At 63.7% G+C, this 56,559-nt stretch carries 54 protein-coding genes and 1 tRNA gene (2 of these 55 running past the window's edge); 32 read left to right on the top strand and 23 right to left on the bottom strand.

Annotated features, from left to right (window positions below; translation table 11 throughout):
• Positions 1–166: the 5' portion of a LysM peptidoglycan-binding domain-containing protein gene (locus AB4Z38_RS08670; RefSeq protein WP_441429329.1), read on the bottom strand. The gene continues 779 nt to the left of window position 1, outside the view; 166 of the gene's 945 nt are visible here — the first part of the coding sequence; it begins with the start codon at positions 164–166; its stop codon lies off the left edge, out of view.
• Positions 167–617: 451 nt separating this feature from the next.
• Between AB4Z38_RS08670 and AB4Z38_RS08665 the strand changes: the two genes are divergently transcribed.
• Entirely contained in the window at positions 618–1,274 is a 657-nt protein-coding gene (locus tag AB4Z38_RS08665) for an NAD(P)H-binding protein (protein WP_441429328.1), read from the top strand.
• 130 nt (positions 1,275–1,404) lie between these two features.
• A complete protein-coding gene (locus AB4Z38_RS08660) occupies positions 1,405–2,976 on the top strand; it encodes a Na+/H+ antiporter (RefSeq protein WP_441429327.1) in 1,572 nt (523 codons plus the stop codon).
• A 37-nt stretch (positions 2,977–3,013) separates the two neighbouring features.
• On the opposite strand, the gene AB4Z38_RS08655 is transcribed toward AB4Z38_RS08660, so the two are convergent.
• On the bottom strand, positions 3,014–4,213 hold the full coding sequence (locus tag AB4Z38_RS08655) for an ROK family transcriptional regulator (RefSeq protein WP_441429326.1): 1,200 nt from the start codon (positions 4,211–4,213) through the stop codon (positions 3,014–3,016).
• 108 nt (positions 4,214–4,321) lie between these two features.
• On the opposite strand from AB4Z38_RS08655, the gene AB4Z38_RS08650 reads away from it, so the two are divergent.
• On the top strand, positions 4,322–6,016 hold the full coding sequence (locus AB4Z38_RS08650; protein WP_441429325.1) for a glycoside hydrolase family 13 protein: 1,695 nt from the start codon (positions 4,322–4,324) through the stop codon (positions 6,014–6,016).
• A 218-nt stretch (positions 6,017–6,234) separates the two neighbouring features.
• Entirely contained in the window at positions 6,235–7,200 is a 966-nt protein-coding gene (locus tag AB4Z38_RS08645) for an aldo/keto reductase (protein WP_441429324.1), read from the top strand.
• A gap of 108 nt (positions 7,201–7,308) precedes the next feature.
• Here the strand turns inward: AB4Z38_RS08645 and AB4Z38_RS08640 are convergent, their stop codons facing one another.
• The 4 genes from AB4Z38_RS08640 to AB4Z38_RS08625 are packed head-to-tail and all read right to left on the bottom strand — an operon-like array spanning position 7,309 to position 11,221.
• The gene (locus AB4Z38_RS08640) at positions 7,309–8,286 is read right to left on the bottom strand and encodes a TauD/TfdA dioxygenase family protein (protein ID WP_441429323.1); all 978 of its coding nucleotides are present in this window, start codon (positions 8,284–8,286) and stop codon (positions 7,309–7,311) included.
• Between the two features lie 45 nt (positions 8,287–8,331).
• Entirely contained in the window at positions 8,332–9,240 is a 909-nt protein-coding gene (locus tag AB4Z38_RS08635; RefSeq protein WP_441429322.1) for an ABC transporter permease, read from the bottom strand.
• Positions 9,240–10,172, bottom strand: a complete 933-nt coding sequence (locus AB4Z38_RS08630; protein WP_441429321.1) for an ABC transporter ATP-binding protein — start codon at positions 10,170–10,172, stop codon at positions 9,240–9,242. Before AB4Z38_RS08630 ends, AB4Z38_RS08635 begins: the two co-directional genes overlap by 1 nt.
• 2 nt (positions 10,173–10,174) lie before the next feature.
• On the bottom strand, positions 10,175–11,221 hold the full coding sequence (locus tag AB4Z38_RS08625) for an ABC transporter substrate-binding protein (protein ID WP_441429320.1): 1,047 nt from the start codon (positions 11,219–11,221) through the stop codon (positions 10,175–10,177).
• Between the two features lie 403 nt (positions 11,222–11,624).
• Between AB4Z38_RS08625 and AB4Z38_RS08620 the strand changes: the two genes are divergently transcribed.
• From AB4Z38_RS08620 to AB4Z38_RS08590, 7 genes are all read left to right on the top strand, one after another.
• Positions 11,625–12,488, top strand: a complete 864-nt coding sequence (locus AB4Z38_RS08620; protein ID WP_441429319.1) for an HpcH/HpaI aldolase/citrate lyase family protein — start codon at positions 11,625–11,627, stop codon at positions 12,486–12,488.
• A gap of 406 nt (positions 12,489–12,894) precedes the next feature.
• Entirely contained in the window at positions 12,895–13,119 is a 225-nt protein-coding gene (locus AB4Z38_RS08615; RefSeq protein ID WP_284983266.1) for a DUF3188 domain-containing protein, read from the top strand.
• An 11-nt stretch (positions 13,120–13,130) separates the two neighbouring features.
• Positions 13,131–14,636, top strand: a complete 1,506-nt coding sequence (locus tag AB4Z38_RS08610; RefSeq protein ID WP_441429318.1) for an FAD-dependent monooxygenase — start codon at positions 13,131–13,133, stop codon at positions 14,634–14,636.
• A gap of 55 nt (positions 14,637–14,691) precedes the next feature.
• A complete protein-coding gene (locus AB4Z38_RS08605) occupies positions 14,692–15,153 on the top strand; it encodes an FAS1-like dehydratase domain-containing protein (protein ID WP_441429317.1) in 462 nt (153 codons plus the stop codon).
• A 2-nt stretch (positions 15,154–15,155) separates the two neighbouring features.
• The gene (locus tag AB4Z38_RS08600; protein WP_441429316.1) at positions 15,156–15,593 is read left to right on the top strand and encodes a MaoC family dehydratase; all 438 of its coding nucleotides are present in this window, start codon (positions 15,156–15,158) and stop codon (positions 15,591–15,593) included.
• Positions 15,590–16,912 (top strand): MFS transporter, encoded by a 1,323-nt coding sequence (locus tag AB4Z38_RS08595; protein WP_441429315.1) that lies wholly within the window; start codon positions 15,590–15,592, stop codon positions 16,910–16,912. Before AB4Z38_RS08600 ends, AB4Z38_RS08595 begins: the two co-directional genes overlap by 4 nt.
• Positions 16,913–16,981: 69 nt before the next feature.
• Positions 16,982–18,049 carry a UDP-N-acetylmuramate dehydrogenase gene (locus AB4Z38_RS08590; protein WP_441429314.1) on the top strand — a complete coding sequence of 356 codons (1,068 nt, stop codon included), beginning with the start codon at positions 16,982–16,984 and terminating at the stop codon, positions 18,047–18,049.
• A gap of 20 nt (positions 18,050–18,069) precedes the next feature.
• On the opposite strand, the gene AB4Z38_RS08585 is transcribed toward AB4Z38_RS08590, so the two are convergent.
• Positions 18,070–18,540 carry a hypothetical protein gene (locus tag AB4Z38_RS08585; RefSeq protein ID WP_441429313.1) on the bottom strand — a complete coding sequence of 157 codons (471 nt, stop codon included), beginning with the start codon at positions 18,538–18,540 and terminating at the stop codon, positions 18,070–18,072.
• A gap of 109 nt (positions 18,541–18,649) precedes the next feature.
• Between AB4Z38_RS08585 and AB4Z38_RS08580 the strand changes: the two genes are divergently transcribed.
• The gene (locus AB4Z38_RS08580) at positions 18,650–19,768 is read left to right on the top strand and encodes a winged helix DNA-binding domain-containing protein (RefSeq protein WP_441429312.1); all 1,119 of its coding nucleotides are present in this window, start codon (positions 18,650–18,652) and stop codon (positions 19,766–19,768) included.
• Positions 19,769–19,792: 24 nt separating this feature from the next.
• On the opposite strand, the gene asd is transcribed toward AB4Z38_RS08580, so the two are convergent.
• The 8 genes from asd to AB4Z38_RS08540 form a co-directional block, all read right to left on the bottom strand.
• A complete protein-coding gene (gene asd / locus AB4Z38_RS08575; RefSeq protein WP_441429311.1) occupies positions 19,793–20,935 on the bottom strand; it encodes an aspartate-semialdehyde dehydrogenase in 1,143 nt (380 codons plus the stop codon).
• A 144-nt stretch (positions 20,936–21,079) separates the two neighbouring features.
• The gene (locus tag AB4Z38_RS08570) at positions 21,080–21,301 is read right to left on the bottom strand and encodes an NF038396 family protein (protein ID WP_441429310.1); all 222 of its coding nucleotides are present in this window, start codon (positions 21,299–21,301) and stop codon (positions 21,080–21,082) included.
• A gap of 2 nt (positions 21,302–21,303) precedes the next feature.
• A complete protein-coding gene (locus tag AB4Z38_RS08565; RefSeq protein ID WP_441429309.1) occupies positions 21,304–21,891 on the bottom strand; it encodes a dihydrofolate reductase in 588 nt (195 codons plus the stop codon).
• Positions 21,888–22,691, bottom strand: a complete 804-nt coding sequence (locus AB4Z38_RS08560; protein WP_441429308.1) for a thymidylate synthase — start codon at positions 22,689–22,691, stop codon at positions 21,888–21,890. The genes AB4Z38_RS08565 and AB4Z38_RS08560 overlap by 4 nt, the downstream gene beginning before the upstream one ends.
• A gap of 18 nt (positions 22,692–22,709) precedes the next feature.
• Positions 22,710–23,678: an NUDIX hydrolase gene (locus tag AB4Z38_RS08555; protein WP_441429307.1), complete on the bottom strand. Its 969-nt coding sequence runs from the start codon at positions 23,676–23,678 to the stop codon at positions 22,710–22,712.
• Between the two features lie 11 nt (positions 23,679–23,689).
• The gene (locus AB4Z38_RS08550; RefSeq protein WP_441429306.1) at positions 23,690–25,939 is read right to left on the bottom strand and encodes an RNA degradosome polyphosphate kinase; all 2,250 of its coding nucleotides are present in this window, start codon (positions 25,937–25,939) and stop codon (positions 23,690–23,692) included.
• A gap of 104 nt (positions 25,940–26,043) precedes the next feature.
• On the bottom strand, positions 26,044–27,015 hold the full coding sequence (mshD, locus tag AB4Z38_RS08545) for a mycothiol synthase (protein ID WP_441429305.1): 972 nt from the start codon (positions 27,013–27,015) through the stop codon (positions 26,044–26,046).
• 247 nt (positions 27,016–27,262) lie between these two features.
• Positions 27,263–27,961, bottom strand: a complete 699-nt coding sequence (locus AB4Z38_RS08540) for a winged helix-turn-helix transcriptional regulator (protein ID WP_234749023.1) — start codon at positions 27,959–27,961, stop codon at positions 27,263–27,265.
• Between the two features lie 333 nt (positions 27,962–28,294).
• Here AB4Z38_RS08540 and AB4Z38_RS08535 point away from each other — a divergent pair, with 333 nt between their 5' ends.
• The 7 genes from AB4Z38_RS08535 to AB4Z38_RS08505 all read left to right on the top strand — a co-directional run bounded on the left by AB4Z38_RS08535 (position 28,295) and on the right by AB4Z38_RS08505 (position 34,370).
• Complete coding sequence (locus AB4Z38_RS08535) at positions 28,295–29,029, top strand: permease (RefSeq protein WP_441429304.1); 735 nt, start codon at positions 28,295–28,297, stop codon at positions 29,027–29,029.
• A 184-nt stretch (positions 29,030–29,213) separates the two neighbouring features.
• Positions 29,214–29,813, top strand: coding sequence for an FABP family protein (locus AB4Z38_RS08530; protein ID WP_441429303.1), 600 nt, complete (start codon positions 29,214–29,216; stop codon positions 29,811–29,813).
• Between the two features lie 87 nt (positions 29,814–29,900).
• Positions 29,901–30,623, top strand: coding sequence for a flavodoxin family protein (locus tag AB4Z38_RS08525; RefSeq protein WP_441429302.1), 723 nt, complete (start codon positions 29,901–29,903; stop codon positions 30,621–30,623).
• A 22-nt stretch (positions 30,624–30,645) separates the two neighbouring features.
• The gene (gene ygfZ / locus AB4Z38_RS08520; protein ID WP_441429301.1) at positions 30,646–31,731 is read left to right on the top strand and encodes a CAF17-like 4Fe-4S cluster assembly/insertion protein YgfZ; all 1,086 of its coding nucleotides are present in this window, start codon (positions 30,646–30,648) and stop codon (positions 31,729–31,731) included.
• A complete protein-coding gene (locus AB4Z38_RS08515; RefSeq protein WP_441429300.1) occupies positions 31,728–32,141 on the top strand; it encodes an ankyrin repeat domain-containing protein in 414 nt (137 codons plus the stop codon). The genes ygfZ and AB4Z38_RS08515 overlap by 4 nt, the downstream gene beginning before the upstream one ends.
• A 90-nt stretch (positions 32,142–32,231) precedes the next feature.
• The gene (locus AB4Z38_RS08510; RefSeq protein ID WP_441429299.1) at positions 32,232–32,792 is read left to right on the top strand and encodes a PadR family transcriptional regulator; all 561 of its coding nucleotides are present in this window, start codon (positions 32,232–32,234) and stop codon (positions 32,790–32,792) included.
• A gap of 54 nt (positions 32,793–32,846) precedes the next feature.
• The gene (locus AB4Z38_RS08505; RefSeq protein WP_441429298.1) at positions 32,847–34,370 is read left to right on the top strand and encodes a DHA2 family efflux MFS transporter permease subunit; all 1,524 of its coding nucleotides are present in this window, start codon (positions 32,847–32,849) and stop codon (positions 34,368–34,370) included.
• Positions 34,371–34,453: 83 nt separating this feature from the next.
• Here the strand turns inward: AB4Z38_RS08505 and AB4Z38_RS08500 are convergent, their stop codons facing one another.
• The 5 genes from AB4Z38_RS08500 to AB4Z38_RS08480 form a co-directional block, all read right to left on the bottom strand.
• Entirely contained in the window at positions 34,454–35,185 is a 732-nt protein-coding gene (locus AB4Z38_RS08500; protein ID WP_441429297.1) for a GNAT family N-acetyltransferase, read from the bottom strand.
• Between the two features lie 96 nt (positions 35,186–35,281).
• Positions 35,282–36,307 carry an ATP-dependent 6-phosphofructokinase gene (locus AB4Z38_RS08495; RefSeq protein WP_234749032.1) on the bottom strand — a complete coding sequence of 342 codons (1,026 nt, stop codon included), beginning with the start codon at positions 36,305–36,307 and terminating at the stop codon, positions 35,282–35,284.
• A 264-nt stretch (positions 36,308–36,571) separates the two neighbouring features.
• Positions 36,572–36,829 carry a PspC domain-containing protein gene (locus AB4Z38_RS08490; RefSeq protein ID WP_059387344.1) on the bottom strand — a complete coding sequence of 86 codons (258 nt, stop codon included), beginning with the start codon at positions 36,827–36,829 and terminating at the stop codon, positions 36,572–36,574.
• A 45-nt stretch (positions 36,830–36,874) separates the two neighbouring features.
• Positions 36,875–37,177: a hypothetical protein gene (locus tag AB4Z38_RS08485; RefSeq protein ID WP_441429296.1), complete on the bottom strand. Its 303-nt coding sequence runs from the start codon at positions 37,175–37,177 to the stop codon at positions 36,875–36,877.
• Position 37,178: 1 nt separating this feature from the next.
• Positions 37,179–38,630, bottom strand: coding sequence for a PspC domain-containing protein (locus AB4Z38_RS08480; RefSeq protein ID WP_441429295.1), 1,452 nt, complete (start codon positions 38,628–38,630; stop codon positions 37,179–37,181).
• 125 nt (positions 38,631–38,755) lie between these two features.
• On the opposite strand from AB4Z38_RS08480, the gene AB4Z38_RS08475 reads away from it, so the two are divergent.
• Together AB4Z38_RS08475 and AB4Z38_RS08470 are read left to right on the top strand one after the other, a co-directional pair.
• A complete protein-coding gene (locus AB4Z38_RS08475; RefSeq protein ID WP_441429294.1) occupies positions 38,756–40,111 on the top strand; it encodes an ATP-binding protein in 1,356 nt (451 codons plus the stop codon).
• The gene (locus tag AB4Z38_RS08470) at positions 40,108–40,809 is read left to right on the top strand and encodes a LuxR C-terminal-related transcriptional regulator (protein WP_441429293.1); all 702 of its coding nucleotides are present in this window, start codon (positions 40,108–40,110) and stop codon (positions 40,807–40,809) included. The genes AB4Z38_RS08475 and AB4Z38_RS08470 overlap by 4 nt, the downstream gene beginning before the upstream one ends.
• Positions 40,810–40,924: 115 nt before the next feature.
• On the opposite strand, the gene AB4Z38_RS08465 is transcribed toward AB4Z38_RS08470, so the two are convergent.
• Positions 40,925–42,154 (bottom strand): pyridoxal phosphate-dependent aminotransferase, encoded by a 1,230-nt coding sequence (locus AB4Z38_RS08465; RefSeq protein ID WP_441429292.1) that lies wholly within the window; start codon positions 42,152–42,154, stop codon positions 40,925–40,927.
• A gap of 324 nt (positions 42,155–42,478) precedes the next feature.
• Between AB4Z38_RS08465 and AB4Z38_RS08460 the strand changes: the two genes are divergently transcribed.
• From AB4Z38_RS08460 to rplL, 9 genes are all read left to right on the top strand, one after another.
• Positions 42,479–42,551, top strand: a tRNA-Trp gene (locus tag AB4Z38_RS08460).
• An 81-nt stretch (positions 42,552–42,632) separates the two neighbouring features.
• Positions 42,633–42,914: a preprotein translocase subunit SecE gene (secE, locus tag AB4Z38_RS08455; protein ID WP_059387348.1), complete on the top strand. Its 282-nt coding sequence runs from the start codon at positions 42,633–42,635 to the stop codon at positions 42,912–42,914.
• Between the two features lie 114 nt (positions 42,915–43,028).
• Positions 43,029–43,826 (top strand): transcription termination/antitermination protein NusG, encoded by a 798-nt coding sequence (nusG, locus tag AB4Z38_RS08450; protein WP_441429291.1) that lies wholly within the window; start codon positions 43,029–43,031, stop codon positions 43,824–43,826.
• 129 nt (positions 43,827–43,955) lie between these two features.
• Complete coding sequence (rplK, locus tag AB4Z38_RS08445) at positions 43,956–44,384, top strand: 50S ribosomal protein L11 (protein ID WP_028265119.1); 429 nt, start codon at positions 43,956–43,958, stop codon at positions 44,382–44,384.
• A 221-nt stretch (positions 44,385–44,605) separates the two neighbouring features.
• Complete coding sequence (gene rplA, locus AB4Z38_RS08440) at positions 44,606–45,313, top strand: 50S ribosomal protein L1 (RefSeq protein ID WP_441429290.1); 708 nt, start codon at positions 44,606–44,608, stop codon at positions 45,311–45,313.
• A 111-nt stretch (positions 45,314–45,424) separates the two neighbouring features.
• The gene (locus tag AB4Z38_RS08435; protein ID WP_441429289.1) at positions 45,425–46,540 is read left to right on the top strand and encodes a GNAT family N-acetyltransferase; all 1,116 of its coding nucleotides are present in this window, start codon (positions 45,425–45,427) and stop codon (positions 46,538–46,540) included.
• Positions 46,519–47,670: a GNAT family N-acetyltransferase gene (locus AB4Z38_RS08430; protein WP_441429288.1), complete on the top strand. Its 1,152-nt coding sequence runs from the start codon at positions 46,519–46,521 to the stop codon at positions 47,668–47,670. The genes AB4Z38_RS08435 and AB4Z38_RS08430 overlap by 22 nt, the downstream gene beginning before the upstream one ends.
• Before the next feature lie 302 nt (positions 47,671–47,972).
• Entirely contained in the window at positions 47,973–48,578 is a 606-nt protein-coding gene (gene rplJ / locus AB4Z38_RS08425; RefSeq protein WP_234749043.1) for a 50S ribosomal protein L10, read from the top strand.
• A gap of 75 nt (positions 48,579–48,653) precedes the next feature.
• Complete coding sequence (rplL, locus tag AB4Z38_RS08420) at positions 48,654–49,031, top strand: 50S ribosomal protein L7/L12 (protein WP_441429287.1); 378 nt, start codon at positions 48,654–48,656, stop codon at positions 49,029–49,031.
• A 135-nt stretch (positions 49,032–49,166) separates the two neighbouring features.
• Here the strand turns inward: rplL and AB4Z38_RS08415 are convergent, their stop codons facing one another.
• Both AB4Z38_RS08415 and AB4Z38_RS08410 read right to left on the bottom strand, forming a co-directional pair.
• Entirely contained in the window at positions 49,167–49,634 is a 468-nt protein-coding gene (locus AB4Z38_RS08415) for an aminoacyl-tRNA deacylase (RefSeq protein WP_441429286.1), read from the bottom strand.
• Positions 49,635–49,686: 52 nt separating this feature from the next.
• Positions 49,687–50,898, bottom strand: coding sequence for an acetyl-CoA C-acetyltransferase (locus tag AB4Z38_RS08410; RefSeq protein ID WP_441429285.1), 1,212 nt, complete (start codon positions 50,896–50,898; stop codon positions 49,687–49,689).
• 408 nt (positions 50,899–51,306) lie between these two features.
• On the opposite strand from AB4Z38_RS08410, the gene rpoB reads away from it, so the two are divergent.
• Positions 51,307–54,813: a DNA-directed RNA polymerase subunit beta gene (gene rpoB / locus AB4Z38_RS08405; RefSeq protein ID WP_078108119.1), complete on the top strand. Its 3,507-nt coding sequence runs from the start codon at positions 51,307–51,309 to the stop codon at positions 54,811–54,813.
• Positions 54,814–54,916: 103 nt separating this feature from the next.
• Positions 54,917–56,559, top strand: the beginning of a protein-coding gene (locus tag AB4Z38_RS08400; protein WP_441429284.1) for a DNA-directed RNA polymerase subunit beta'. Its footprint extends 2,257 nt past the window's final position; only the first 1,643 of its 3,900 coding nucleotides appear in the window; the start codon lies at positions 54,917–54,919; its stop codon lies beyond the right edge, outside the window.

The raw sequence follows: 56,559 nt of genomic DNA, 5'->3' as shown, positions 1-56,559 counted from the left end.
CCTGTGCGTAGTTCTGCATCGTCACGGCCGCAATGGCGATTACTGCCACAATCGCCCACGTGGCTATTGATGCCTTGTACCTGGTGAGTGTTCTTACCCCCGCGGATATCAGGGCGAGGACGTTGCCCCCGCTGATCCCGCTGTGCCTGTACTCCTGCTGATACATGTCGGATCCCCGTAATTCATCGTTTCTGGGGCCGGCCGGCTGGCTGGCCCTGGAAGTGATACGCAGGCGCAGGGGATGGCGCTTGGTGAGACCCTTTTGCTTAAATGCGCAGCACTGAGGAGCCCTCAATTCCGCCCATTTTGAATAGATCCATCAACGGGATGTAACCCGGCTATTTGGATAAATCCATCAATGAGATTTACGAATGAGGTATTCCTTTCCCTGCTGCAGGTGATTTGAGTGTAGGAATGCGAAATTCCCTCCACACGAGTGGGTGCCACTTGCTTTTAATTCCGGCAGCCCGCCGAACACTCGCAAGTCTTCTTCGGCGGGAGGGATGCACGTAGGGGCCCGGGCGCCCAGCCCTCTCTCGGAATTTACCCACCGCCTAGGGGAGGGCTTGACCACTGCGCTTGACCACTGCGCTTGACCGCTGCGACAGAATGGGTCCATGAGTCGAATCGCAATCATCGGCGGCCACGGCAAAGTGGCCTTGCAACTCTCCCGCATCCTGAGCAACGAAGGTCACGCGGTCACGTCCTTCATTCGCAATCCGGAACACGCGCCCGACGTCACAGTCACGGGTGCGGCCCCGGTAATACTTGACGTCGAGAATTCGACGACGGCGGAGATCGCCTCTGCGCTTGACGGCCACGACGCTGTGGTGTGGTCCGCCGGGGCAGGCGGAGGCAATCCGCAACGTACATATGCCGTGGACAGGGACGCCGCCATCCGCTCGATGGACGCCGCGGCGCAAACGGGCGTGGCCCGTTATGTGATGGTGTCCTACTTCGGCGCAGGACCCGGCCATGGCGTTCCCGGCGGCAACAGCTTCTACGCCTACGCGGAAGCCAAAGCCGCGGCGGACGAGTACCTGCGCGCGACTGATCTCGACTGGACGATCCTGGGCCCGGGCGCACTGACCAGCAATCCCGGGTCTGCGCTCATTGAGGTAAGCCCCGCGGACCCGAGCACCGGGACCGAAACTTCGCGGGCCAATGTTGCCTTGGTGGCTGCCGCCGTCTTGGAACTGCCCGAGACCGTCGGCCGCACCATCGAGTTCCGGGACGGCTCGGTGCCCGTGGTGGAGGCCCTCACCGCGTCCTAGCTTCACCAAAGCCGCCCGTGACGGCTCCAAACCGGGCCGGGACTGCGCCCTGCCGGGATATGTTGGTAGGGCTAGTCCCTCGGCAGGTGCCCGGGACGCTGCCGCTACGACGTCTGGGGAAATCGGGAACATGGACCAGTTGGCACTCATTGTTGGATTGCTGCTTGCAACGGTCGTGGCCGTGGGCCTGGGGGACCGCTTGCGGCTCCCGTACCCGGTGCTCATGCTGTTGCTGGCTGCGGCGATGACTTTCATTCCGGGGTTCCCGGACTTTGAGCTTGCGCCTGAACTGATCCTGCCGATCTTCCTCCCTCCGTTGCTCTTCGCGACCGCCCAGAAGAGTTCCTGGGCGGTCTTCCGGGTCCGTTGGCGGACGCTTCTCCTTATGGCGGTGGCGCTGGTTGTGGTCTCGACGGCGGCGGTTGCCGGAGCCGCGTGGCTCATGATTCCAGGGGTCGGTATTCCGGCGGCGATCGCACTGGGTGCCATGGTGGCTCCACCGGACCCCGTGGCGGTTGAATCCGTTGCCGGCCGCGTCCACATGCCGCGCAGGCTCATCACCGTGCTGCAGAGTGAGGGCCTTTTCAACGACGCCGCCGCGATCGTGATCTTCCAGGCCGCGGTGGCGGCCACTGTCTCCGGCACCAAGCTGGGCGCCGGCGTCGTGCTCCAATTCGTCATCGGTGCTGCCCTGGCCGTCATTGTCGGCATCGCGATGGGCTGGTTGACGCGGCTGATCACCAAGCTCGTCACCTCCATGGTGGCCCGAAGCGCCGTGACCCTGGTGATTCCCTTCGCTGCATACATCCTGGCTGAAGAACTGCACGCCTCGGGGGTGATCGCCGTCGTCGTCACCGCCCTCGAGACACAGCGGCATGCGCGGTCGCAGGACGCGGCCGAGCGCGTCACTCGCACCGCCTTCTGGGATGTGGTGGAACTCCTCGCTACAGGCCTGGCGTTCGGCCTTGTGGGGCTGGAGATCCGGCATGTGATCCGGGACGAGGGCGCCGCCGTTTACGGCATGATTGGCCCGGCCCTGGCGGTGTGCGTGCTGGTGTTCGTTGTCCGTTTCGCTTGGCTCGGGCTTTTGGCAGTCTCGGCCCGCAAGCGGAAGAACCTGCTGCAACCCACCTCCCCCAAGGAGGTCCTGATCCTGACCTGGTGCGGTATGCGGGGCCTCGCGACGCTCGCACTTGCCTTGGCCCTTCCGCTGACTGTTGCCGACGGCAGCGATTTCCCTGCCCGGCACGAGATCCTGGTCACCGCATGCGCCGTCCTGTTGGCCACGCTGGTGCTGCCAGGGCTGACCCTTCCGTGGCTCATGCGCGTGCTCAAGGCATCCGAAGACGGTTCGCACGAAAAGGATGCCGCGAGGCTCTTGGCCAAGCGCGCCCAGACTGCCGCGATCTCAGCGCTCAAGGAGCACGATCTGATGAAGGAGTTGCCCGCGGACAAGGTGGCCCTCGTCAAGGAAAAGATGACCCGTCTGCATGCAGAGCTGCTGGACGGGACATTGAAGAACGAGTCCGACGCCGAAAAGCGCCAACGCGGCAGGGAACTGGCGATCGCGGTCCAGACCATCGCCCTCGACGCTGCACGCCAGGAAGTGGTCGCGGCGCGGAGCGAGCCCGGGATGGACCCCGAGGTGGCGGACCGGGTACTGCGCCAGCTGGACCTCCGCACCATGGCGATGCCGGACTAGCGGCCCGCGCCGACGGCAACGTCCGGCACCGAAAGGCCTAGGCGCGCCGCAACACCAGATCCAAGGAGTTCTTTTCTACGTGGTCCAGTGCGTGGCGCACCGCGCCGATGCCCACAATCGCATCGCCCAAGGGCGATGCAGCCAACCGCGGGGGAGTGGCGGTGTAGGCAGCTAGTTTTCGGGCGGCCGGCTCAAGAAGGACCGACGCCGAATCTGCCACGGCGCCGCCGATCACGACGAGCTCCGGGTTGAGCAAGATGGCCACCGTGGAGACCACCCGGGCAAGCCGGTCCGAAAGCCGGTCCAGGATGCCCAGCGCCACCTTGTCACCCTGGGCAGCGGCGGCGAAGACGTGCTGTGCCGTGACCTCGTGGCCCGCGGGGACGGCCGTCCGCAGCGTGGTTTTCGACTTTCCCGCCAGGGCTTCCGCTGCCCATAGCCTGGCGAGTGCAGCGAGGCCGTCCGCCGATCCGACCCCGTCCACCATGTCCAGGTAGGCCATCTCGCCAGCGCCGCCGCGGCTGCCATGAAGCAAACGGCCGGATTCCACCAGGCCCGCGCCGAAACGCTCACCGGCCAGGAGCACTGCCAGGTCCTGGACGCCGCTGCCGGCGCCGCGCCAACATTCGCCCAATGCGGCCAGGTTGGCATCGTTCTCCAGCATTACCGCCCATCCGTGCAGATCGTGCAAGGCCTTCTTCAGCCCGACGTCGAACAGGCTCCAAAACGGCTGGCTGACGAGGATGTTTCCGTCTCGGCCCACCGGGGCAGCAAGCCCGACGGTCACAGCAAGGACCGTGTCCGGTGCCACTCCGGCAGCCTCGAGGGCGATTAGCGCGGTTTGGCTGATGACACGGATCCGTTCCTCGGCTTCGATCTCCCTGGCGCGAAATGGCTGGCTGGCCCGTCCGACGGTCTTGCCGCGTAGATCGGCTACCACCACGGTGGTCTTGAGGACGCCGACGTCGATTCCCAGGACGCAGCCGGCGCTTTCGTCGAGCTCGAAGCGCCGTGCGGGCCGACCTTTCTGGTAGGTATCTGAATCTTTTTCCAACTCGCGGATCCAGCCCCGGGCCATGAGGTCTTCGCACACGGAAATGGTGGTGGCGCGGGTCAGCCCGGTAGCGTCCATCAGCTCGGAAACCGTCACGGCGTTGGAGGAACGGATGGCTCCGAGCACGGTGGCCGCGTTGAACCGCCGGAGCATCTGCGGAGTGGCAGTCGCGATTTCAGGCATGGCTGTTGACCTCCTGTAGGTATGCGTCACATAATACTTGAGGTACTAAATTTAGATTCTAAATAAAAGTCCCATCCATCGAAGCGTCGACACAGAACAGGATTCCCTTTGTCCTCCACCGCCACCATGGCAACTCACACCGACTCCGAGCGCATGGCCGATCCCAACTGGTGGCGCCAAGCGGCTGTCTACCAGATCTACCCTCGCAGTTTTTCGGATGCGAACGGCGATGGTTTGGGCGATATCAAGGGCATTACCGCCAAGGTTCCGTACCTGAAGTCCCTCGGCATTGACGCCGTCTGGTTGAGCCCGTTCTACCCCTCGGCCCTTGCTGACGGTGGCTACGACGTCGATGACTACCGCAACGTGGACCCCAAGCTGGGCACCCTGGCCGACTTCGATGAGATGGCGGCCGCACTGCACGCCGCGGGCATCAAGTTGATCGCGGACATCGTCCCGAACCACTCCTCCGACCGGCACGAATGGTTCAAGGAAGCGCTGGCTTCCCCGAAGGGCTCGGCCGCCCGTGAGCGCTACATCTTCCGCGACGGCCTGGGCGAGAACGGCGAACTGCCCCCGGCCGACTGGGACTCGATTTTCGGCGGCCCGGCCTGGGAACGCATCACCGAACCGGACGGCACCCCTGGGCAGTGGTACATGCACATCTTCACCAAGGAGCAGCCGGACTTCAACTGGGACAACCCCGAGGTTCGGGAGGACTTCCTGAAGACCCTGCGCTTCTGGTCCGACCGTGGCGTGGACGGCTTCCGCATCGACGTTGCGCATGCCCTTACGAAGGACCTGCCGGAGGTTCTGCCCTCCAAGACCGAGCTGCCCAAGGAAGGCGACAACGCTTTGGGCGCCCACCCGTTCTGGGACCGCGACGAGGTGCACGAGATCTACGCCGAGTGGCGCAAAGTGTTCAACGAGTACAACCCGCCCCGGACGGCCGTCGCCGAAGCGTGGGTCCACGCGGACCGCCGCGCCCGCTACGCCAGCCCCGAGGGCCTGGGCCAGGCCTTCAACTTCGACCTCCTCCAGGCCGATTTCGATGCCGGGCAGTTCCGCACGATCATCACCAAGAACCTCGGCGAGGCTGCCGCATCCGGTGCTTCGTCCACGTGGGTCTTCTCCAACCACGACGTCGTTCGGCACGCCACGCGTTACGGCTTGCCCGCGGGTGGCGGCCGTGACGGCCTGGGCCAGGACGGCAAGCAATGGCTGCTCGACGGCGGTTCGGCCGCCGACGTCGACGCCGAGCTCGGCTTGCGCCGTGCCCGCGCGGCGTCGCTGCTCATGTTCGCCCTGCCGGGTTCCGCGTACCTGTACCAGGGCGAAGAACTTGGGCTGCAGGAAGTCGGCGACATCGCGGCCGGCCAGCGCCAGGACCCGGCGTTCTTCCGTAACCCGGGAGTGGACGTCGGCCGTGACGGTTGCCGTGTCCCGCTGCCGTGGACCAGCGAAGGTTCGTCGTTCGGCTTCGGCGATGGACATGCCCACTTGCCGCAGCCTGAATGGTTCGCGGGCTACGCAGTGGAGGCGCAGGAGAACGTTCCCGGCTCCACGCTGGAGCTGTACCGCAAGGCCCTGGAACTGCGCTCGGAACTCCGGGCGGCCGAGGAGCTTGAGTGGATCCCCTCCAGCAACGAGTCCGTGCTGCACTTCGCGCGGCCCAACGGCTGGCAGTCGGTGACGAACTTCGGCAGCGAGCCGGTGGCACTTCCGGAAGGCACCGTCGTCGTGAGCAGCGCACCGCTCGACGGCGGCAAGCTCCCGGCAAACACGACAGCCTGGATCGTCTAATTCCCAGTCGCTCCCTCGGCTCGCAAGTCCCCACCGGCTCCCAGCCTTCGCAAGCTCAGGCCGGGTCCCTCGCCGGTGGGGCCCCACCGCGAGGGAACCCGGCGACCGCGGCCCCCTACCACCCCTAACCGCTGACCCAACTGGCTCGCAGTTAATGTCGTTTTGAAGGCTGTAAACGACAACAACTGCGGGTCAGTTGCATGTGAAAGAGTTTGAAAATGACTGCAAAAAGCAAAATCGCGTCCGGCCGGCTCATCTATGGCTGCATGGGCCTCGGAGGTCCTTGGGAAGGCAGCGAATACGGGGCTGCCGAAATTGAGCAGGCCGCGTCGGCGATCGAAGCCGCCATGGGCATCGGGATCGTTCTGTTCGACCATGCCGACATCTACCGCAGCGGCAAGTCCGAGGCAGTCTTCGGTGAAGTCCTGGCCAGGACGCCAGGGCTGCGGGAGAAGATCCAGCTCCAGACCAAGTGCGGCATCCGGCTCGGCCAGCCCGGAGTCGAAGGTCATTACGACCTCAGCAAGGACGCCATCCTGGAACGGGTCAACGGAAGCCTGGAACGGCTCAGGACCGACTACGTCGACGTGTTGCTGCTCCACCGCCCCGACCCCCTGATGGAACCAGCGGAGGTGGCGTCCGCCGTCGGGCAGCTCATGGCGGAAGGCAAGGTGCGGCAATTGGGCGTCTCCAACATGTCCGGCGCGCAGATCGCGTTCCTGCAGGACCAACTGGAGGTGCCGATCGTTGCCAACCAGCTGGAAATGAGCCTGCACCGGCGGGCCTGGCTTGAGAGCACTGTGCTGGTCAACCATGACGACGCCCTCGACTACAATTTCCCGCACGGCACCTTGGAACACTGCATCGGCCAGGGGATTGAGCTGCAGGCCTACGGTTCCCTCGCCCAGGGCCGGTACACGGGCTCGACGCCGGATTCCCCGACTGCCGCCGACACGGCAACTGCCGCTCTGGTCGCCCAGCTCGCGGAAGCAAAGGGTGTCACTCCCGAGGCCGTGTTGTTGGGGTGGCTCATGAAGCATCCGGCACGCATTTCCCCGGTGCTCGGCAGTTCCAACCCGGCGCGGATCGCTGCATGCGCGGATGCTGCCGCCGTTGCCGCAGCCATGACGCGGACCGAGTGGTATGGCCTGTGGGTGGCTGCGCGGGGCATCAAGCTCCCCTAGGGCGCGCCAAGCCCAACTAGCTCGCATTTAATGTCGTTATGAGCCCTGAAAACGACATTAAATGCGAGCTAGTTGGGTTGCGACAGCTACAACAACACATGCGTGCTACTACAGCGGTGCGACAACATGGGCCCCCGACGGTAGGGTTCCCTGGCCGAGCTTGCGAGGCGAGGGAACCGTCGGGGAATACGTGCTTGAGTCACCCTGGATCGACTGGCTCTGCTTGCCATCCACACCCACCGGAATGTCGCCGGCGATCGTCACGCGGTTGAGCTTGCGCGGCTGGCCGTCGTAGTTGTCGGGCGCGTAGTGCTGGGTGATGCGGTTGTCGAAGAGCACCAACTGGTTCGGTTCCCAGTTCACGCGCACCACGTTCTCCGGACGGGTGACGTAGGCCTGCAGCAAGCGGATGATGTCCTTCGACTCCGTGTTGGACAGCCCCACGATCCGCAGGCGCTGCGCGAAGCCCCCAATGAACAATCCGCGCTCGCCGGTCAGGGGATGGACACGCACCACGGGGTGGGCGGTTTCGAACTTGATGCGCGTGAATTCCTTGCGTCGCTCATCGGCATTCCCATGTTCCAGGTTCTTCGGCACCGAGTAGTCGTAGTCGTTGGTGTGGATCGCCCATAGCGTGTCCGCGAAGTTCCGGAGCTCGTCCGGCAAGTCCGCGTACGCTCCTGCCGAAGAAGCAATCAGGGTTTCGCCTCCATACGACGGAAGGTCGATGCTGCGCAGGGTGGAAGCCTGCGGCGGGTTGACCACGAACGTGACGTCGGTGTGCCAGTTGTTGGCGGAACCGTTCTCGCTGTCCACGGGCAGGACGTTCTCTTCGCCCTCCACGGAGGCCACGGTCGGATGCGCCGTGGTGAGCGGGCCGAAATGGCTTGCGAATTTCACCTGGGCCTCGTCGCTGAGAATGTTGGCCTCCCGGAAGACGAGGGCCTTGTGTTCGTTGAGCGCGGCCCGGACCTGCTCCACGGTTTCCGGGGAGAGATCGCCGCTGAGGTCGAAGCCGCGGATTTCGGCGCCGATGCGGGATCCGAGCTTGGCGAATTCCAACTTTGTTTCGGTAATGACGGACATTTTGTTCCTTTTCTGTTGTGACTTACGGGATGGATGGATTGACGGTCAGGACCCGGACCCGACGGCGGTCCTCCAGCGGGAGAAATGCCGCTCCAGGGCGACAAGGAGGAAATTCACGGCCAAACCCAGAAGGGACACCGTGAGAATGCCGGCGTACATGTCCGGGATAAGGAAACTGCTCTGGGCATTCACGATGAGGTAGCCGAGCCCCGCCTTCGCCCCCACCATTTCCGCGGCGATCAACACCAAAATGGAGGCAGTGCCGGCCATGCGGATTCCCGTGAAAATGGTGGGCACCGCGGAGGGCAGGATCACCTTGCGGAACAGTGCGAGGCTCGAGAGGCCCAGCGACTTCGCGGCCCGGATGAGCAGCGGATCCACGGTCTTGACGCCCGCGATCGTGTTCAGCAGGACCGGAAAGAACGCCGCGTAGGCCACGATGCTGATCTTGGACTCCTCGCCGATCCCCAGCAGCAGTGTGAAAACAGGCAGCAGTGCAAGGGCGGCAGTGTTGCGGAACAGTTCCAGCAAGGGACTGAGGACGGAATTGAGCCGTCCGTACCAGGCGATCAGCAGACCGAGGGATACACCAGCCACGAGCGCCGCGCCGAATCCCGACACCGAACGGGTGAGGCTCGCAGCCAAATGCCCCTGGATGGTGCCGGATTCGAACAGCTTGCCCCACGCGGCCAGGACCTCGTGCAAGGGCGGCAGGAATACCCGGGTTGACGGGCTGGCCAGATATGTCGGCCCGAGTTCCCAGAGAGCCAGGAAGGCGATGATCCCTGCGGACTTCCACAGGCCGGAACCGGCGCGGGCGGCGGCCGTCCGCACGAAGGCGGGTATCGCCGTCGTGCTCCGACGCCCCGCCTCCACAGGACCGGAGTGCCCGACGGCGGGCGCTTGCTTGGGCGCGGCGCTCGCCGCCGGCTGTTGCGCGAGTGTTGTGGTCATCAGGCTGCGCTCCTTTCGAGAGTTGTTCCCGGAACTTCATCCGGGGCGGTGCCGTCCGGCAGGATCTTGCGATGACCGGCGTCTTGTGCGAGGCGGACTTCGTCGTGCAACAAGGTCCAGACCTTGTGCCGTTGTTCGACGAAGGCGGGGTGCGAGCGGATGTCGTCCTCGCCGTCGCGGTCCGGGATGTCCACGTCCACGATTTCCTTGAGCTGTCCGGGCCGGGCGCTGAGGACGGCGACGCGCTGCCCCAGGTACACAGCCTCGTCGATGCCGTGGGTGATGAACACGATCGTCTTGCCTGTGGCCCGCCAGATTCGCAGGAGTTCGTCCTGGAGCTGTTCACGGGTCTGGGCGTCCAGAGCGGCGAAGGGTTCGTCCATGAGGAGCACATCGGGCTCGTAGGCGAGGCTCCGGGCAATGGCCACGCGCTGCTTCATGCCGCCCGAGAGCTCATGCGGGAAACGGTCCTCGAAGCCGGCCAAGCCAACCAGTTTGAGGTATTCGCTTGCCTTGGCGGCACGTTCGCGGCGGTTGAGCTTGCGCCCGTCGGTGCCCCTGCCTTCGAGCCCGATCGACACATTGGCCGACGCCGTTCGCCAGGGAAAGAGCGCGTACTGCTGGAAAACCACGGCACGGTCCTTCCCGGGTCCCGTCACAGGCTGGCCGTCCACCAATACCTCGCCGGAGGTGGGCGTGGACAGGCCAGCCAGGAGGTCCAACAAGGTGGTCTTGCCGGAACCGCTGGGCCCCACCAAGGTGAGGAACTCGCCGTCGCGCACGTCGAGGCTCAAGGAATCAAGGGCGGTCAGCGTGGTGGGCTCTTTCGCGCCCGGCTGGGAGGCCTGGAAGCGCTTGGCGCCCTTGGAGCCCTTGCCGGGGCGGACGGTGAATTGCTTGGTGACATTACGGAGGCTGATTTTGGCGGTCATCACTATCCCTTCGCGGTGCTTGGGGTTGGGGTGCTTGATGCGAGATCGTTGAACTTGTTCGTGTAGTACTTCGACGGTGTGAGATCGTTCTTGACGATTCCCGAGCTCTTCAGCCATGCGGACCAGCGGGTGAAGTCCTCGTCCTTGATCACGCCGTTGTCGGGCACGCCCGGGCTCTTCCAGTACTGCAGGTTCGCAGTGCTCTCGTTGCGTCCGCGGGCCTCGATGATCTTCTTGAAGCGCGCGATCACTTGGTCGCGCGGCGTCTCGGTCTCCCACTTGATCGCCTTGGCCACGCCCGTTGCAAAGGTCCGGGCCGTGTTCGGGTTCTTTTCGATGAAGTCGTTGCGGAGCACATACTGTCCGCCGGCGAAGGTGCCGAAGAGTTCATAGTCGTTGAAGAGCGAGCGCAGTCCACCGGCGGCAACGGCATGGTCCTGCAGGACCCCGCCCAGGCTTCCTACGTCTACCTGGCCGCGGCGTACGGCTTCTTCCGTGTCGTTGGGTGCGAGGACCACCAGTTGTACTTGCTTGATTTCGTCCTGGCTAAGGCCGTTCTTGCTGAGGTAGGTGTTGATGACGGCTTCGGAATGGGCGCCCAAGGTGTTGACTGCGATCTTCTTGCCGATGAGGTCCCTGGCGGTCTTGATGGGGCTGTCCGCCTTGACGTAGAAGCCGTTGAAGGTCTTGGCGTCTTCGCCGTAGTAGTTCACGACGGCTGTCACCGGAGCCCCTGCCTCAATCAGCTTCACCACGGCTCCGGCGAACGCTCCGCCGAAGTCGGTCTGGTTGGTGGCCGCCGACTGGATGTCCTGGGGACCGCTGATGGTGTTGCCGACCCAGTTGAGCTTGATGTCACCCAGGTAACCGAGGTCCGCCGCCAGTTCGGGGAGGCCGACGTTGTTGGCCGAGCCTTGGTAGCGGAGCTCCTTGACTTCCGGTTGGCCGGCTGCCTGGCCTCCCGCTTGGGCGTTGCCGCCGCAGCCCGTCACCGTCAGCGCAAGTACGACGGCGGCCGCGACGCTTAGCAGGGGCTGGTGCAGTTTCATGGGAGCTACTTTCTGGGGAGTGGATTTCGTTTTGCCGGATGCGGTCTGGAGCAGACCGAACTGCCGGTGGGAACGATGTAAGCGCATGTCCACTGCTCAGGGGAAGCCCGGCAGTAACGCTCGGAAATGCCGGGAAACCGGGCGAAATCCGGCGAAATGCACGCGCAACTCCGGGCAATCCAAGGACTCATTTCGCACTGCGTCTCTCGGTTGAGCTGCGTGACCCCCAAAGCGCGTTAAGCCCAACTAACTCGCAGCAGATGTCGTTATGGGCCCTCAAAGTGACAACAACTGCGAGCTAGTTGGGGAGGGACGGCCCGTCACAATTGTTTTGTTCGTATTGATGCTCACACCGGTGCCCGATTCTTAGCGTTCCCGGCGGCTGGCCGGATACGGTAGATACATGACGTCTAGCACCGCCGCCGAGTCCATTCGGTCCACCCGAAACATTCCCGCCGAGATTGCACGCTCCTGGCTCCTCGTGAACGCCATGAAGACGGAGCTTTTCGACCAGTCGGCCTCGTCGCGCGCGGACGCCATCATCCTTGACATCGAAGACGCTGTGGACCCGTCCCAGAAGGACATCGCCCGTGACAACGTCATCAACTGGCTGACCGCTGGCGGCCAAGCCTGGGTCCGCATCAACGACGCCACGAGCCCGTTCTGGGCCGATGACCTCGCCGGGCTTCGTGGCACACCGGGCCTGTTGGGCGTCATGTTGGCCAAGACCGAGTCCGCGGACCAGGTCACCGAATCCTTCCACCGCATGGACGGCAAGACCCCCGTGGTCGCCCTCGTGGAGTCGGCCCTCGGCATCGAGGAAGCCAACCACATTGCCCGCGCCCAGGGTGCCTTCCGCCTGGCCTTCGGTTCGGGCGACTTCCGCAGGGACACGGGCATGGCCGCCACGCCTGAGGCAATGGCCTACCCGCGTGCCAAGCTCGTCGTCGCCAGCCGCGTAGGCAACCTGCCGGGCCCTATCGACGGCCCCACCGTCGGCACCAACCACCCGATCCTGCGCGAGCAGACCGGCATTACGGTGACCATGGGCATGACCGGCAAGCTTTGCCTGGCCATTGACCAGACCACGGTCATCAACGAGGTCATTAGCCCCACGCCTTCGGACGTCGCTTGGGCCACCGACTTCATGAACGACTTCGAAGCCAATGGCAGGGTCATCCGCGACGGTTCCGACCTCCCGCGCCTCGGCCGCGCCGAAAAAATCATGAAGCTCGCCGTGGCCTTCGGGGTCCAGCCCTCCCTGTAAGGGCACACCCACCGACGCTCGCTCACTTATATCGGGCTTTTTCAGGACGCTCGCTCATTTATGACGGCATAGGTGAGGGAGCGTCCGCCCATAACGGTGGATATCTGAGCGAGCGTCCGCCGATTGGCCGCTATACGTGAGCGAGCGTCCGGGGTTTGGCCCCTATAGGTGAGCGAGCGTTCTTTGAAGTCGAGGGCGGATCGGGGCGATCGGTTGCGGGCGGTGTTCCCGTCCACCGACGCTCGCTCACTTATATCGGGTCCTGGCCCGACGCTCGCTCACTTATATCGGGTCCTGGCCCGACGCTCGCTCACTTATATCGGGTCCTGGCCCGACGCTCGCTCACTTATATCGGGTTCTGACCGTGCAGGACCCGCTGTTCTGACAAGTGCCCTAAACTTGGGTGGTGCTGAACGAATTCTGGGCCACGGCCTCTATCGCCTACAAGACGCTGGTTTTCGGCGCGATGGGGCTCATCGCCGTCGGGATCATCCTTACGATCATCGGCAACACTTCCCATAACCAAGGCCTTGCGCTCACGTCGTTGTTCGTGATCGGGCTCGGCCTGGTCCTGCATGTCGTGGGCATGGTGGTCCGCGGACAGCAGGTCCGCAAGGGCTTGAAGAAGTAGCCTGCCGGAGCATGGCGATGACCAAACACGCGGTGGTGATCGCCGGAGGAGGCCCCACAGGGCTGATGCTGGCGGGCGAGCTGGCGTTGGCCGGCGTCGACGTCGCGATTGTCGAGCGGCGTCCAAACCAGGATCTCGCCGGCTCACGCGCAGGCGGTTTGCACTCACGCACCATCGAGGTCCTCGATCAGCGCGGAATCGCTGATCGGTTCCTGTCCGAGGGGCAGGTGGCCCAGGTCGCCGGGTTCGGCGGCGTCCGTTTCGACATCAGCGATTTTCCCACCCGGCACAACTACGGGCTCGGGCTTTGGCAGAACCACATCGAGCGCATCATGGCTGGCTGGGTCGCCGAGCTGGCGGTGCCGATCTATTACGGACACGAGGTGACCGGTTTCGCGCAGGACCAGACCGGCGTCGACGTCGAGCTGTCCGCCGGCGAGGCGTTGCGCGCGGAATACCTCGTCGGGTGCGACGGCGGCCGCAGCCTGGTCCGCAAAGCAGCCGGCATCGAGTTCCCCGGCTGGGATCCGACCACGAGCGCCCTGATCGCACAGGTCGAGATGGTCGAGCAGCCGCCCTTGGGCGTCCACCCCAATGCTTTCGGCATCCACTCCTTCGGCAAGCTGGAGTACAAGATTCTCGACGGCAAGGTGGTCTACGCGGATGGCGGCCCCGTGGGGGTCATGGTGACCGAACAGCACGTCGGACCCACCACTGAACCCACCCTCCATGACCTGAGCGAGGCGCTCATCGCCGTATGTGGGACGGATTATGGGATCCACAGTCCCATCTGGATCTCGAGATTGACCGATATGACCCGGCAGGCCGCGAGCTACCGCGACAGACGGGTCCTGCTCGCCGGCGACGCCGCACACGTGCACGCCCCGGACGGCGGACAGGGACTCAACACGGGTGTGCAGGATGCAGTGAATCTGGGATGGAAGCTCGCCCAGGTGGTCAAGCGGACATCGCCGGAAAGCCTCCTCGATAGCTACCACGCCGAGCGACACCCCGTGGCTGCCCGCGTGCTGCGCAATACAATGGCGAGTGTCGCGCTTCGCCGCCCGGACGAACGCACGAAAGCCGTGGGCGAGGTCATTGCCGAGCTCCTCGGCATGGAGGAACCGTGCAAGCGATTCGCCGCGATGCAGTCCGGACTCGATATACATTACGACGTCGGCGAGGGGCACCCGCTGCTCGGACGCCGCATGCCCGATCTCGACCTGGTCACCGCTAACGGCCCGTTGCGCGTCTTCAGCCTGCTGCACGATGCCCGGCCGGTCCTCCTCAACCTTGGCGAGCCCGGCGGCATCGACATCACGCCGTGGGCGGACCGCGTTCAGCTGATCGACGCCACATACCTTGGGACGTGGGAGCTTCCGGCACTCGGGGCGGTCACTCCTCCCGCCGCCGTGTTGATCCGGCCCGACGGATATGTAGCCTGGGTGGGAGACCGGACCCGGATGGGCCTCGCTGACGCTCTCACCACGTGGTTCGGACCGCCAACCGCGGAGTAGCGGTCAGCCTTCGACACTAATCCGGACACACGTCCCGGGCCGATAGGGTTGGAGTATGACTATTAACCCGGACTTGCAGGGCCGCAGCTACCCTGCCGCAGAGGTGTACGACGTCGGCCGCGAAAAGATCCGGGAGTTCGCCCGGGCCGTGAAGGCCACCCATCCCGCCCACTTCGACGTCGAAGCCGCCAAAGCCCTTGGCCACAGCGACCTCGTCGCACCGCCGACCTTCGCCATCATCGTCGCCCAGCGGGCCGATGCCCAGTTGATCGAGGATCCGGATTCCGGGATTGACTTCAGCCGCGTGGTGCACGCCGACCAGCGCTTCACGCACCACCGCCCGATCGTGGCAGGGGATCAGTTGCAGGCCGAACTGCACGTCGACGGCGTCCGCGCCATGGGCGGCGGGGCCATGATCACGACGCGTTCGGAAATCTTCGCTGTCCGCGAGGACAACCAGCGCGAAAGAGTCGCCACCACCACCTCATCCATCCTGGTCCGCGGAGAGGGACAGTAACCATGAGCTTGAAACTTGAAGAACTCACCGTAGGGCAGGAAATCGGCACCCGCAGCATCGACGTCACGCGCCAGGACCTGGTCAAGTACGCCGGCGCGTCAGGCGACTTCAACCCGATCCACTGGAACGAATCCTTCGCCACCAGCGTCGAACTTCCCGGAGTCATCGCCCACGGTATGTTCACCATGGGTTCCGCCGTGCAACTGGTGAGCGACTGGGCCGGCGACCCCGCCGCCGTCGTCGACTATCAGACGCGCTTCACCAAACCGGTGCTGGTCGCCGACACCACGGGTACCAGCGAGCCCGGCGCCGTGATCGAGGTTGCCGGAGTGGTGGGAGCGCTCGACGCCGAAGCCCGCACCGCGCGCATCGACCTGACCGTCACCTTTGCCGGCCAGAAGGTCCTCATGAAGTCCCAGGCCGTTGTGAAGCTCGCTTGAGCCGCCTGCAACAATCAGCACCTCGCGCCACCGCGGCGGAATTGTCGCGGTGGCGCAATGCTGTGGTGGCCGCGTACGGCGCCAGCGGCCTGGCCTTCTCGTCCTGGGTCTCCCGCTTGCCTGCCATCCGCGATGGCCTGAACCTGACGCCCGGCACGGTTGGCCTCCTGCTGATGTGCATGACCGTGGCATCGTTCCTCTCCGTGTCCGCGTCCGGGGTGATCGTGATCCGGCTCGGATCACGACTGACCACGCGGATCGGCGGCGCCATGGTGGGCCTGGGCCTGGCGGTCGCCGGTTTTGGCACGTCCGTGCTGGCCAACCCAGTGGTCGTGGCGCTTGGACTCATGGTGATCGGCCTCGGTACGGCCAGCTGGAACACGGCCTCCAATGTAGAGGGAGCATCGCTGGAACGCGCCCTTGAACGGCACATCATGCCCCGTCTCCACGGATCATTCAGCCTCGGCACCGTTGCGGGCGCAGGGCTTGGCGCTTGGGCCGCAGCCGCGGGACTGCCGGTCTTCTGGCATCTGGCCGCGGCCGGCCTGGTGGTCGCGGTCTCGGTGGTGACAGCCACTGCCTGGTTCCGTGCGGATATTACCCGCTATACCACCGCACGAGGTACAGCAAAGGCCTTCAAGTCCGGAAAGCCTGACACCTTTGAAGATCCTTCAACCGGCCCCTTGCCCATCATCCAGCCCGGCCAGCCGGGACCGGCCGAACCATTGGACAGCAAGCGCATGGTGGCCCGGGCTTGGCGCGAACGCCGGACCCTCCTGCTTGGATTGCTCGTCCTGGGGCTCGCCTTGGCTGAGGGCGCGGCGGGGGACTGGGTGGCCTTGGCGTTGGCCGATGGCCACGGTCAATCCGACGCCGCTGGAGCCATCGGCTATGGAATCTTCGTGACGTTCATGACGGTGGGCCGCTTTGCCGGGACCGTGGTCCTGGACCGCTTCGGACGGGTGCCCGTCATGCGCTGGTGCTCGGCGACAGCTGTGGTCGGGCTGGCACTCTTTGTCTTCGCCCCGGTACCGTGGCTCGCCTTCGCGGCCCTGGCTATCTGGGGTCTGGGCGCTTCTTTGGGCTTCCCGGTGGGCATGTCCGCTGCCGCGGACGATCCAGCGCACGCGGCGGCCCGGGTTTCGGTCGTCTCCACGATTGGCTATGGGGCTTTCCTTTGCGGTCCGCCGCTGTTGGGACTGCTGGCGGAGCATTTCGGCATCCTGCATTCCTTGCTCGCCGTCCTGGTCCTGCTCATAGCGAGCTTCTTCCTGGCGCCCGTCTCGCGGAAGCGCGCGCCTGAACCGGCGCTCACCTGAGCCACTGCATACCTGAGTCGGCGCGTCCCTGAGTCGGCTAGCGCAGTCAATCCCCGCTAGGCTTGTTTGGTGACCCAGACGATGCTTTCCCAACTGACCACGGCCGCCGTTGGCGGGCCTGCCGGCACCTTTGTGGAGGCCCGCACCGAAGGGGAAATCATCGACGCCGTCCGCTCGGCGGATGCCGCGGGCGAGAAACTGCTCATCATCGGTGGGGGATCCAACCTGCTGATCTCCGACGCCGGATACCCGGGCACCGTCCTCAAGATCGCTTCGCAGGGCTTCAGCGTCAACTCGGAAGATAGCTGCGGCGGCGTTTCCGTGGTGGTCCAGGCCGGGCACAACTGGGATTCCCTCGTGGAGCACTCCGTGCTGCACGCGTGGTCCGGGCTGGAGGCCCTCTCAGGCATCCCCGGAGCCACGGGCGCCACTCCTGTGCAGAATGTGGGCGCCTATGGTGCTGACGTCTCCCAGACCATCGCCGCAGTGCGTACCTGGGACCGCGAACGCAACGCTGTGCAAACCTTCACCAACTCCGAGCTCAGGTTCGGCTACCGGGACTCCATCCTCAAACAGACCACCACCGAGGGCTCACCCCGTTATGTGGTTTTGACAGTTGAATTCCAGCTGCCGCTCGGACGCATGAGCGCGCCCATCCGGTATGCGGAGCTGGCCCGGTCCCTCGGTGTCGAGCCCGGGAAGCGCGCGTATTCCAACGACGTCCGGCGCGAAGTCCTGCGGCTGCGCGCCTCCAAGGGCATGGTCCTGGACGCTTCGGACAGGGACACGTATTCCACGGGTTCCTTCTTCACCAACCCGATTGTGCCGGCCACAGCGACCACATCGCTGCCCGAGGGAGCGCCGCAGTACCCGGCTGGAAACGATGGCCTCGTCAAGCTGTCGGCAGCCTGGCTGATCGACCAGGCCGGTTTCGGAAAAGGATTCGGCCTCGAACCTGCTAGCGTGTCAGGCGGCCGGGCCTCGCTGTCCACCAAACACACCCTGGCCATCACCAACCGGGGAGGAGCCAGCGCGGAGGACATGGTGGCGATCGCGCGCGAGGTGCGTCGCGGCGTCGTCGAGCGCTTTGGCATTGAACTGCATCCCGAGCCGCTGCTGATCGGTTTGGTCTTGTAGGAACCCGCCAGGAAGGCGCTTCAGCGCTTTCCGCTCGGAAGGACCTTGTTGAGCAGCAGGAACGTCAACCCGCAGCTGGCGGCCCCCAAGAGGAAGATCTGGCTGAAAGCTATGCTCTGCGGCGACGGACCGCCGGGCGAAATCCAGCCTGCGGCCGCGAAGCCTGCCACGCCCAGGAGCATGACGATGGCTGCAAGCAGGAAGCTGCGCACTTGATCGCCCGCGCCTGTCTGGAACCCCGATTCGGCATCGTCAACGTCCTGGTCGGACGATGGCTGGCACGCGGCAGCAAGGCCCAGGAGGAGGGCCGCGGCGCCAGTCGCAGCGAGGCCAACCTCCTGGACAGTCTGCATCGACGGGGACAATCGCACCCCGGCACCAACAGCTATTGCCAAGCCGCAGACAAGCCCGACGGCGGCGGCGCACCAACCAGCGGCCGCTAACCGCCGGCTGAGCGGCCGCAGCAGCGGACCCAACTCTCCGAACAGCATTCCCCTAGCGTAGGAGGGCCCGCTGGAAGGCCCCTGTGAGCGGCATGGGAGTTCCTCTTGCGTGCTATTGAGGACCGAAACTGTCCGCTGTGCGTCCTATGATGGGGCCATGGCAGCTTCGGCTAAGATCAGCGTCACTCCCAAAGTCATGGGCAGGCTGCGCCTTGCGAGCCAAGGATTGCTTGGGGGATTCAGCAGCCCGGAGGAATGCGTCTCCAGGATGGGCGCCATGCAGGCCCAAGACCTGGCCTCGGCGTTCTGGGCGGTGGGGCAGCGGGTCCCCGGTTCCGGCCTCTCGAAGGTATTGGAAGCGCTGGAGAACGGCACAGTGGTCCGGTCCTGGCCCATGCGGGGCACGCTGCACCTGGTTCCACCGCAGGACTTGCGCTGGATCCTGACCATCACCACCGAGCGATCCATGCGTTCGGTTGCCGCACGGCATCGGGAGCTTGGGATCGACGAGGCAGACATCGCCACGTGCCGCGACCTTGCCCTTGAACGCGTCGCCGGCAGCCCCGGCGCCACGCGCGAGGAACTTTTCAAGATCTTCGAATCCGCGGGCCAAGTGACCACGGCCCAGCGCGGCATCCATTTGCTCTGGGTTCTGTGCCAGAACGCTTGGCTGGTCCAAGGACCTCCAGCTGGCACGGCGGGCAAAGCCCTTGGACAGCAACTTTTCGTGGCCTTCGATGAGTGGATTCCGGAATCCAAGAGGCTGAGCCGGGAAGAAGGGGTTGCCGAATTCCTGCTCAGGTATATACGCAGCCACGGACCGGCCACGCTCCTGGACTTCGCGTGGTGGACCCAGATTCCCAAAGCCGAGGTCCGGGCAGCCCACGAGGCTATTCGCAGCCAACTCGTTGAGCTCGTCTTCCGGGGAACCTCCTATTGGCTGTCGCCCGAGACGGCGGTACTGCTCGACGACGGTGTCCCCGGCTCGCGGACGGTCCTCGCCTTGCCGGGATTCGATGAATTCCTGCTCGGGTATACGGACCGCAGCGTTGTCCTGCCCCCGGAGCATTTCCAGAAGGTCGTTCCGGGCGGCAACGGGGTCTTCAAGCGGATGATCGTGTCAGGTGGCGAAGTGGTGGGCACCTGGTCACGCAACGGCACAGGCCGAAGCGCCGTCGTCGTGCCCGAACCGTTCGCCGCGGAAGGCCTGACTCCGGCAGCCAAACGGTCCTTCGAACTCCAGGCCGCGAAGTACCTGCGGTTCATGCAGAGTTGACGGCACCCAGATGAAAGCGGACGCCTAGAGGGTGCCGGTAGCGATCTTCAGCATGCGGCGAAGCGGTTCGGCCGCACCCCAGAGGAGCTGGTCGCCCACGGTGAAGGCGCTGATGTATTCAGGGCCCATCTCAAGCTTGCGGATACGGCCCACAGGGATCTCCAAGGTGCCGGAGGCAGCAACCGGGGTGAGGTCCGCCATCGAGGATTCCTTGGTGTTGGGCACAACCTTGGCCCACTCGTTGTCGGCGTCCAGCAGCTTCTCGATTTCGGCGACGGACAAGTCCTCGCGCAGCTTGAGCGTCAGTGCCTGGGAGTGGGAGCGCATGGCGCCGATACGAACGCAGAGGCCGTCCATGACCACGTGGTCCTTGCCGGGCTTTCCGTTGCCCGTGCCGAGGATCTTGTTGGTTTCCACCCCGGCCTTCCACTCTTCCTTGGACTGGCCGTTGCCGAGGTCGGCGTCGATCCAGGGGATCAGGGAGCCGGCCAGCGGGACGCCGAACTGGGTGGCGTCGACGCCGGAGCGCTGGGTCGCCAGGACCTTGCGGTCGATTTCCAGGATCGCCGAGGCCGGATCGTCCAGTTCGCTGCTGACTTCGTTGTTGAGGGTGCCGAACTGGTTGAGCAGTTCGCGCATGTGGCGGGCACCGCCGCCGGAGGCCGCCTGGTAGGTCATGGAGGTACCCCACTCGACCAGGTTGTTCTTGAACAGGCCACCGAGCCCCATGAGCATGCAGGACACGGTGCAGTTGCCGCCGATGTAGTCCTTCACGCCGCCGGACAGGCCTGCGTCGATGACGTCGCGGTTGATGGGGTCCAGCACGATGATTGAGTCGTCGTTCATGCGCAGCGTGGACGCGGCATCGATCCACAGCCCATCCCAGCCACGGCCGCGCAGCTCACCGTGGACCTGCTTCGTGTAGTCGCCGCCCTGGGCAGTGACAATAATCGGCAGCTTGGCAAGAGTCTCAATATCGAACGCGTTCTCGAGCTTGCCTGAGCCGTCGGCAAAAGACGGCGAGGCACCTCCCGCGTTCGAGGTGGAGAAAAATACCGGGTTGATGTTGGCGAAGTCGCCCTCTTCCTGCATGCGCTGCATCAGGACGGAGCCGACCATGCCACGCCAACCGACCAGTCCAACGGACGGATTAGCTGCTGTAGTCATTGAACCAGTCTAGACTTTCGCGGCTCCCGGCCGCTGTCGGTTACGTCACGAGGAAATCCACGACAAACCCAACTAGCTGGCAGCAGGTGTCGTTTTGGGCGCTCAAAACGACACTTAATGCGAGCTAGTTGGGCAGGTTGCCGCTTACTTGCCGGCGTCGGGTTCTTCCAGCAGGGCCGCCTTGCGGGCGCGCAGGGCGTAGAACGCGCCAAAGGCGAAGACCTGGGTCACCACTACCAGGACGACGATCCCCAGGATCTTGTTGCCGCCGAGGATCATGGTGAGCCCAACGATCGCGGACAAGAGCGCGAAGAGCGGCAACAACATGTAGCCGAGCACGAACAGGGTCTCAGGTTTCTTCAGCATTCTCAGTCTTCCGTCCGGCGCCACGTGGCGATCCGGTAGTTGGTGCCGTTCTTGGAGGTCAGCCAGCCTTCTGCAGGCTCCGTCGCCTCAAGATTCCACGCCTGGCCGAACTCCGGCGCGAACGTGTCGCCGTCGGTGTCGGAATCGATGACCGTGATGACGGCGACATCCGCGATATCCACGGACTGCCGGTAAATTTCGCCCCCGCCAATGATCCAGACATTCTGGCCGCCCGGTGCGAACTGGGACTCGAGCAGGGCGGCGTCAAGGGAGGAAACCACGACGGCGCCACGTGCTTCGGGCGAGTCCGCCCAGCCGCGTTGCCGGGTCACCACGATGTTGGTGCGACCGGGCAGGGGGCGGTACTTTGCGGGGAAAGACTCCCAGGTTTTCCGGCCCATGATGACCGGATGCCCTGTTGTCAGCCGGCTGAAGTGCTGCAGATCTTCGGGAACGTGCCAGGGCATGGTCCCGCCCTTGCCGATCACTCCGCTGCCGGTCTGTGCCCAGACCAGGCCGATTCCGTTGAGCGTTTCCGCGGCCTCCCCGGAGGAAGGCGACCCCGCGGCAGGAGATTCGTGGGTGTTCATACCGCCACGGGTGCCTTGATGGAGGGGTGGTGGCGGTAACCGACTACTTCGAAGTCCTCGAAGGTGTAGTCGAAGATCGAGTCCGGCTTGCGGGTGAAGCGCAGTTGCGGGTACTCGTAAGGCTCACGGGAGAGCTGCTCGGTGACTTGCTCCACGTGGTTGTCGTAAACGTGGACGTCCCCGCCGGTCCACACGAAATCGCCGGGCTCAAGGCCCAGCTGCTGGGCCACCATGCAGGTCAGCAGCGCATAGGAAGCAATGTTGAAAGGAACGCCAAGGAACGTGTCTGCCGAACGCTGGTACAACTGGCAGGACAACTTGCCGTCGGCAACGTAGAACTGGAAGAACGCGTGGCACGGCGGCAAGGCCATGTCCTTGATCTCGGACACGTTCCATGCCGAGACGATGTGGCGGCGGGAATCCGGGTTGGCGGCCAAGCCCCTCATGAGTTCGGCGATCTGGTCAATGTGCCCGCCATCGGGGGTCGGCCAGCTGCGCCACTGCACGCCGTAGACCGGGCCGAGTTCGCCGTCGGCGTCCGCCCATTCATCCCAGATGGTGACGCCCTGCTCCTGGAGCCACTTCACGTTCGACTCGCCGCGGAGGAACCACAAGAGCTCCAGCGCGAGCGATTTGAAGTGCACCCGCTTGGTGGTTATGAGCGGGAAACCCTGGCTCAAATCGAAGCGCAGCTGGCGGCCGAAAACGCTCCGCGTGCCGGTGCCTGTGCGGTCCGACTTATGCGTGCCGTTGGCCATGACGTCACGCAGGAGGTCTTCATATGGGGTTGGGATGCTCACGCACCCAGCTTACTGGAGTCAGTCGTCGAAGGGCTTGATCTGTTCCACGGCTACTACGCGCTGGCCGTTTCCACGGGCCACGTGGCATACGATCATCTCGCCAGGAGCCAGGTACGGATCCTGGGCAGGTAGCATCTCGCGAAGCTCCGGGCCCATGCGCTCGCCGAGCGTCTTCAAGACGGTGGGGAGTGCCGGCCTGTGGGTGCACAGTGCAACCCCGCGCTGCTTGTCGAACAAGCCCTCGACGACGGCGGACGTCTTCTTCGGGCTCCGTTGGTGGTTGTGCTCCGTCAGGGCATCCACAAGTTTCACCTTGGCTTCGGCTGACTTGGCGTATGGCGCGATAGTGGATACGCACCTGGCCCAGGGACTGCTCACGATCCGCAGGGGCTTCCACACGCCCAGAAGCCGTTTCACGGCCAGCGCCTGCCGCAGACCCGTCACGGCCAGCGGCCGGCTGCCTTCGGCCTTGGTCCAGGAGGATCGTGGCTTGGCCTTGGCATGGCGCACCAGAATCAGGGGCCAGGTCTCCAGCTCACCATTGAGGTGCGCCTTCGCCAGCGCCTGGAGGGGGCCCACATCCGTCGGGTTGCTCAGGAAACGTGCCGCTTTGTCCGGGGCGGCCCATATGTAGGCGTCCACTTCCTCACCGTCCGGCTTGATGATGGATCCATTGACCTGGGTGGCCCAGTAGTGGACTACCTTCAGCCCAGCTGCCACGTGGTAGTGCGTCGGAGGAAGGGGGATCCCGAGGGCGGCCTTGAGGCCGATTTCTTCACTGATCTCGCGGACGGCGCACTCCGGGATGGTTTCCCCGGCGTCGAGCTTGCCCTTGGGCCAGGACCAGTCGTCGTACTTTGGCCGATGGATCAGCAGGACCTCAAGGGCGCCCTTGGTGACACGCCAAGGAATGGCGCCGGCCGCCGTGACGGCGATCGGTTCCCCGGGATGGTCCGTCTGGTCTGCAACAGGTGTATCGCTCTTCAACTTTTCGCTGCCTACCGCCGGGCAACTGCACGTTGGCGGGACCGGGAGGCAAGCAGCCAGGACTGGATGTCCAACAGCGGCGTGCCGTCTTCGGCCTGGTGGAACCTGGTCCAGTGGCCTTGGTTGTCGAGGTGCCAGCTGGCAGTGCCTGGGTCCATGTAACGGCGCAGCAGGTCCATGACCTCGGTTGTGTCTTCGCGGTTGGAGAGCTGCACCAAGGCCTCGACCCGGCGGTCGAGGTTGCGGTGCATCATGTCCGCGGAGCCGATGTAGACCACGGGATCGTTGGCATTGGCGAAGGCAAACACGCGTGAGTGTTCCAGGAAGCGGCCCAGGACGGAGCGGACCGTGATGTTCTCGCTCAGCCCAGGCACTCCCGGGCGCAGCGAGCAGATGCCACGGACAATGACATCAACCTTCACCCCGGCCTGTGACGCCCGGTAGAGGGCGTCGATCGTGGCCTCGTCGACCATGGAGTTGACCTTGATCTGGACCTTGGCGGCAATTCCCGCGCGGGCGTTGCGGATCTCGGTCTCGATCCTGTCGATCAGCCCGGAGCGCACCGAGCGCGGCGCGACGAGGAGCCGCTTGAAGGTCGATTTGGGGGCGTATCCGGAGAGCTGGTTGAAGAGCTTGGACAGGTCCTCGCCCACCTGCTCATTGGAGGTCAAGAGGCCAAGGTCCTCGTAGTAGCGGGCCGTCCGCGGGTGGTAGTTGCCCGTGCCGATATGGCAGTACCTGCGGAGGCCATCCACTTCCTGACGGACAACCAGGGACAACTTGCAGTGCGTCTTGAGTCCCACGATGCCGTACACCACGTGCACGCCGGCCTGCTCCAGCTTGCGGGCCCAGGAGATGTTGGCCTGCTCGTCAAAGCGGGCCTTGATCTCCACGAGGGCCAGGACCTGCTTGCCGGCCTCGGCGGCGTCGATCAGCGCGTCCACGATGGGGGAATCGCCTGAGGTGCGGTACAGGGTCTGCTTGATGGCCTGGACCTTGGGGTCGGCGGCAGCCTGCTCCAGGAAGGCCTGGACCGACGTCGAGAACGAGTCGTACGGGTGGTGCAGCAGGATGTCGCGGCGACGCATCGCCGCGAAGACGTTGGCGGCCTTGGACGTCTCGGATTCGTTCAAGTACCGCGAAGTGTGGGGTACGTGCTTGGGGTAGTGGAGGTCGGCGCGGTCAATTCCGCCGATGACCGACAGGCCCCGGAGGTCCAGCGGAGCCGGAACGGAGTAGACCTCGGATTCCTCGACGCCGAGTTCCCGCACCAGGAGCGCACGGATATTCGGGTTGATGTCCGTCGTGACCTCAAGCCGGACGGGCGGACCGAAGCGGCGGCGCAGCAGTTCTTTTTCAAGCGCCTGCAGGAGGTTCTCGGCGTCGTCCTCTTCAACTTCCACGTCCTCGTTGCGGGTGACGCGGAAGGAGTGGTGCTCCATGACTTCCATTCCGGGGAACAGCTTGTCCAGATGCACCGCGATGACCTCTTCGAGCGCGATGAATCGTGCCACGCGGCCCGGGACCGCGCCGGCACGCGGTCCGTCGATCGAGACGAGCCGCGGCAGCTGGTCCGGAACCTTGACGCGGGCGAAGAGTTCCTTGTCGCTCACGGGGTTGCGGACAATCACGGCCAGGTTGAGGGAAAGACCGGAGATATACGGGAACGGGTGGGCAGGATCGACGGCGAGGGGCGTGAGGATCGGGAAGACTTTCTCGCCGAACATGATGCTCAAGCGGTGCTGGGCCTCGTCGTCGAGTTCGTCCCAGCGCATGAGGTGGATGTGCTCGTAGGCCAAAGCGGGGCGGATCTGCTCGGCAAACACACGCGCGTGGCGTTCCTGCAGCTTCCGGGCGGCATCGCCGATCTGCTCCAGGACTTCGATCGGGCTCAGCCCGGCGGGGGAGGGCACCGCGAGTCCGGTGGCGATGCGGCGTTTCAAGCCGGCAACCCGCACCATGAAGAATTCATCCAGGTTCGAGGCGAAGATGGAGAGGAAATTGACCCGCTCCAGCAGGAAGAGGTCCGGATCCTCCGCGAGCTCAAGAACCCGGGAGTTGAAGGCGAGCCAGCTCAGCTCGCGGTCCAGGAAGCGGTCCGGAGTGATGTCGCCTTCCGGCTCAAGCGAGGGCGCAAATTCGGGAATGTCGATGCGGTCCTGAGTTGCCCGCGCAGCCGGGACTTCGGAAGATCCGAAGCGGGGAGGCAAGGTTGCGCCCTTGACCTCGGTTTTGGTGGTTCCGACCGGGTCCGGGTTCATCGGGCTCTCCTTCGTTCAGCGCGGGGGTTTGATTCAACCCTACAAGGATTCCACGTCCCGGAATCCTAGATGTCCTAGCCTTTCAGATACGCCTTGGTTCCGGGTTACTTCAGGGTTAACGGCGCATACATGACATCGACGTCCCAGCGTACGAAGCCCAGCTTCTGGTACAGGGCGACGGCCGCGGTGTTGTCGGCATCCACGTACAACATCACGGAGTGCAGCTCGTGGCCCTGGAGATACCTGATCCCGGCGACGGTGAGCGCCTTGCCAAGCCCCAGCCCCTGGGCCGCAGGCGTCACACCTACGACGTAGACCTCTCCGATGGCCGGATGGGGTCCTTGCCGGGGGTGCACCTTGGTCCAATGGAAGCCGAGCAGCTCCCCGGCGGGGTTCACGGCCAGCAGGAAACCTGCGGGATCGAACCAGTCCTCGGCCATCCGGGCTTCCAGATCGGCCCTGGTCAGGGAACCCTGCTCGGGATGGTGGGCAAATGCCGCCCTGTTGGCTGCCAGCCAGGCGGACTCATCCTGACCCGGCACGAAGGTGCGGAGCGAGATTCCCTCAGGCAGGCCGGCGTCGGGCAGTTCCGCTGTGGAGGACATGAGCCGCATCTTCCACAGTTCGCGCGCCGGGCCGTAGCCGTAGCGGGCCGCAAGTTCCGCGGCGGCCTCGTGATTCCCATGGGACCAAGCGTTCAGCCCCTCGAGCCCGCGGCTGTCCCGGAGTGAATCCAACAGCCGGCCTGCGACACCTTGGTTGCGGTAGCTGGGGTGCACTGCCATTTCCAGGACCCCGGTCCCGTCGTCCGCTTCAACCACGACGGCGATTCCCGCCAGATCCTGGCCGCTCGCCGGATCGGACTGCTCGTCCGGGGCATACAGGGCCAGTGCGAGCACCGAGTGGTCGCCGGCATCGGCTCCGCGCAACATGACCAGTGTCTGTTCGGACAGCGGGGGATTGCCGTCGGACTCCTCGGCAGCTGCGGCGAGCGTCTTGATGTCTTTCAACAACTCGTTATCCGACGCGCCTTTGACGACGAGGACGGGCCAGTTCTCCGGGTGCGCAGGGCTCATGCTGCAAGGCTATACGCCTCCGGCCGTTTTGGCGGGATGGATTTTGCAGGCACTGTCTTGGCCGTGTAAGGTCTATATCTCGTCCGGCTTCGCGAAGCAGGATACGAGGGGGATCCACCAGTGGGGTGGCCTCGATACGTTCGACCCGTATGTCCTCCACTCAAGCAAAGGGAAGGCCCGGACTCAGTGAGTCCGGGCCTTCCCTGTGTTTCGCAGCCTGGGGGCAGAGCCTCGGCGTGTCGGAAGCCTAGGCCTCCGTGAGCTCATCTTCCGGCAAGCGGACCAACGTCAGCCGGTAGCCGACGTTGCGGACCGTGCTGATGAGGTTCTCGTGGTCCACGCCCAGCTTGGCACGCAGGCGCCGGACGTGGACGTCCACGGTGCGCGTGCCGCCGTAGTAGTCGTAGCCCCACACCTCGGTGAGAAGCTGCTGGCGCGTGAACACCCTGCCCGGGTGCTGGGCCAGATACTTCAGGAGTTCGAACTCCTTGAAGGTCAGGTTGAGCGGCTGCCCGTTCACGCGGGCCGTATAGCTTGCCTCGTCGATCACGACGCCGGCCGCCCGGATTTCGGTGTTGGCCTCCTCTTCGCCGGGGATGGCGCGGGCCACGGCCAGGCGGATCCGGGCTTCGACTTCGGCCGGCCCCGCCGAGTCGAGGACGATGTCATCCACGGACCAAGCGGAAGAGACGGCAGCCATGCCGCCTTCAGTGAGGATCAGGATCAGGGGGGCACTCAAGCCCGTGGCTTTGAGCAGTTGGGTCAAGGAGCGGGCTCCCACCAGATCCTTGCGGGCATCGAGGAAAACGACGTCGGTGGGGTCGGTTTCGAGCAAGGCCGTTGGCTCTGCCGGAAGGATGTGGACCCGGTGGTTCAATAGCTCCAAGGCAGGCAGGATGTCTACCGACGAGCCGGTGCTGTTCGTCAGGAGCAGGATGTGCGACATAGTTCCTCCAATGGGCGGTCCGCGCATCATCGGGCGTCTGAACCGGGTTTCCACCGGCCGGTAGCTGCTTATGGGGCGAGGTTCCGTTGTAACGGAAGCGTTGCAACAAGAAGAGCTGTTGACAACCGAGTATACCCAAAGGCCCCTGCAACGTCAGGGATTCGTGTCACCTTCAACCCCTGTTTGCGACATATTTGTGCCGCATAAGGCAGGATTGGCAGGAGGTTGCTCGCAGCCTGAACCTCACGGGGGCCCCTAGACCCCCGTGAGGTTCAGGACACAGCGAGATTAGGGACACAGCGAGGTTAAGGACACAGTGAGGTCAGGGGCGCAGTGAAGTCTTGGAGCATCGGTGTGGTCGGCCTCGCGGCGCTCGCGGTTTTCGTCGCCAGCTCTTACGGCCCCACTGAAGGTTTGGTCGCCGTCGGAATTCTGGCCTCGGCCGCGGTTGGCATCGGCTGGCCCCATTTTCTAGCGGTCCCCGCCAAGAAGACCCTTGCCGCGGTGATCGGGCTGAGCGGTGCTGGTTCAGCCTTGGCAGCCGGATTGGTGCCAGCCCCCGGATTTCTCGACGCAACTCCCGCCTTCATCGCCGCAGGCGTGATCGCGGTGTTCGTGGTGCAGCTGATTCGCGGAACCGGCCAGGCCCAACGGCTCGAATCCACCCTTGGTAGCTGCGCCGGCGTCCTGCTGAGCTGCCTTGGCGCGGGCTGGATTGCGGGGGCGAGATTCAACGGAATCAAGGAAATGGTGTTGGTCGCCGCCCTCAGCGCCGCGGTCGCCCTCCTCGCCGGTTTGTTGCGCTGGCCGGACCGGGTTGTGGCGCCTTTGGGCATCGTGGCGGCCGGATTGGTGGCTCCGCTGGCCGGCCTGGTGTTCTCCAACATCGCGATCGTGGCTGCCATCGTGGTGGGCGTCGTCATCGCTTCGGTCCTGGTCAGTTTCCGGCGCATGGTGACGCTTCGGCTCGGCCGCCTGAATTTCCCGGCTGTCCTTGGAATGGGCGTCGCCCCCGTCTGGGCGGTTGGCGCGTTGTGCTACTTCATCGACAAACTACTCATCTACTAACAGTTAGGATGGCATCATGTCCGTACTTGCATTTGAAATCTTCTTCCTTGTCCTCCTCGGCCTGGCCAGCCTCTCGATGGCGTGGTTCGCTGGTTTTGTCGTTTACCGTCTCTTCAAGGGCCAGAAGTAGAGCTCCCATCGCTTTTGATCAACCTGTACCTTCCGGTCCACTGAGGTAATTGCTGTGCCCATCGAAATCCCTTCCGACCTGACACCCGAATTGGTACCCCTTTCCTGGCTCATTGGCGAGTGGGAAGGCCGGGGACGGCTTGGAAGCGGTGAAGAAGACTCGGATCACTTCATCCAGCATGTCTCCTTTACGCACCACGGTCTGCCGTACCTGGAGTACCGCGGCGAAAGCTGGCTCAGCGACGAGGACGGCACCAAGTTGCGGCCACTCACTGTGGAGACAGGTTTCTGGGCCCTGGAGCGGAAAATGCTCGACGCCGACGGCGGCCCCGGCTTGATTCCCGCGGAGATTGTCCCCGTATTGAAGACGGCCGACGACGTCGAGGCCCACCGGAACGCCGACGGCGGGTTCGACATCGCTGTGACGATCGCCCATCCCGGTGGCATCAGCGAGCTGTACTACGGCCAAATCAAGGGGCCGCAGATCCAGATGAGCACCGATATGGTGATGCGCGGCGGCCACTCCAAGGAATACACTGCGGCCACGCGCATCTTCGGCCTCGTCGATGGCAATCTATTGTGGCGCTGGGATGTGTCCACTCCGGGTAAGTCGCTCGAGGCCCATGCTTCGGCTTTCCTGAACAAGCTCTCTTAGGAGGGCTTGTTCCCTGGCTTCAAGGTCTCACCGAAGAGGTCTCACTGAACGTCCCGTTTCGCAGTCCGAATCAAAGGGGAGTAGCAAGTGAACGAAGCAACAAAGCCCGCCCGCTATGACGATCTCAAGGCCGTGTTTTTCAACGGGACGCTCAAACCATCCCCACAGGTGAGCAATACCGACGGACTGATAGCCATCAGCCGGCGCATCATGGAAAAGCAGGGCGTCAGTACCCGAGTAATCCGCACTGTTGACCACGACATTGCCGCCGGCGTGTATCCGGACATGCGCGAACACGGCTGGGCCACGGATGAATGGCCGGAGTTGTATCCGGCCGTGCTGGAGGCCGACATCGTGGTAGTGGCCGGACCTATCTGGCTTGGGGATAACTCCTCCCAGACCAAGAAGCTCATCGAGCGGCTCTACGCCCATTCGGGCCAGCTCAACAGCAAAGGCCAGTGGGCCTACTATCCAAAGGTCGGCGGCTGCCTGATCACCGGCAACGAGGACGGCATCAAGCATTGCGCCATGAACGTCCTGTACAGCCTCCAGCACGTCGGCTTCACCATTCCGCCCCAGGCCGATGCCGGCTGGATCGGTGCCGTCGGCCCCGGACCCAGCTACCTGGACGAAGGGTCCGGTGGCCCTGAGAGCGACTTCACCAACCGGAACGCCACCTTCATGACGTGGAACCTGCTCCACTACGCCCGGATGCTCAAGGACGTAGGCGGCATTCCTGCCTACGGCAATCTCCCGGATGAATGGACAGCCGGCACGCGCTTCGATTTTGAAAACCCGGAATACCGCTGAGCCCCAAGGACTTCTACTACATATGACTTACAAGAGCCCCCTATTGTCGCGCCCCGGAGCTGTAGAAGGCGGCGGCGAGGACTCCGGCGTCGCGGCCCACTACGGCGAGCCCCTGCGTGAGCAGCGCGCACTCGCCGCCGGCACCGCCGTCGTCGACCTTTCCTATCGGGGCGTTGTCACGGTCACCGGACCGGACCGCCTCAGCTGGCTCAACACTCTTTCCTCGCAGCAACTGACCAGCCTCCAGCCGCGCGTCTCCAGCGAACTGTTGCTCCTCACGATCCAGGGCCGCATCGAGTTCGACGCCCGCGTGGTGGACGACGGCGAGACCACCTGGCTGCTGGTCGAGGCCGCCGAGGCTGCCCCGCTGGCGGAGTGGCTCGACAAAATGCGGTTCATGTTGCGCGTCGAGGTGGCCGACGTGTCGGCCGATTGGGCCGTCGTCGGCTCCACCAAGCCCGTTGACGCATGGTCCGGGCGGCTCGTCTGGGAGGACCCGTGGCCGCACATCGGCGTCGGCGGCTATTCCTACAGCGTGGTGGAGGAAAGCTCCCATCCCGGCCTTGAGCGTCCCTGGTTCGAGTACCTCATTCCCGCGGACGAGCTTGAAGCGGCCGTTGAAGACAAGGCCCTCGCGGGCTCGTTGGCGGCTGAGGCGCTCCGCATTGCCGCCTGGCGTCCCCGGCTCGGCGCGGAGACGGACGAGAAGACCATTCCGCACGAGCTCGACCTCCTGCGGACCTCGGTCCACTTGTCCAAGGGCTGCTACAAGGGCCAGGAGACCATCGCCCGCGTCCACAACCTTGGACACCCGCCCCGGCGACTCGTTTTCCTGCAATTGGACGGCTCGCAGCACACCCTCCCGGCGCCGGGCAGCGTCGTATTTGCCGGAGAGCGCAAGGTGGGTACGCTGACATCCGTGGCCCAACATTTCGAAATGGGCGCAGTAGGACTGGCGCTTATCAAACGGTCTGTGGACCCGCAGGAAGTGCTGACCGTGCTGGACGGTGAGGAGCCCTATCCGGCCGCCCAGGAAGTAATCGTTGCGCCCGATGCCGGACAAGTGGTGGGGCGCCAGACCGGATTCCTGAAGGGACCCCACCGATGAGCGAAACGACGGGCGCCGAAGCCCAGGCGACGGGTGCCGATGACGAGGCCATTGCCTTGGCGCATACCTTGTTCGATGCCGCCAGGGAAGGCAACTCGGAACTCCTGCGCAGCTATCTCAATGCCGGTGCGCCGGCTGGAATGCGCACCGCCGCGGGCGACTCGCTCCTGATGCTGGCCGCATACCATGGCCACGCTGAAACCGTTCAGCTTCTGCTGTACCACGGTGCCGAGGCAAACGGTGCGAACGACCGTGGCCAGACTCCGCTGGCAGGCGCGGTTTTCAAGGGTTACACGGAGGTGGCCCGCGTTCTGATCGACGCCGGGGCCGATCCCGACGCCGGTGCGCCCACAGCGCGCGAAGCCGCCCGGATGTTTGCCCGCACGGAGATACTCGGACTGCTCGGATAGCATTGACGGCCTCGCCGGGGCGGCTGTCTTGCGATCAAATATTCCATGTGGAATAGTTGTTGTGGAATAGTTCGCACGGAGGATGGGGAAATGGCACGAGCCGCACTGACTCCACTTGGCGTCGCCGCATTGGCCCTCCTTGTCGAGGCGCCGATGCATCCATACGAGATGTACCAACTCCTGATGGCCCGCCACGAGGACCGCTTGGTCAAGGTCCGGCCGGGTACGCTCTACCACGCAGTCGGCCGCCTGGAAGAGGCGGGTCTGGTCGAGTCCACAGGCATTGACCGTGCCGGCAACCGGCCCGAGCGCACCACTTACCGAATCACGGGAACCGGCAGGGACGCGCTGACCGAGCGCCTCCAGAACATGCTGGCGGAACCCGTGAACGAATACCCGGTCTTCCCCCACGCCATCGCCGAGGCACACAACCTGCCGTCCGGCGTCGTACTCGAACTCCTCGACCACCGCGTGGCGAACCTGGAAAACCAACTCGACTTCCTGGTCCGCGGCGAAGAGGCTGTCGCGGCAAAAGGCGTCGAACCCAAGTTCTGGATCGACGTCAAGTACCAACAAACCATGCTGCGGACGGAAATTGACTGGATACGCAGCTTCCAAAATGATCTCCGCAGCGGGCAGTTGCCATGGTGACCGCCCATCCCACGCACCAACGTGCAAGAAATTCAGCACAGTCAAAGGAAACCCATGGAAAACGTAGCTAAACCGTGGCCCGCACTGTGGTCCCTCGTGGTCGGGTTCTTCATGATCCTGATCGACACCACCATTGTCTCCGTGGCGAACCCACGGATCATGGAGGGCCTGCATTCCGATATCAATGCCGTCATCTGGGTGACGAGCGCCTACCTCCTCGCCTACGCCGTGCCGTTGCTGATCACCGGAAGGCTCGGTGACCGCTTCGGGCCCAAGAACCTCTACTTGATCGGCCTCGTCGTCTTCACCCTGGCTTCGCTGTGGTGCGGCCTCTCGGGCGACATCGGCATGCTGATCGCGGCCCGGGTGGTTCAGGGCATCGGCGCAGCCATGATGACGCCCCAAACCATGGCGGTCATCACCCGGATCTTCCCGCCGGACCGCCGCGGCGCGGCCATGGGCCTCTGGGGAGCCACGGCCGGCATGGCCATCCTCATCGGCCCGATCCTCGGTGGCGTGTTGGTTGACGGCCTCGGCTGGCAGTGGATCTTCTTCGTCAACGTTCCCATCGGCGTCGTTGCCTTCCTCCTCGTGACCCGGCTGGTACCGAAGCTGACCACGCACAGCCACAAGTTCGACGTCCTGGGTGTGCTGCTGTCCGCGGCAGGCATGTTCCTGCTGGTGTTCGGCATCCAGGAAGGCCAAAGCTACAAGTGGGGCACCGTCAGCGGACCCATTACTGTGTGGGGACTGATCATCACCGGGCTCGTCGTCCTGGCCGCGTTTGTCTTGTGGCAGTGGCTCCTGGAGCGCCGAGGCGGCGAACCCTTGCTGCCGTTGGGCCTGTTCAAGGACCGCAACTTCTCCTTGGGAAACACCACCATCATGGCGGTAGGCTTCACCATCACTGCGTTCCCGTTGCCTACCATTTTCTACTATCAGGTAGTCCGCGGCTTGTCCCCGACGCAGTCCGCATTGCTCATGATCCCCATGGCCGTGATCTCCGGCGCGCTGGCACCTTTCGTTGGCAAGCTGATTGACCGCGTCAACCCGCGTTGGTTCGCCGCTTTCGGCCTCGTCTGCCTGTCCGGCGCCCTCTTCTGGACCTCGACCCTCCTGAAGCCGGACACTCCCATCTGGATGTTCCTGCTGCCCAGCGCCCTCCAAGGTGTGGCCAACGGCTTCATTTGGGGCCCGGTCTCCAATGCCACTACCCGCAACCTCCCGCCGCGCTCGGCGGGCGCCGGTTCCGGTGTCTTCAACACCACACGCCAGATCGGCGCCGTGCTGGGATCGGCCGCGATTGCTGCCCTCATCCAGTCCCGGCTCGCGGCCGAGCTGCCCGCGGCTCCGCCAGGGGCCGCCCCGGCAGGCGAAGGCGGATTCACTGGGAAGTTGCCGGAATTCCTGCATGACGGCTTCTCGACAGCAATGAGCCAGTCGGTCCTGCTGCCGGCCTTTGGGATTCTGCTGGGCGCAGTAGCGGCGTTGTTGTTCGGCAAGCCCAAAGCCGTCCAGGGTTGGGGTTCCCCGACTGCCGCAGAGGCCAGGCCTGAGACTGTTTCGCAAGACGGTTAGCCCGCGCGAACTGGCAGATGATGCCCTCAAAATACAATTTTGAGGGCATCATCTGCCAACTCGCGGCTTAGCAAGAGGGGGCGTTAGCGGAGCAGCACGGAGGTCTGGATACCGCCGTCGACGAATCCCAGCCTTCGGGCCAGGGCCATGGAACCCCGGTTATCCAGCGCAGTGCGCCATTGCAGCGTCAGGCCGGAGGCGAGTGCCTCGTGGGCAGCGATCGAAGCAGCGAGGGTTCCGAGTCCCTGCCGGCGCAATTCCGGGGGCACCAGGACGCCCAGATCGGCGAGGATACCCTGCCACTCCGCATAGGCGCCGCAGGCCACCGGTTTGCGGTCCGGTTCGTTGCCATCCATCACGGTGAAATGGTGCTCCATCCTTGAGAGGTGGACTTCATTGACGTCGTCCGGAGGGCACATGCCCTCCAACTCGATCGCCTCCGGATGGCCGTGTGAGACAGTGACTTCGCCGCCCGGCTGGAACAGGGGAAGGTCGTCGGCGAACAGCAGCGCCGACGTTCCGAGTCCGTGGCCGCCGTGTTCGCGGCTGATCCGCAACAGAGCGGAATGCTCGCTCAGTTGATCGTCCGAGAGCTCGACGGCGGCAGCCACCGCCCACGTCGGACCCACCAATGCGGAGCGGCCAAAGAGCCTCACGAACGTCATGGATTCGGCGTCTTCGTCTTCCCGGACCAATCGCTCCCCGGTGCGGGCAGCAGGCGAGCCGGAGGCGAGACTGAAGGCCTCGTCGTCGAACCCCAAATGTCGGGCCCAGGCCAGCAGCACAATTTCCGCCGATCCCGCATCAAGTTCCATGACATCGAGTCTATGCAGTCCCTGGAAAGGAAAGAGCAGGCAGGCGCTTGGTGGTACCCGCCTGCTCCTGAAGAACCGACTCCTTGAAGGACCGGCTCAGCCGAACAGCACCGCGGCTTCGTCGTAGCGGTTCTGGGGGACGGTCTTGAGCTTTCCCAAGGCAGCTTCGAAGCCCACGTGCTCGATGTCCGTGCCCTTGAGGGCCACCATCGTTCCCCAGCGGCCTTCCACCACGGAATCGATGGCTGCCATGCCCAAACGGGTGGCCAGCACGCGGTCAAAAGCCGAGGGGACGCCGCCGCGCTGGATGTGGCCGAGGATCGTGGCGCGGGTCTCGATGCCGGTGCGGGCTTCGATTTCCGGAGCGAGCTGGTCCGCGATGCCACCCAGGCGGGGCCGGCCAAAGGTATCCAGTCCGCGTTCGGAGTGCGGGGCTTCCATGTGGTCAGGAACAAAACCTTCGGCAACAACAATCAGCGGCGCACGGCCACGATCGTGGGCCTCCTGGACCCACTCGGTGATCTGCTCGATGCTGACCTTCTGCTCGGGGATCAGGATGGCGTGCGCGCCGGCAGCCATGCCCGCGTGCAGGGCAATCCAGCCCACGTGGCGGCCCATGACCTCGGCGATCATGCAACGGTGGTGGGATTCTCCGGTGGTGCGCAGCCGGTCGATGGCCTCAGTGGCGATCTGGACGGCGGTGTCGAATCCGAAGGTGTAGTCGGTGGCGTCGAGGTCGTTGTCCACAGTCTTGGGGACGCCGACGATCTTGAGCCCGGCGTCGGTAAGGCGCTTCGCGGCAGCCAGGGTGCCTTCGCCACCGATGGCAATGATGGCGTCGATGCCGAGACGGTCCATGTGGGCCTTGATGACGTCCGGCCCGCCGCCGTTCTCGAACGGGTTGGTGCGGGACGTGCCGAGGATGGTTCCACCCTGCTTGGCGATACCGCGGACCATGGTGCGGGGAATGTCGATGACGTCGCCCTCCACGACGCCTCGCCAACCGTCCCGGAAACCGACGAATTCCTGGCCGTGAATGGCAATTCCCTTGAGGACGGCGCCGCGGATGACGGCATTAAGTCCGGGGCAGTCGCCACCGCTGGTAAGGATTCCAATTTTCATGAGGGCTCAAATCCTGGCTAGGAGGTATACGTGTAGAGCGCCACGCTGAGCTCACAACGATTGTAGGGGGCAATGTGGGGTGGGACACAAACATGACCGTCGCCGGGGATGAGACTTTTGAAACAACCTGGAAATTGGACGGGCAAGCCTGGACTAAATGACCGGCTCATGGAACCTGGCTTAACAAGCCAAGCGCCAAGCGCCCCGCCGCGTTGGCGGGGCGCTGGTGAACTCGCCGGCCCGTAAACCCGGGGCCGGGCTGTGCTAATTCCTGCCTTGCGAACGCTGGGTGAGGAAAGATTCCAGCGCAATGGTGCCGCTTTGGTTGGGAAGCAGCAGCCATGCCACCACGTAAATCACCACGGCGGGCCCGGGTAGCAGGCAGAAGATCAGGTAGCCAATGCGGACGTAGGCCACGTCCACATTCAGTTTGGCGGCAATGCCACCGCAAACCCCTCCGATCAAACGCTGCGGACCGCGCTTCAGGCCGATGCCCCGTACGATGCTGAAGAACTTGTTCATGGCTAGAGCCTTCCCTGTTGTCGCTGCTTTGTCACGTGCTGCTTGCTACCCGTGGTCGGAATCGGCGGCCCCGGCGCCGGAGTCCGGGCCGGAACCGCTGCCCTTTCGGGAGCGGGCCGACACAAGGCCTCCGATCACGAGTGCCGCGCCGGCCCCGATCATGAGCCCGATCAGAACATAGGTGCCGTTGAGCGCCACGAGGCCGAGCTTGGAAATGATGATCAAAGCTGCGAGTGCCAGGACAATCAGCCCCCAAACCACCGTGCTCACCCTGGCCCGGGCAGCTTGCGCCGTGGGTTCGGGTGCCGGCGCCGTTTCAAATGCCCGCGTGGGTCCGTGTGTGCTCATGTCAGTTTCCTTCCTGGACGGTGACATTGCTGAAGGTGCCGTTGAGTTTGACGACCAGTCTGGCGCCGGGCTTGTCCGTGTTGAAGCTGTCCCGGGTGCCACCGTTGCTTTGGGTGACGGCGCTACCGTCCTGCTTGAGGTTCGCGAAGGTCATATCTGCTTGGACCTCCACCGGCACGGTCGCGGGGATGAGGAGCTTGATGTTGCTTGCGGTCACGTCCATCGGAACCACGACGTCGGAACTCAGCGGTGCGCTCAGGTTCAGCTTGGTCAAGTCAACGGTCCCATTGGCACCGGTAATATCGAAGCCTTTGCGGGCATCCTCGATGCTCACTGGATTCCATTGAGCATTCTGCAGACGGAAGTGGTCTGCGTTCGGGGCGATATTGAAGATGCCCCCGATCACCAGAGTCGCAACGGCCAGGAAACCGAGCAGCCCCGAGGTGCGGCCACGAAGCCCCGCAACAAGGATGCCGAGGCCGAGGACTGCGGCGGCCGTGGCCCACACCAACGCGTTGGCGGCGTCGCCCAGGTGGATGACATCGCCGGCGTCGAGCAGCTTGAGCGTTCCGCCGGCCAGCAGGGCTGCCCCCGCAGAGACCGCTACGATAGCCGTGCCCGGTCCCTGCCGCCTCGGCCGCTCGGGCCGCTCGGGGCGGTTGGGAACGCCAGCCGGTGGGTAGGGCCCCGCGGGATTGAAGGGGCCCGAGGGGGTTGCCGGCCCGCCGATCCCGTAACTACCGGCCCCGCCAGTCCCGTAAGCACTTGAGCCGTAAGGGCCGGCTGGATAGCCCGCCGGGGCATGGGTGCCCGCCCCGCCAGGGGAACTCGGAGCGGCCGCATAGTTGTGCGTGCCCATGGTCTGCCTTCCGTTGCGGGATTTGCTGCGCTGGACCAGGAAGTAGACCAGGTAGATGATGCCGCCCACCCAGAACAGCGTCCACAGGATTCCAGGAACGCCGTTCCAGCCCCAGCCCCAGAAGCCACGGCCGAGGCTTGGCAATCCGATGATGGTTGTGATGAGGGCGCCGGTCATGCCTGCGGACCAACGCCCTGCACCGGCCTCCTGGGCGTGGATGCGGCCGTCGGGTTCGGGGAGGAGCGCCCAGGCGACGCCGTAGAGCAGGATGCCGATGCCGGCAAAGAGGGTGAGGATGATGAAGATGCCGCGGACGATCAATGGATCGATGCCGAAGCGGTGCGCGATGCCGCTGGCCACGCCGCCCATCCACCGGTCGCGGCCGCGGCTGATGCCTTGGCTTCGGATCCAGTTGAAGAAGTTCTGCGGAGGAGCGGGCACGGCGTAGTCCGGTGCTGTTCCACCGGTGCTGCCGGAGTTTGGCTGGGCCGGTTCTTCCGGCGAGCCTGTCCCTGCCGGATGGCTGGATTCTGCAGGTTGTCCGGGCTCCGCTGCTTGTCCGGAGTCCTCGGGATTCATGCTGTTCGCGTTCATACTTCGATCTTGCCGCCTGACGGCGCCACCCTCTATTGGGGGATACCCTGAACGTTCCCTGAGTGGCCCCCTGAGTTGCCCTGGCTTCGAGCGCCGAAAGCCCTGATACGTGTTTGGATGGATTCATGACAACCGCCATGCAACGACCGCCGCTGGTCCGGAGCAGCGACCGGATGATTGCCGGCGTGTGCAGCGGCCTGGCGGACCACCTTGGCTGGCCTGTGAAGTACATCCGGCTCGGTATGGTCCTTGCCTCGTTCGCCGGCGGCGCGGGTCTGGCCTTCTACGCCTGGCTGTGGGTCATGGTGCCCACCGCAGACGAAAACGCCCGCCGCAATAGCCGCCGACCGGCGTCGCCGATTGCTCCGTCGGTGAGCTTGCCTCCTTCGGTGAGCATGCTTTCCGACGTAACAATGCCCGACGGCGGCGCGCAGCCGCCGTCGTCGACCCCGGCTCCCGTTTTCGCCTCCTGGTTCAGGATTCGGCGCATCCAGTACGGAAAAGAGATCCTCCTGGGAGCAGGCCTGCTCCTGGTGGCCGCCATCCTCATCGCCCGGCAATTCGGCGTCGAGGTCCCTCTCGGCACGCTGATCCCCGCGGCGGCCATACTCGGCGGAGCGGCGATCGCGTGGATGCAGCTGGACGAGACGCGCCGGGCCGGACTGGTGGACAAGACCAAGGCCGACCAAGCCGGCGGCTGGGTCCGCCTTGCTGCAGGCCTGGCCCTGGTGGTTGCCGGGGTGTTGGTCATGGTGTCCGGTTCCGGCTCGTGGGAGCAGACCTGGCTCGCGCTGCTGGCTTCCATCGCAGTGCTGGGCGGTGTCGCCCTGGTGCTGCTGCCGTGGGGCCTGAAGTTCTGGAAAGACCTTGAAACCGAGAGGGCAGCGCGGGTTCGCGAGACGGAGCGTGCCGAGATTGCCGCCCACCTGCACGACTCGGTGCTGCAGACGCTCGCCTTGATCCAGCGCCGGGCCGGTTCCGAGCAGGACGTGGTCCGCCTCGCCCGTGCGCAGGAGCGTGAACTGCGCACCTGGCTGTACCGGGACGCCGCCAAGGATGCGGGACTCCTGGCGGAGCGGATTGCCGCGGCCGCCGCCGAGGTGGAGGACACGCATGGACACGCCGTCGACGTCGTCAGCGTGGGAGACGCAGCCATGACGGACCGGCACGAAGCCCTCGTCCTGGCGGCCCGGGAGGCCATGCACAATGCCGCCCGGCATGGCGGCGGAGCCGTGTCCGTCTATCTCGAGAGCTCGGACACGGGCAGCGAGGTTTTCATCAGGGATCGCGGACCCGGCTTTGACCCGGATGCTGTCCCGGAAGACCGGCTCGGAGTCAAGGAGTCAATCATCGGACGGATGAAGCGCCACGGCGGCACGGCGGTCATCAACAGCAGCTCCGAGGGCACGGAAGTACACCTCAAACTGCCCGCCGAGAACGCCGACAAAGCAGAGAACCGAAACGGAGAAGCCAAAGCATGAGCGGCACCCCAGAAAAGATCAAGCCGGAGCAGGTCGCAGCCGGGCAAGTGCCGCGGAAGGTGCGCGTGGTAATCGTGGACGATCACGCCATTTTCCGTTCCGGGCTGAAGGCCGACCTCGATTCCAGGATCGACGTCGTGGGTGAAGCCGGAACGGTGGAACAAGCCGTCGCCGTGATCGCCGAGGTTCACCCGGAAGTGGTGTTGCTTGACGTCCATTTGCCCGGCGGCCTTGGCGGCGGCGGGCGGGAGGTCATCAGCGCATCCACTCCGTTGCGCGGGAGCACAAGCTTCCTGGCCTTGAGCGTCTCAGATGCGGCCGAGGACGTCGTGGCCGTCATCCGGGCCGGGGCCCGAGGCTATGTCACCAAGACCATTTCCGGTCCCGAGATCTCCGATGCCGTGATCCGGGTGGCTGACGGTGACGCCGTGTTCTCGCCGAGGCTGGCGGGTTTTGTCCTGGACGCGTTCGGAACGTCCCCGGCCGAGATCGCCGACGACGAACTGGACCGTCTCTCCACGAGGGAACTGGAAGTCATGCGCCTCATCGCCCGGGGCTACAGCTACAAGGAGGTGGCCAAGGAGTTGTTCATTTCCATCAAGACCGTGGAAACCCATGTCTCCGCGGTGCTCCGCAAACTCCAGCTTTCCAGCCGCCACGAACTGACCAAGTGGGCCGCCGAGCGCCGCCTCCTCTGACGCCCGCTCACCTATAGCGGCTTTAAGCCAAACGCCCGCTCACCTATAGCGGCTTAAAGCCAAACGCCCGCTCACCTCTATCCCAAGGTGAGCGAGCGTTTGCGGAGGCGGAAGGCTACTTGGCCTGGCCGAGGAATTCCTGGAGGCGTCGTACGCCTTCGGCGAGGTCGTCGTCGCCCAAGGCGTAGGAGAGGCGGACGAAACCGGAGGGGCCGAAGGCCTCGCCCGGAACAATTGCGACCTCAACTTCGTCGAGGATCAGTGAGGCAAGCTCAGCGGACGTTGACGGACGGACGGGACCGTTCGACGTCGGGAATTCCTTGCCCAGCAGTCCGCGGACGTCGGCGTACACGTAGAAGGCGCCGGTCGGCGTCGGGCATTCCACACCCTCGATCGCGTTCAGTCCGGCGACAATCGCCTTGCGGCGGCGGTCGAAAGCGACCTTCATTTCGTCGACGGCGGTCAGCGGGCCCGAGACTGCAGCCAGGGCTGCGATCTGCATGATGTTGGAAACGTTCGACGTCGCGTGCGACTGGAGGTTGGTGGCGGCCTTGATGACGTCTGCCGGGCCGATCATCCATCCGACGCGCCATCCGGTCATGGCGTAGGTCTTGGCGACACCGTTGAGGATGACCACCTTGTCGCCGAGTTCGGGGGCGGCGGTGGCAATCGAGGTGAAAGGGACGCCGTCGTACGTCAGGTGCTCATAGATTTCGTCGGTGACCACCCAGAGGCCCTTGGCCGCTGCCCACTTTCCGATTTCTGCCACCTGTTCCGCGCTGTAAACGGCGCCGGTCGGGTTGGACGGGGAAACGAAAAGCAGGATCTTCGTCTTGTCGGTGACTGCGGCCTCGAGTTGGTCCACGGTGACCAGGTAACCCTGTTCCGGGCCCGCGAAAACCTCGACGGGAACGCCTCCGGCCAGGCGGATTGCCTCCGGGTAGGTGGTCCAGAAAGGCGTGGGGATGATTACCTCGTCGCCCGGATCAACAAGTGTGGCGAAAGTGTTGTAGACAGCCTGCTTGCCGCCGTTGGTAACCATCACTTGGGAAGCGTCAACTTTGTAGCCCGAATCGCGGAACGTCTTGTCCGCGATAGCCTGCTTCAGCTCCGGCAGCCCGGCGGCAGGGGAGTAGCGGTGGTACTTCGGCTGGGCGGCGGCCTCGACGGCGGCCTTGACGATGTAGTCGGGTGTCGGGAAGTCGGGCTCCCCGGCGCCGAAGCCAATCACGGGGCGACCCGCTGCCTTGAGCGCCTTGGCCTTGGCGTCAACGGCAAGGGTGGCGGATTCGGCGATGGCGGAAATTCGCTGTGAAATGCGGGCGGCTGGTATTCCGGCAGACATTAAAGCACCGTTCTTCGCGGGCAGCTCATGAGCTGGATGGTGGGATTCGACGAAATCTACTTTATGCTGTTCTGCGGAGCTATCGGGCTAACGTCGGGAAAGTGACAGTGAAGGCTGATCAAGCGAGCGCTGATCACATGAGCGAGAAGGCCTGAACGCTCCGGAAATGGCCCGGTTCGACTATCGCGACGTTGTTGCGTAGACTGGTTCACCGGTGTTGAAAAACATCACAATGGTTCGCGCCCCAGATTGGCTCCGGAATCTCGTGTTCTTCTGGATTCCTTGGCTTTGATGGTGTGTGGCCAAAATATGGATTCGTTCCATAGGGTAGTGGCGCAATTGGTAGCGCAGCGGTCTCCAAAACCGCAGGTTGCAGGTTCGAGTCCTGTCTGCCCTGCGCAAGCTGTTCCGGGTTTTCCTCGGAACAAGCGCAGCAACCATGACTCTGATCAGAGTCGGGTCAACGACGTTTGCATAGATGAGTGAGGATCAGGTGACCGAAACAGCTGCGAGCAGCTCGAAGGGCCGCCCTGCCAAGAAGTCCGATTCCGGCCTCTTCGCTCGAATTGCGCTTTTTGTCCGCCAGGTAATTGGTGAGCTCAAGAAGGTTGTTGCCCCCACCCGCAAGGAACTGGTCAACTACACAGTCGTGGTGCTGGTGTTCGTGGCCATCATGATGCTTGTCGTCACCATCCTGGACCTGGCTTTCGGTACGGGAATCAAATGGGTTTTCGGCGCTACTGGCACCACGAACCACTAAGCGGATCGCTCCGCAAACCGCGTGGAATTCCTGGAAAATCAAGGGATTTCGCAGGGTTTGCGGAATTGAGCCATTTAAATAGGCATGTTAGGCAATGAGGAAGCAGGAGACCAAGTGTCTGAGCAGGAGCTCGAGGTAACTGAGACTGAGCTGGATGGGCCCGCTGAAAGCACAGCCGACGCCACGGCTGACGCCGTGGAAGGATCCGAGGTCGATTCTGCTGCGCCCGAAACTGCCGACGTTGACGACGTCGACCAGGATGAGTCCGACGACGCCGACGCCCTGGCCGCCGCTGCAGCCGTAGCGCCTGCCGACCCCGCTGAGGAGTTCAAGGCCAAGCTTCGCCGCCAGGAGGGTGACTGGTACGTCATCCACTCCTACGCCGGCTACGAAAACCGCGTCAAGGCCAACCTTGAGACCCGCATCCAGACCCTGGACATGGAAGATTACATCTTCGAGATCCAGGTGCCCATGGAGGAAGTCGTTGAGATCAAGAACGCCCAGCGCAAGATCATCAACCGCGTACGCATTCCGGGTTACGTCCTCGTCCGCATGGACCTGACGGACGCATCCTGGGGCGCAGTCCGCCATACCCCGGGTGTCACCGGCTTCGTTGGCAACGCACACAACCCGGTCCCGCTTCGCCTCGACGAGGTCTTCTCGATGCTGGCTCCGGTCTTCGAAGAGCAGCAGGCCGAAAAGGGCAAGCCGGTCAACAAGCAGCACCAGACGCCCGTCGACATCGACTTCGAGGTCGGAGAGTCCGTCATCGTCAAGGAAGGTCCGTTCGAGACCCTTCCCGCCACGATCTCCGAGATCAAGATGGATTCCCAGACGCTTGTGGTGCTGGTGTCGATCTTCGAACGCGAGACCCCGGTTACGCTCGCATTCAACCAGGTCACCAAGATCTAGTTGATCCAAGGATTTCGCCCCGCGGTTGCCCGCTTAGCAGCCACGGAGCGGGCGGCCGCCTTGCCATGGCGGCCACAAACCTGAGGCACGCTCCTGTGTCCTAGGAAGTTATTGAGAGAAGGACCTACATTGGCTCCCAAGAAGAAGGTCACCGGCCTCATCAAGCTGCAGATCCAGGCAGGTGCGGCCAACCCGGCCCCGCCGATCGGTCCTGCGCTTGGCCAGCACGGTGTCAACATCATGGAATTCTGCAAGGCGTACAACGCTGCAACGGAAGCCCAGCGCGGAAACGTTATCCCGGTTGAAATCACGGTCTACGAAGACCGCTCCTTCACCTTCATCACCAAGACCCCGCCGGCTGCAGAGCTCATCAAGAAGGCTGCAGGCGTTGCCAAGGGTTCGGCCACGCCGCACACCGTCAAGGTTGCCAAGCTGACCCAGGCGCAGGTTAACGAGATCGCCACCACCAAGATGGAAGACCTCAACGCCACCAGCCTTGAGGGTGCTGCCAAGATCATCGCCGGCACCGCACGCTCGATGGGTATCACTGTCGAATAGTCGAGGAATGAACGGACGGTGAGGGCTGAGGAACGAAGCACTCGCCGGAAGTGAGTCCCGGAGACTTTCCACAATCAGATACAGTCGAGGGCTAACCACCTCCTGCCGGGAAACCGGCACCATTGAAATATTGAAAATGTTGGAGATCCACGCCGGATTTCCAACTGTGGCAGGGCCCAGCGCGGTCCGCAGACCACAACTGCACAAGGAGAATAAGCAGCATGGCAAAGCGCAGCAAAGCATATGAGGCAGCCGTAGCCAAGATCGAGGCAGACAAGTTCTACGCCCCGTTCGACGCCATCAAGCTCGCCAAGGACACCAACCCGTCCAAGTTCGACGCCACCGTTGAGGTTGCTTTCCGTCTGGGCGTTGACCCGCGTAAGGCCGACCAGATGGTCCGCGGCACCGTCAACCTGCCGCACGGCACGGGTAAGACTGCCCGCGTCCTGGTTTTCGCAACGGGCGACAAGGCCGAAGCAGCAATCGCTGCAGGCGCCGACTTCGTTGGGTCCGATGACCTGATCGAAAAGATCGCGGCCGGTTGGACCGACTTCGACGCCGCAGTGGCAACCCCCGACCTCATGGGCAAGGTTGGCCGTCTCGGTAAGGTCCTCGGCCCGCGTAACCTCATGCCGAACCCGAAGACCGGTACCGTGACCGCAGACGTCACCAAGGCTGTCAACGACATCAAGGGTGGCAAGATCGACTTCCGCGTCGACAAGCACTCGAACCTGCACTTCATCATCGGCAAGGTTTCCTTCGATGAACTGAAGCTGGCTGAAAACTACGCAGCTGCTCTGGAAGAGGTGCTTCGCTTGAAGCCGTCCGCTTCCAAGGGCCGCTACATCCAGAAGGCTACGGTCGCCACCACGTTCGGCCCGGGCATCTCGGTTGACCCGAACGTCACCAAGGTCCTCACCGAGGCGTAAGCCACCGGGAGCATCGACTCTGAAAGGACCGTTCGGCAATCGCCGGGCGGTCCTTTCGTTGTATGCAACCGGCACCTATCGCGGGTGGCGGCCGCTGATTAGGCTGAGGGCATGACAGGCCGGCTTCCTGATTCCAGCATCCATGAGCTCCACCTGCCGGAGTCCCTGGACGGACCGGACGGCAATGATTTCCGGGAGCTCTCTTCCGTGATGGACGCCATGGTCTTGGAAACCTGGGGAAGCCTGGACCGGGCATCGTCGGCGCAGTCCCGGCTCGCAGGATGGCGCGATACCCCATACGAGGCCTCAAGGAACTTCTTCGCCCGGATTGACGGAAGCATCGTCGGGCATGCTTCCTGCCAGTTTCCGCTCAAGGACAACGTCCATACCGCTTGGCTCCAGGTAGATGTTCTGGAGGGGCACCGCCGGCAAGGAATCGGGACCGCATTGCTCCGCACAGTCGAGGGGGTTGCGATGGCTCGGGGGAGGCATGTCCTGCAGGCGCACACCGAACACCCGATCGGCTCCGCAGAAGCAGGAGCAGCGGCAGGAGCAGGGCCAACACCCCTCGGGTCAGCCGCGGCACCTGGGGGAGTACCCGACGATGGTCCGGGAGTAGCCTTTTGCCTCAAGAACGGATACGCCTTGGAACAGGCCAGCAGATTCAGCAGCCTGGACATGGACCATGACGCGGAGTGGGCAAGGCTGGAGCTTGCGGCGCATTCCAAAGCCGACGCCGCTTATGAGGTCCTTGCGTGGACGAACCGTTGCCCCGGCGAATACGTGGACCACATGGCCGGGCTGATGGGCCGGATGAGCACGGACACGCCGGCGGGAGGCCTTGAGATCGAGGCAGAGGCCTGGGACGCTGCCCGCGTCAGGCAACTCGAGGACACCACGCTTGCGGAAGGCCAGACTGCCCTCGTGGCCGCTGCACAACATCGTCGGACGGGTGAGCTCGTCGCCTACACTGTGATCTACCTTGGTCCGTCGAAGCCTGGGGTGGCCGAGCAGGACGATACTTTGGTGGCGAAGCCGCATCGGGGCCATGGACTGGGAACGCTCGTGAAACTGGCCAATCTGCGCAGGCTGCAAACGGAATATCCAGCAGTCCGGCGCGTCATGACTTTTAACGCCGAGGAAAACGAACATATGCTGTCCATCAACGTACAGCTCGGCTTCAAACCGGTGGGATACGACGGCGAATGGCAAAAGAGGATCAAATGACGAGCACGGTGGAGATCGGCCAACTCTGGATCCCGGATTCGCTTGAGGCCGATGACGCACAGGACTTCCTGGCCGCCGTCGAAGTCAGCCGCAGGGTCCGCATGCAGATCTGGGGCACGGACGATCTCGCCTACACTCCGTTGGAGAAACTGCTCGAACTCGGCGATCCTTACGAACGCCAGGTCATTCTCATTGCCCGCGTTGACGGCCGCATTGTGGGTACCGTGGACATCGCGCTGCCCCTTGCCGACAACATGGACCTGGCCGAGTTCACCCTCGACATCCTTCCTGAGTTCCAGCGTAGGGGCGTCGGCCGGCAGCTTCTGGAAGCCGCCGAACATTTCGCCAAAAGCGAGGGGCGGACGATGATCATGGTGGACACCAACCACCCTGCCGAATCCTTGCGTGGTGGTGCCGAGGGTCAGCTCGTACCTGGCAGTGGCCTGGGCTTTGTTCCCTTGGCCAGCCGCGAGGTCGATTTTGCCCGTCGTACCGGCTACACCCTCCAGCACATCGAACAGTTCAGTTCCTGTGCGCTCCCGCTGGATTCGAAGCTCGTCGCCGAGCTTGAGGCCGAAGCGGAAGTCGCGAACGCCGGCCGCTACCGGGTCCACCACTGGACCGACCGTTGCCCGCAACAGTGGCTCGAAGCCGTGGCTGCGCTCGAAAACGCGGCCGGGGAAGTGGTCTCCGAGGGCAATGAGACCGCGGAGGCCGAGCAGCAGCAGCTAGTGTTCGACGCCGGTGTGTTGCGGCAGGCGGAGGACGCCGCCGTCGCGCAGGGGCGCCGGACGGTGGTCACCGCCGTCGAGCACGTCGCCAGCGGGCGGATCGTCGGGCTCACCACGATCGGCGTCCTGGCACAACGCCAGGATGTGGTTTTCCAGGACGACACGATCGTCCTGCAGGAACATCGGGGAAACAAGCTAGGGCTCCTCATCAAGGTCGCCAATATGCAACGCCTCAGCGAACAGTTTCCCGATGCCCGGGTGATCTACACCTGGAATGCGCCCGAAAACCGGTACCTGCTGACAGTGAACAAGCAATTGGGATTCACCACGGCCGGGGTCACGGGGTTGTGGCAGAAGGAACTGCCGAACATGGGCCCGAGGGTCACCTCCTCCGAGTGAGGCGGGGCGATTTGGCGATGCACTTGCCCGTCCCGTAAGCTTGAACTACCAAAGACCGTCGGTTGATGGGAATCCACTCCTCCGGGCGCAGCTCAACTCTGCAGCCACGCGCGGAAGAACCAAGTGGTTTCCTTGACGAAGGACCCTGACAAAGGGCGGCCGGCGCAGGTGAACGAAGCAAATCTCCGCGACCATTTGGTCGTGTTGAGCCAAGCCCCGTGCATCTGCGCGGGGCGTTTTTTAGTTGCAGCTCTTTTGAGCGGGGACCCGGAAAACCGGCTTTATTCCCCGGAAGGAGGGTTATGGCAACGCCTAGCAAGATCTCTGCAGTAGCTGAGATCACCAACGATTTCAAGGAATCGAACGCCGCTGTCCTGACCGAATACCGCGGGCTCTCTGTTGCACAGCTCAAGCAGCTGCGTGTTTCTCTCGGCCTGGACACCAAGTTCTCGGTCGTCAAGAACACCCTGACCGCCATTGCAGCCAAGGAAGCTGGTGTCGAAGCATTCGACGGTCAGCTCGCCGGCCCCACTGCAATTGCATTCATCAAGGGTGACGCGGTTGCTGCCGCCAAGAGCCTGACGGACTTTGCCAAGGTCAACAAGCAGCTGGTCATCAAGACCGGCTACTTCGAAGGCAAGGCACTGAACGCAGCAGAGGTTGCCGCACTGGCAGCCCTCGAGTCCCGTGAGCTGCAGCTCGCCAAGGTTGCAGGCATCCTCAAGGCACCTGCCGCCGCTGCTGCACGCATCATTGACGCTCTGCGCCTCAAGCTTGAAGAAGAGGGCGGCGCTGTAGCACCGGCCGCTGAAGAAGCACCGGCTGCCGAAGAGGCTCCCGCCGAGGCTGCTGCAGAAGAGGCTGCCGCTCCGGCGGAAGCCGCTGAAGCAGCAACCGAAGAGAACTAAGTTCTCCCCATTCACACTGCGGTGCAGTAACGGACGACGTCCGTGGCAGCACCACCTAAAGGAAGGACGCCAAACATGGCGAAGCTCAGCAACGAAGAGCTCATTGAAGCTTTCAAGGAACTGACCATCATCGAGCTCTCCGAGTTCGTCAAGCTCTTCGAAGAGACCTTCGAAGTTACTGCTGCTGCTGTTGCAGTTGCAGGCCCGGCTGGCGCCGGCGCTGGCGAAGAAGTTGAAGAGAAGACCGAATTTGATGTCATCCTCGAAGCTGCCGGTGAAAAGAAGATCGCAGTGATCAAGGAAGTTCGCGCCATCACCTCCCTCGGCCTCAAGGAAGCCAAGGACCTGGTTGACGGTGCACCGAAGGCTGTTCTCGAAGGCGCCACCAAGGAAGCCGCTGAGAAGGCCAAGGAGCAGCTCGAAGCTGCCGGCGCCACGGTTACTGTCAAGTAACTCGCGTTTTCAGGAAGCCCCGTCCGGATTCGTCCGGGCGGGGCTCCCTGCATGTAAGAGCAACGCGGGGTCACTTACGGCCCACTGAGTGCTGCTGGATGGGCCGTAAGTGACCCCGCGTTGCTTGTGGAACAGTCAGATGGGGTCGCTGATGTCAGCTACTACGGCCTGCAGCGCGGACGCCAGCTCATCGGCCTTCACGAAAGCGCTGAATCCGTGCTCGCCTGCGCCCATGGAGATCCTGCGTCCGGCGATGCTGGCATCCGCGTAGACCGGCCAGGGCTTCGAACTTCCCAGCGGCGTGATGGTGCCGCGCTCATAGCCGGTTGCCTCGAAAGCGATGTCGGCCGAGGGCATGGACAGTTTATTGACACCCAGAAGGGCGCGCAGCTTGGGCCAGGAGATCTGCCGGTCACCCGGAACCAGCGCAAACAAGAACGTGCCATCCCGGTGCTTGACCACAAGGGACTTCACGATGTCGGCCGGTGTGATCCCCATGATCCGGGCCGCTTCGTCAAGGCTGCTTGCCGCTGCCCGCTCCACGAGTTGGACGTCGAGTCCGCGGGCTGCCGCGTCGGCGAGGAATCGCTCAGTGCCCCGCATTCATGCTCCATTTCCAGTCATGGCAGCGCCCGCTGCCGAATACGCCGAATACCTAGTCTCGGTAGAGAAGCAGTGCTTCGCCCTGCCCGCCGCCACCACAGAGGGCAACCGCCGCTTTGCCCTTACCGCGGCGCTTCAGCTCGTGGGCCGCGTGGAGAGCAAGGCGCGCTCCTGAAGCGCCGATCGGGTGTCCAATCGCAATTGCTCCGCCGTGGATATTGCACTTCTCCAAGGGATAGTCCAGGTCCTTCAAGGACTGGACCGCAACCGAGCCGAATGCTTCGTTGATCTCGATGAAGTCCAGGTCGGCCGTTGTCCACCCCGCGCGGTCCAGCGCGTGCCGTATCGCGTTGGAAGGCTGCGAATGCAGGCTGTTGTCGGGTCCCGCTACCTGGCCGGGCTTGCCGACGACGGCAAGGTAGTCAAGGCCGTTTTCCTCGGCAAAGCCGCGGCTCGTGAGCACGAGCGCGGAGGCGCCGTCGGACAGGGGAGAGGAGTTGCCGGCTGTGATGGTGCCGTCGGTGGCGAAGGCGCCCTTCAGGGGGGCCAAGGTCTCAAGCGTGGTCTGGGGGCGGACGCCTTCGTCACTTGTTAGCACCAAGGGTTCTCCCTTGCGCTGTTTGACGCTGATGGGTGTGATCTCGCGGTCGAACACTCCTTGCGCGGCAGCCGCAGCCGCGCGCTGGTGCGAAGCGGCGGCCACTTCATCCTGGGACCGGCGGTCGATTCCTAGGGAGAGGTTCTTGATCTCGGTGGACAGGCCCATTGACTGACCATCAAACGCATCGGTGAGGCCGTCATGGGCCGCGACGTCGAGGGCCTGGATCGCCCCGTAGCTCCACCCTTGCCTCGAGCCGGGCAGCAAGTGGGGAGCGCGGCTCATCGATTCCTGGCCTCCGGCAACCACGACGGCGGCGTCGCCGCTGCGGATCATTCGCGCGGCATCGATCACGGCAGTCAGTCCGGAGAGGCAGACCTTGTTGATGGTGACGGCAGGGATGTTCCAGCCGATGCCGGCGGCGATGGCGCTTTGCCGGGCCGGATTCTGGCCGGCGCCCGCCTGCAGGACCTGTCCCATAATTACTGCGTCCACTTTGTCCGCGGTGAGCCCGCTCGCCGCAATAGCGCCCGAAATAGCATGAGCACCGAGCTCGACGGCGGTGAGCCCGGCCAGTTGCCCGTTCAACCGTCCCTGTGGGGTACGGCTGGCGGAAAGGATGACAACGTCGTTGTTGTTGTCCGTTGTGTCTGAGGGGGTGCTCATTTTCTCTCTTCCGATCAAGGGTGGTGAGCCTAGGTTACCGTGGCGTACATCACCTCTCCATTCAACAATGGAGCCTGGACCAACATTCCGCCCACGGCAGTATGGGTCCAGGCCCCATAGGTGCCTGCGGCAACTGTGCTTGCATTCGGGCCCGATGTGGGGTAGACAGGTGGGTTGATTTGCCGTATTGTGGATATTTGCGTCTTCCCTGTTAACCTTCAGCCTTCATATAGCGGTGGGCTTTACCTCTCAGCTGCGCCATCGACGTGCCGTTAGAACGAGCATGGTCTTGGCCGGCCGGGGTCCCGGGTCATATAGCGGAACCGGAAAGGTACACTGCGGATTCAATCTGCAGGGTGCAAGCGGGGGAGATCTGAAAACGCCTGAAGGTCTGTGGAAGGATCCCTCTTGGTCGCCTCGAGCACCTCTAATAACGAAACCGCTAATACGGCAAGCACCGATGGTGCAACTCGCCGGCTCTCATTCGCAAAGATTCACGAACCGCTGGACGTTCCGAATCTGCTCGCATTGCAGACAGACAGCTTTGACTGGCTGGTCGGAAACGAACGCTGGCAGTCGCGGGTAGCGAAGGCCGTCGAGGAAGGCGACCTGAGCGTCGCCACCACCTCTGGACTTGCTGACATCTTCGAAGAGATCTCCCCCATCGAGGACTTCCAGGGCACTATGTCCCTGAGCTTCTCCGAGCCGGAGTTCGCTGATCCGAAGTACACCATGGCCGAATGCAAAGACCGTGACGCCACTTACTCGGCACCGCTGTATGTCAAGGCCGAGTTCATGAACAACAACACGGGTGAAATCAAGCAGCAGACCGTGTTCATGGGCGATTTCCCTCTCATGACCGAGAAGGGAACGTTCGTCGTCAACGGCACCGAGCGTGTCGTCGTCTCCCAGCTGGTCCGTTCGCCGGGCGCCTACTTTGAGCGCACCGCTGACAAGACCAGCGACAAGGACATCTTCACTGCAAAGATCATCCCGTCCCGCGGTGCATGGTTCGAGCTCGAAATCGACAAGCGCGACCAGGTCGGCGTACGCCTCGACCGCAAGCGCAAGCAGTCGGTCACCGTTCTGCTGAAGGCCCTTGGTTGGACCGAAGGCCAGATCCTCGAAGAGTTCGGCCAGTACGACTCCATGCGCGCAACGCTGGAGAAGGACGCCACCGAAACCCGCGAAGACGCCCTGCTGGACATCTACCGCAAGCTGCGTCCGGGCGAGCCGCCCACCGTCGAGGCTGCCCAGTCCCTGCTGGACAACCTGTACTTCAACGCCAAGCGCTACGATCTGGCCAAGGTCGGCCGTTACAAGATCAACCGCAAGCTCGGCATCGACCGCTCCCTTGGCGACAAGGAAGCTTCGGTCCTGCACGTTGAAGACATCGTGGCCATGATCAAGTTCCTCGTCGCGCTTCACGCCGGCGAGAAGACCCTCATGGGCAAGCGCGATGGCGAAGACCACGAGCTCCGCGTCGAGATCGATGACATCGACCACTTCGGCAACCGTCGCATCCGCGCCGTCGGCGAACTGATCGAGAACCAGGTCCGCACCGGCCTGTCCCGCATGGAGCGCGTCGTCCGCGAACGCATGACCACGCAGGACGTCGAAGCGATCACGCCGCAGACCCTGATCAACATCCGCCCTGTCGTGGCAGCCATCAAGGAGTTCTTCGGAACGTCCCAGCTGTCGCAGTTCATGGACCAGAACAACCCGTTGTCGGGTCTGACCCACAAGCGCCGTCTGTCGGCTCTTGGCCCGGGTGGTCTGTCCCGTGACCGCGCAGGCATGGAAGTCCGAGACGTCCACCCGTCACACTACGGACGTATGTGCCCCATCGAAACTCCTGAAGGCCCGAACATCGGTCTGATCGGTTCGCTGGCTTCCTACGGCCGCATCAACCCGTTCGGTTTCATCGAGACCCCGTACCGCCTGGTCTCTGAGGGCGTCGTTTCCGATGAGGTCCAGTACCTCACCGCCGACGACGAAGCCGAAGTCCTGATTGCACAGGCCAACGCACCGCTGGACGCCGACAAGAAGTTCGCGGAAGAAACCGTGCTTGTCCGTGCCCGTGGTGGTGGAGGCGAGCCCGTCCTGGTTCCGGCCGGCGAAGTCCAGTTCATGGACGTTTCCCCGCGCCAGATGGTGTCGGTAGCTACCGCTCTGATTCCGTTCCTCGAGCATGACGATGCAAACCGCGCACTCATGGGTGCCAACATGCAGCGCCAGGCCGTGCCGCTGGTCCGTTCCGAGGCCCCGTTCGTGGGCACCGGCATGGAGCGCGCTGCCGCCGTCGACGCCGGTGACGTTGTCATCGCGAAGAAGGCCGGTGTCGTCAACGAAGTTTCCGCTGACCTCGTCACCATGCTTAACGACGACGGCACGGAAACCAGCTACCGCATCAACAAGTTCGCCCGTTCCAACCAGGGCAACTGCTACAACCACCGCGTCCTGGTCAACGAAGGCCAGCGCCTCGAAGTCGGCGGCATCATCGCTGACGGCCCGGCAACGGACCAGGGTGAACTCGCCCTCGGTAAGAACCTCCTCGTGGCATTCATGTCATGGGAAGGCCACAACTTCGAGGACGCCATCATCCTGTCGCAGCGCATCGTCGCTGAGGACGTTCTTTCCTCCATCCACATCGAGGAGCACGAGATCGATGCCCGCGACACCAAGCTTGGTGCCGAGGAAATCACCCGTGACATCCCCAACGTGTCCGAGGAAGTCCTCGCAGGACTGGACGAGCGCGGCATCATCCACATCGGTGCCGAAGTTGAAGCCGGCGACATCCTGGTCGGAAAGGTCACCCCGAAGGGTGAAACCGAACTGACTCCGGAAGAGCGCCTCCTCCGCGCGATCTTCGGCGAGAAGTCCCGCGAAGTGCGTGACACCTCCCTGAAGGTTCCCCACGGTGAGTCCGGCACGGTTATCGGCGTGCGCGTCTTCGACCGCGACAACGACGACGAGCTGCCCCCGGGCGTCAACCAGCTGGTCCGCGTCTACGTTGCTGCCAAGCGCAAGATCACCGACGGTGACAAGCTCGCCGGCCGCCACGGTAACAAGGGCGTCATCTCCAAGATCCTCCCGATCGAAGACATGCCGTTCCTTGCCGACGGTACGCCGGTGGACATCGTCCTGAACCCGCTGGGTGTTCCGGGCCGCATGAACGTCGGCCAGGTGCTCGAAACGCACCTCGGCTGGGTCGCGAAGACCGGTTGGAAGATCGAAGGCGAGCCGGAGTGGGTCAAGAACCTCCCGAACCTGCCTCGTGAATCCGGCCAGACCACTGTCGCCACCCCGGTGTTCGACGGTGCACGCGAAGAGGAAATCACAGGTCTGCTGGATTCCACCAACGTGACCCGCGACGGCGACCGCCTGATCGACTCCTCCGGCAAGACCCGTCTGTTCGACGGCCGCTCCGGCGAGCCGTTCCCGGACCCGATCTCCGTGGGCTACATGTACATCCTGAAGCTCCACCACCTGGTGGACGACAAGATCCACGCACGCTCCACCGGCCCGTACTCCATGATCACGCAGCAGCCGCTGGGTGGTAAGGCACAGTTCGGTGGCCAGCGCTTCGGTGAAATGGAAGTGTGGGCGCTCGAAGCATACGGCGCTGCCTACACCCTCCAGGAACTGCTGACGATCAAGTCGGATGACATCCACGGCCGCGTGAAGGTCTACGAAGCCATCGTCAAGGGCGAGAACATCCCCGAGCCTGGCGTTCCGGAATCCTTCAAGGTCTTGATCAAGGAAATGCAGTCGCTGTGCCTGAACGTGGAAGTTCTTTCCACGGACGGTACGACGATCGAAATGCGTGACTCTGATGACGCAGTCTTTACGGCTGCGGAAGAACTGGGCATTGATCTGTCTCGCGCAGAGCCCAGCTCCGTAGAAGAGGTCTAAACAGCCGCTCTGGCTGGCGGTGCAGACCGCCAGCCAAGGCAGCTGCCTCTTTCCGTAAACCCAAGACTTCAGAATTTAGAGAACAAGAGAGAACAGGGACCATATGTCCAGCGAATCCTCCTTCGGCCTCATGCAGATCGGCCTCGCCACCGCGGAAGACATCCGCGGCTGGTCTTACGGTGAGGTCAAGAAGCCGGAAACCATCAACTACCGCACGCTCAAGCCCGAGAAGGACGGCCTCTTCTGCGAGAAGATCTTCGGCCCGTCCCGGGACTGGGAATGCTACTGCGGCAAGTACAAGCGCGTGCGCTTCAAGGGCATCATTTGCGAGCGTTGTGGCGTTGAAGTCACCCGCGCCAAGGTGCGCCGCGAGCGCATGGGCCACATTGAGCTGGCCGCTCCCGTCACGCACATCTGGTACTTCAAGGGTGTTCCCTCCCGCTTGGGTTACCTCCTTGACCTGGCACCGAAGGACCTTGAAAAGGTCATCTACTTCGCTGCCTACATGATCACCAGCGTCGACACCGAGAGCCGTCACGCGGAACTGCCGAACCTTCAGGTGGAGCACGACCTCGAGAAGAAGCAGCTCGTCGACAACCGCGACAGCGACATCGCCACGATCGCCCGCGATCTTGAGGACGAGCTTGCCCGCCTCGAAGGTGAAGGCGCCAAGGCTGCAGACAAGAAGAAGGCCCGCGACTCTGCGGACCGTCAGATGGCCAACGTCCGCAAGCGCGCGGATGCTGAGATCGAGCGCCTCGAGCAGGTTTGGGACCGCTTCAAGAACCTCAAGGTCGCCGACCTCGAAGGTGACGAAGGCCTGTACCGCGAACTGCGCGACCGCTACGGCATGTACTTCGAAGGCTCCATGGGTGCCGAAGCCATCAAGAAGCGTCTTGAGAACTTCGACATGCAGGCAGAGTCGGAGTCCCTGCGCGACACCATCCAGAACGGCAAGGGCCAGCGCAAAACCCGTGCCCTCAAGCGCCTGAAGGTTGTCAACGCATTCCTGACCACCAACAACAGCCCGCTTGGCATGGTGCTGGACGCCGTCCCGGTGATTCCGCCGGAACTGCGCCCGATGGTCCAGCTGGACGGTGGCCGCTTCGCGACCTCCGACCTCAACGACCTCTACCGCCGTGTGATCAACCGCAACAACCGACTCAAGCGACTGCTTGACCTCGGTGCTCCGGAGATCATCGTCAACAACGAGAAGCGCATGCTTCAGGAAGCTGTTGACAGCCTCTTCGACAACGGCCGTCGCGGCCGTCCGGTCACGGGTCCGGGCAACCGTCCGCTGAAGTCCCTGAGCGACATGCTCAAGGGCAAGCAGGGTCGTTTCCGCCAGAACCTGCTCGGCAAGCGCGTCGACTACTCCGGCCGTTCGGTCATCGTCGTCGGCCCGCAGCTGAAGCTGCACCAGTGTGGTCTGCCCAAGCAGATGGCCCTGGAGCTCTTCAAGCCGTTCGTGATGAAGCGACTGGTTGACCTCAACCACGCGCAGAACATCAAGTCGGCAAAGCGCATGGTCGAGCGTTACCGCCCGCAGGTCTGGGACGTGCTGGAAGAGATCATCACCGAACACCCGGTGCTGCTCAACCGTGCACCTACCCTGCACCGCCTCGGCATCCAGGCATTCGAGCCGCAGCTTGTTGAGGGCAAGGCCATCCAGCTTCACCCGCTGGTCTGTGGCGCCTTCAACGCCGACTTCGACGGCGACCAGATGGCAGTCCACCTGCCGCTGAG

The sequence above is a fragment of the Arthrobacter sp. 2RAF6 genome (assembly GCF_052115205.1).
Classification (GTDB): domain Bacteria; phylum Actinomycetota; class Actinomycetes; order Actinomycetales; family Micrococcaceae; genus Arthrobacter.
Note: the sequence above shows the minus strand (reverse complement) of the source record. Positions and strands in the feature narration are given on the sequence as shown.

Coding starts and splice junctions, on each gene's coding strand:
- AB4Z38_RS08655 (WP_441429326.1), bottom strand. CDS start 4,213: ATGCCTGAAATCGCGACTGCCACTCCGCAGATGCTCCGGCGGTTCAAC.
- asd (WP_441429311.1), bottom strand. CDS start 20,935: ATGACTACAGCAGCTAATCCGTCCGTTGGACTGGTCGGTTGGCGTGGC.
- AB4Z38_RS08625 (WP_441429320.1), bottom strand. CDS start 11,221: ATGAAACTGCACCAGCCCCTGCTAAGCGTCGCGGCCGCCGTCGTACTT.
- AB4Z38_RS08550 (WP_441429306.1), bottom strand. CDS start 25,939: ATGAACCCGGACCCGGTCGGAACCACCAAAACCGAGGTCAAGGGCGCA.
- AB4Z38_RS08630 (WP_441429321.1), bottom strand. CDS start 10,172: ATGACCGCCAAAATCAGCCTCCGTAATGTCACCAAGCAATTCACCGTC.
- AB4Z38_RS08465 (WP_441429292.1), bottom strand. CDS start 42,154: ATGTCTGCCGGAATACCAGCCGCCCGCATTTCACAGCGAATTTCCGCC.
- AB4Z38_RS08415 (WP_441429286.1), bottom strand. CDS start 49,634: ATGCGGGGCACTGAGCGATTCCTCGCCGACGCGGCAGCCCGCGGACTC.
- AB4Z38_RS08665 (WP_441429328.1), top strand. CDS start 618: ATGAGTCGAATCGCAATCATCGGCGGCCACGGCAAAGTGGCCTTGCAA.
- AB4Z38_RS08565 (WP_441429309.1), bottom strand. CDS start 21,891: ATGAACACCCACGAATCTCCTGCCGCGGGGTCGCCTTCCTCCGGGGAG.
- AB4Z38_RS08500 (WP_441429297.1), bottom strand. CDS start 35,185: ATGGAACTTGATGCGGGATCGGCGGAAATTGTGCTGCTGGCCTGGGCC.
- AB4Z38_RS08410 (WP_441429285.1), bottom strand. CDS start 50,898: ATGAGCACCCCCTCAGACACAACGGACAACAACAACGACGTTGTCATC.
- AB4Z38_RS08635 (WP_441429322.1), bottom strand. CDS start 9,240: ATGACCACAACACTCGCGCAACAGCCGGCGGCGAGCGCCGCGCCCAAG.
- secE (WP_059387348.1), top strand. CDS start 42,633: ATGAGTGAGGATCAGGTGACCGAAACAGCTGCGAGCAGCTCGAAGGGC.
- AB4Z38_RS08585 (WP_441429313.1), bottom strand. CDS start 18,540: ATGCTGTTCGGAGAGTTGGGTCCGCTGCTGCGGCCGCTCAGCCGGCGG.
- ygfZ (WP_441429301.1), top strand. CDS start 30,646: ATGACTTACAAGAGCCCCCTATTGTCGCGCCCCGGAGCTGTAGAAGGC.
- rplA (WP_441429290.1), top strand. CDS start 44,606: ATGGCAAAGCGCAGCAAAGCATATGAGGCAGCCGTAGCCAAGATCGAG.
- AB4Z38_RS08645 (WP_441429324.1), top strand. CDS start 6,235: ATGACTGCAAAAAGCAAAATCGCGTCCGGCCGGCTCATCTATGGCTGC.
- AB4Z38_RS08435 (WP_441429289.1), top strand. CDS start 45,425: ATGACAGGCCGGCTTCCTGATTCCAGCATCCATGAGCTCCACCTGCCG.
- AB4Z38_RS08600 (WP_441429316.1), top strand. CDS start 15,156: ATGAGCTTGAAACTTGAAGAACTCACCGTAGGGCAGGAAATCGGCACC.
- AB4Z38_RS08515 (WP_441429300.1), top strand. CDS start 31,728: ATGAGCGAAACGACGGGCGCCGAAGCCCAGGCGACGGGTGCCGATGAC.
- AB4Z38_RS08610 (WP_441429318.1), top strand. CDS start 13,131: ATGGCGATGACCAAACACGCGGTGGTGATCGCCGGAGGAGGCCCCACA.
- AB4Z38_RS08430 (WP_441429288.1), top strand. CDS start 46,519: ATGGCAAAAGAGGATCAAATGACGAGCACGGTGGAGATCGGCCAACTC.
- AB4Z38_RS08620 (WP_441429319.1), top strand. CDS start 11,625: ATGACGTCTAGCACCGCCGCCGAGTCCATTCGGTCCACCCGAAACATT.
- AB4Z38_RS08605 (WP_441429317.1), top strand. CDS start 14,692: ATGACTATTAACCCGGACTTGCAGGGCCGCAGCTACCCTGCCGCAGAG.
- rplL (WP_441429287.1), top strand. CDS start 48,654: ATGGCGAAGCTCAGCAACGAAGAGCTCATTGAAGCTTTCAAGGAACTG.
- AB4Z38_RS08570 (WP_441429310.1), bottom strand. CDS start 21,301: ATGCTGAAGAAACCTGAGACCCTGTTCGTGCTCGGCTACATGTTGTTG.
- AB4Z38_RS08475 (WP_441429294.1), top strand. CDS start 38,756: ATGACAACCGCCATGCAACGACCGCCGCTGGTCCGGAGCAGCGACCGG.
- mshD (WP_441429305.1), bottom strand. CDS start 27,015: ATGAGCCCTGCGCACCCGGAGAACTGGCCCGTCCTCGTCGTCAAAGGC.
- AB4Z38_RS08510 (WP_441429299.1), top strand. CDS start 32,232: ATGGCACGAGCCGCACTGACTCCACTTGGCGTCGCCGCATTGGCCCTC.
- AB4Z38_RS08540 (WP_234749023.1), bottom strand. CDS start 27,961: ATGTCGCACATCCTGCTCCTGACGAACAGCACCGGCTCGTCGGTAGAC.
- AB4Z38_RS08490 (WP_059387344.1), bottom strand. CDS start 36,829: ATGAACAAGTTCTTCAGCATCGTACGGGGCATCGGCCTGAAGCGCGGT.
- AB4Z38_RS08660 (WP_441429327.1), top strand. CDS start 1,405: ATGGACCAGTTGGCACTCATTGTTGGATTGCTGCTTGCAACGGTCGTG.
- AB4Z38_RS08640 (WP_441429323.1), bottom strand. CDS start 8,286: ATGTCCGTCATTACCGAAACAAAGTTGGAATTCGCCAAGCTCGGATCC.
- AB4Z38_RS08580 (WP_441429312.1), top strand. CDS start 18,650: ATGGCAGCTTCGGCTAAGATCAGCGTCACTCCCAAAGTCATGGGCAGG.
- AB4Z38_RS08505 (WP_441429298.1), top strand. CDS start 32,847: ATGGAAAACGTAGCTAAACCGTGGCCCGCACTGTGGTCCCTCGTGGTC.
- AB4Z38_RS08485 (WP_441429296.1), bottom strand. CDS start 37,177: ATGAGCACACACGGACCCACGCGGGCATTTGAAACGGCGCCGGCACCC.
- AB4Z38_RS08470 (WP_441429293.1), top strand. CDS start 40,108: ATGAGCGGCACCCCAGAAAAGATCAAGCCGGAGCAGGTCGCAGCCGGG.
- AB4Z38_RS08480 (WP_441429295.1), bottom strand. CDS start 38,630: ATGAACGCGAACAGCATGAATCCCGAGGACTCCGGACAAGCAGCGGAG.
- AB4Z38_RS08495 (WP_234749032.1), bottom strand. CDS start 36,307: ATGAAAATTGGAATCCTTACCAGCGGTGGCGACTGCCCCGGACTTAAT.
- rplJ (WP_234749043.1), top strand. CDS start 47,973: ATGGCAACGCCTAGCAAGATCTCTGCAGTAGCTGAGATCACCAACGAT.